General features: G+C 64.1%; 42 protein-coding genes (2 of these 42 cut by a window edge). 16 read left to right on the top strand and 26 right to left on the bottom strand.

Annotated features, from left to right (window positions below; genetic code table 11):
• Positions 1-907, top strand: partial view of a glycoside hydrolase family 2 protein gene (locus AC3EDY_RS02280; RefSeq protein WP_488570817.1) — the 3' end only. The gene continues 989 nt to the left of window position 1, outside the view; the window shows 907 of its 1,896 coding nt (coding positions 990-1,896); its start codon lies off the left edge, out of view; the stop codon is at positions 905-907.
• Complete coding sequence (locus AC3EDY_RS02275) at positions 904-1,860, top strand: alpha/beta hydrolase (RefSeq protein WP_488570816.1); 957 nt, start codon at positions 904-906, stop codon at positions 1,858-1,860. The genes AC3EDY_RS02280 and AC3EDY_RS02275 overlap by 4 nt, the downstream gene beginning before the upstream one ends.
• Before the next feature lie 8 nt (positions 1,861-1,868).
• Here AC3EDY_RS02275 and AC3EDY_RS02270 read toward each other — a convergent pair whose 3' ends face one another.
• From AC3EDY_RS02270 to manD, 3 genes are all read right to left on the bottom strand, one after another.
• Entirely contained in the window at positions 1,869-4,289 is a 2,421-nt protein-coding gene (locus AC3EDY_RS02270; RefSeq protein ID WP_488570815.1) for a glycoside hydrolase family 31 protein, read from the bottom strand.
• Positions 4,289-5,536, bottom strand: coding sequence for an MFS transporter (locus tag AC3EDY_RS02265; RefSeq protein WP_488570814.1), 1,248 nt, complete (start codon positions 5,534-5,536; stop codon positions 4,289-4,291). The genes AC3EDY_RS02270 and AC3EDY_RS02265 overlap by 1 nt, the downstream gene beginning before the upstream one ends.
• A 62-nt stretch (positions 5,537-5,598) precedes the next feature.
• Positions 5,599-6,846 carry a D-mannonate dehydratase ManD gene (gene manD / locus AC3EDY_RS02260; RefSeq protein WP_488570853.1) on the bottom strand — a complete coding sequence of 416 codons (1,248 nt, stop codon included), beginning with the start codon at positions 6,844-6,846 and terminating at the stop codon, positions 5,599-5,601.
• Positions 6,847-6,917: 71 nt separating this feature from the next.
• On the opposite strand from manD, the gene AC3EDY_RS02255 reads away from it, so the two are divergent.
• The 5 genes from AC3EDY_RS02255 (at position 6,918) to AC3EDY_RS02235 (ending at position 14,238) form a co-directional block, all read left to right on the top strand.
• Entirely contained in the window at positions 6,918-7,688 is a 771-nt protein-coding gene (locus tag AC3EDY_RS02255) for a FadR/GntR family transcriptional regulator (protein ID WP_488570813.1), read from the top strand.
• Positions 7,689-7,728: 40 nt separating this feature from the next.
• Positions 7,729-9,150: a glucuronate isomerase gene (gene uxaC, locus AC3EDY_RS02250; RefSeq protein WP_488570812.1), complete on the top strand. Its 1,422-nt coding sequence runs from the start codon at positions 7,729-7,731 to the stop codon at positions 9,148-9,150.
• Positions 9,147-10,532 carry a mannitol dehydrogenase family protein gene (locus AC3EDY_RS02245; protein ID WP_488570811.1) on the top strand — a complete coding sequence of 462 codons (1,386 nt, stop codon included), beginning with the start codon at positions 9,147-9,149 and terminating at the stop codon, positions 10,530-10,532. The genes uxaC and AC3EDY_RS02245 overlap by 4 nt, the downstream gene beginning before the upstream one ends.
• Entirely contained in the window at positions 10,529-11,539 is a 1,011-nt protein-coding gene (locus AC3EDY_RS02240) for a sugar kinase (RefSeq protein WP_488570810.1), read from the top strand. Before AC3EDY_RS02245 ends, AC3EDY_RS02240 begins: the two co-directional genes overlap by 4 nt.
• Before the next feature lie 77 nt (positions 11,540-11,616).
• Positions 11,617-14,238 (top strand): glycoside hydrolase family 2 TIM barrel-domain containing protein, encoded by a 2,622-nt coding sequence (locus AC3EDY_RS02235; protein ID WP_488570809.1) that lies wholly within the window; start codon positions 11,617-11,619, stop codon positions 14,236-14,238.
• An 18-nt stretch (positions 14,239-14,256) separates the two neighbouring features.
• On the opposite strand, the gene AC3EDY_RS02230 is transcribed toward AC3EDY_RS02235, so the two are convergent.
• Entirely contained in the window at positions 14,257-18,315 is a 4,059-nt protein-coding gene (locus AC3EDY_RS02230) for a PAS domain-containing protein (protein ID WP_488570808.1), read from the bottom strand.
• A 169-nt stretch (positions 18,316-18,484) separates the two neighbouring features.
• Positions 18,485-19,837, bottom strand: a complete 1,353-nt coding sequence (locus tag AC3EDY_RS02225) for a metal-dependent hydrolase family protein (RefSeq protein ID WP_488570807.1) — start codon at positions 19,835-19,837, stop codon at positions 18,485-18,487.
• A gap of 173 nt (positions 19,838-20,010) precedes the next feature.
• Between AC3EDY_RS02225 and AC3EDY_RS02220 the strand changes: the two genes are divergently transcribed.
• Positions 20,011-21,087: a patatin-like phospholipase family protein gene (locus AC3EDY_RS02220; RefSeq protein WP_488570806.1), complete on the top strand. Its 1,077-nt coding sequence runs from the start codon at positions 20,011-20,013 to the stop codon at positions 21,085-21,087.
• A 31-nt stretch (positions 21,088-21,118) separates the two neighbouring features.
• Here the strand turns inward: AC3EDY_RS02220 and AC3EDY_RS02215 are convergent, their stop codons facing one another.
• The 6 genes from AC3EDY_RS02215 to AC3EDY_RS02190 all read right to left on the bottom strand — a co-directional run bounded on the left by AC3EDY_RS02215 (position 21,119) and on the right by AC3EDY_RS02190 (position 29,050).
• Positions 21,119-22,528, bottom strand: a complete 1,410-nt coding sequence (locus AC3EDY_RS02215; protein WP_488570805.1) for a PepSY-associated TM helix domain-containing protein — start codon at positions 22,526-22,528, stop codon at positions 21,119-21,121.
• Positions 22,529-22,530: 2 nt separating this feature from the next.
• Complete coding sequence (locus tag AC3EDY_RS02210; RefSeq protein WP_488570804.1) at positions 22,531-24,825, bottom strand: TonB-dependent receptor; 2,295 nt, start codon at positions 24,823-24,825, stop codon at positions 22,531-22,533.
• Positions 24,826-24,921: 96 nt separating this feature from the next.
• Positions 24,922-25,332: a DUF2946 family protein gene (locus AC3EDY_RS02205; RefSeq protein WP_488570803.1), complete on the bottom strand. Its 411-nt coding sequence runs from the start codon at positions 25,330-25,332 to the stop codon at positions 24,922-24,924.
• 74 nt (positions 25,333-25,406) lie between these two features.
• Complete coding sequence (locus tag AC3EDY_RS02200; RefSeq protein ID WP_488570802.1) at positions 25,407-26,630, bottom strand: MFS transporter; 1,224 nt, start codon at positions 26,628-26,630, stop codon at positions 25,407-25,409.
• Complete coding sequence (locus AC3EDY_RS02195; RefSeq protein ID WP_488570801.1) at positions 26,627-27,397, bottom strand: GntR family transcriptional regulator; 771 nt, start codon at positions 27,395-27,397, stop codon at positions 26,627-26,629. The genes AC3EDY_RS02200 and AC3EDY_RS02195 overlap by 4 nt, the downstream gene beginning before the upstream one ends.
• Entirely contained in the window at positions 27,398-29,050 is a 1,653-nt protein-coding gene (locus AC3EDY_RS02190) for an FAD-dependent monooxygenase (RefSeq protein WP_488570800.1), read from the bottom strand.
• A 168-nt stretch (positions 29,051-29,218) separates the two neighbouring features.
• On the opposite strand from AC3EDY_RS02190, the gene AC3EDY_RS02185 reads away from it, so the two are divergent.
• Together AC3EDY_RS02185 and AC3EDY_RS02180 are read left to right on the top strand one after the other, a co-directional pair.
• Positions 29,219-31,555 carry a TonB-dependent receptor gene (locus tag AC3EDY_RS02185; RefSeq protein ID WP_488570799.1) on the top strand — a complete coding sequence of 779 codons (2,337 nt, stop codon included), beginning with the start codon at positions 29,219-29,221 and terminating at the stop codon, positions 31,553-31,555.
• Between the two features lie 20 nt (positions 31,556-31,575).
• Positions 31,576-32,238 carry a glutathione S-transferase family protein gene (locus AC3EDY_RS02180; protein WP_488570798.1) on the top strand — a complete coding sequence of 221 codons (663 nt, stop codon included), beginning with the start codon at positions 31,576-31,578 and terminating at the stop codon, positions 32,236-32,238.
• Between the two features lie 90 nt (positions 32,239-32,328).
• On the opposite strand, the gene AC3EDY_RS02175 is transcribed toward AC3EDY_RS02180, so the two are convergent.
• Positions 32,329-32,808, bottom strand: coding sequence for an Lrp/AsnC family transcriptional regulator (locus tag AC3EDY_RS02175; RefSeq protein WP_488570797.1), 480 nt, complete (start codon positions 32,806-32,808; stop codon positions 32,329-32,331).
• 86 nt (positions 32,809-32,894) lie between these two features.
• On the opposite strand from AC3EDY_RS02175, the gene AC3EDY_RS02170 reads away from it, so the two are divergent.
• The gene (locus tag AC3EDY_RS02170; protein WP_488570796.1) at positions 32,895-33,833 is read left to right on the top strand and encodes an EamA family transporter; all 939 of its coding nucleotides are present in this window, start codon (positions 32,895-32,897) and stop codon (positions 33,831-33,833) included.
• A 131-nt stretch (positions 33,834-33,964) separates the two neighbouring features.
• On the opposite strand, the gene AC3EDY_RS02165 is transcribed toward AC3EDY_RS02170, so the two are convergent.
• Entirely contained in the window at positions 33,965-34,339 is a 375-nt protein-coding gene (locus AC3EDY_RS02165; protein WP_488570795.1) for an SLC13 family permease, read from the bottom strand.
• A gap of 37 nt (positions 34,340-34,376) precedes the next feature.
• Here AC3EDY_RS02165 and ku point away from each other — a divergent pair, with 37 nt between their 5' ends.
• The 3 genes from ku to AC3EDY_RS02150 all read left to right on the top strand — a co-directional run bounded on the left by ku (position 34,377) and on the right by AC3EDY_RS02150 (position 38,500).
• A complete protein-coding gene (gene ku / locus AC3EDY_RS02160) occupies positions 34,377-35,255 on the top strand; it encodes a non-homologous end joining protein Ku (RefSeq protein WP_488570794.1) in 879 nt (292 codons plus the stop codon).
• A gap of 3 nt (positions 35,256-35,258) precedes the next feature.
• The gene (gene ligD / locus AC3EDY_RS02155) at positions 35,259-37,823 is read left to right on the top strand and encodes a DNA ligase D (RefSeq protein ID WP_488570793.1); all 2,565 of its coding nucleotides are present in this window, start codon (positions 35,259-35,261) and stop codon (positions 37,821-37,823) included.
• Positions 37,824-37,921: 98 nt separating this feature from the next.
• Positions 37,922-38,500 (top strand): GNAT family N-acetyltransferase, encoded by a 579-nt coding sequence (locus AC3EDY_RS02150; RefSeq protein WP_488570792.1) that lies wholly within the window; start codon positions 37,922-37,924, stop codon positions 38,498-38,500.
• Positions 38,501-38,549: 49 nt separating this feature from the next.
• On the opposite strand, the gene AC3EDY_RS02145 is transcribed toward AC3EDY_RS02150, so the two are convergent.
• The 4 genes from AC3EDY_RS02145 to AC3EDY_RS02130 all read right to left on the bottom strand — a co-directional run bounded on the left by AC3EDY_RS02145 (position 38,550) and on the right by AC3EDY_RS02130 (position 45,331).
• Positions 38,550-40,139: a flavin monoamine oxidase family protein gene (locus tag AC3EDY_RS02145; protein WP_488570791.1), complete on the bottom strand. Its 1,590-nt coding sequence runs from the start codon at positions 40,137-40,139 to the stop codon at positions 38,550-38,552.
• A 47-nt stretch (positions 40,140-40,186) separates the two neighbouring features.
• Complete coding sequence (locus AC3EDY_RS02140; RefSeq protein ID WP_488570790.1) at positions 40,187-40,642, bottom strand: c-type cytochrome; 456 nt, start codon at positions 40,640-40,642, stop codon at positions 40,187-40,189.
• Between the two features lie 31 nt (positions 40,643-40,673).
• Positions 40,674-42,647 (bottom strand): tetratricopeptide repeat-containing sulfotransferase family protein, encoded by a 1,974-nt coding sequence (locus tag AC3EDY_RS02135; RefSeq protein WP_488570789.1) that lies wholly within the window; start codon positions 42,645-42,647, stop codon positions 40,674-40,676.
• Between the two features lie 134 nt (positions 42,648-42,781).
• Complete coding sequence (locus tag AC3EDY_RS02130) at positions 42,782-45,331, bottom strand: TonB-dependent receptor plug domain-containing protein (protein ID WP_488570788.1); 2,550 nt, start codon at positions 45,329-45,331, stop codon at positions 42,782-42,784.
• Between the two features lie 273 nt (positions 45,332-45,604).
• Between AC3EDY_RS02130 and AC3EDY_RS02125 the strand changes: the two genes are divergently transcribed.
• Entirely contained in the window at positions 45,605-46,132 is a 528-nt protein-coding gene (locus tag AC3EDY_RS02125; RefSeq protein ID WP_488570787.1) for a Rid family hydrolase, read from the top strand.
• A gap of 34 nt (positions 46,133-46,166) precedes the next feature.
• Here AC3EDY_RS02125 and AC3EDY_RS02120 read toward each other — a convergent pair whose 3' ends face one another.
• The 6 genes from AC3EDY_RS02120 to AC3EDY_RS02095 all read right to left on the bottom strand — a co-directional run bounded on the left by AC3EDY_RS02120 (position 46,167) and on the right by AC3EDY_RS02095 (position 54,577).
• Positions 46,167-47,084 (bottom strand): response regulator transcription factor, encoded by a 918-nt coding sequence (locus AC3EDY_RS02120; protein ID WP_488570786.1) that lies wholly within the window; start codon positions 47,082-47,084, stop codon positions 46,167-46,169.
• 1 nt (position 47,085) lies between these two features.
• A complete protein-coding gene (locus AC3EDY_RS02115; RefSeq protein ID WP_488570785.1) occupies positions 47,086-48,567 on the bottom strand; it encodes an ATP-binding response regulator in 1,482 nt (493 codons plus the stop codon).
• Positions 48,568-48,927: 360 nt separating this feature from the next.
• Positions 48,928-51,222 (bottom strand): TonB-dependent receptor, encoded by a 2,295-nt coding sequence (locus AC3EDY_RS02110; RefSeq protein ID WP_488570784.1) that lies wholly within the window; start codon positions 51,220-51,222, stop codon positions 48,928-48,930.
• A gap of 64 nt (positions 51,223-51,286) precedes the next feature.
• The gene (locus AC3EDY_RS02105) at positions 51,287-52,531 is read right to left on the bottom strand and encodes an MFS transporter (RefSeq protein WP_488570783.1); all 1,245 of its coding nucleotides are present in this window, start codon (positions 52,529-52,531) and stop codon (positions 51,287-51,289) included.
• A gap of 79 nt (positions 52,532-52,610) precedes the next feature.
• Positions 52,611-53,672: an LLM class flavin-dependent oxidoreductase gene (locus tag AC3EDY_RS02100; protein WP_488570782.1), complete on the bottom strand. Its 1,062-nt coding sequence runs from the start codon at positions 53,670-53,672 to the stop codon at positions 52,611-52,613.
• Complete coding sequence (locus AC3EDY_RS02095) at positions 53,669-54,577, bottom strand: aldo/keto reductase (RefSeq protein WP_488570781.1); 909 nt, start codon at positions 54,575-54,577, stop codon at positions 53,669-53,671. Before AC3EDY_RS02095 ends, AC3EDY_RS02100 begins: the two co-directional genes overlap by 4 nt.
• Positions 54,578-54,607: 30 nt before the next feature.
• On the opposite strand from AC3EDY_RS02095, the gene AC3EDY_RS02090 reads away from it, so the two are divergent.
• Complete coding sequence (locus AC3EDY_RS02090; RefSeq protein WP_488570780.1) at positions 54,608-55,711, top strand: Gfo/Idh/MocA family protein; 1,104 nt, start codon at positions 54,608-54,610, stop codon at positions 55,709-55,711.
• Positions 55,712-55,768: 57 nt separating this feature from the next.
• Here the strand turns inward: AC3EDY_RS02090 and AC3EDY_RS02085 are convergent, their stop codons facing one another.
• From AC3EDY_RS02085 to AC3EDY_RS02075, 3 genes are all read right to left on the bottom strand, one after another.
• Positions 55,769-56,047, bottom strand: coding sequence for a hypothetical protein (locus AC3EDY_RS02085; protein ID WP_488570779.1), 279 nt, complete (start codon positions 56,045-56,047; stop codon positions 55,769-55,771).
• 82 nt (positions 56,048-56,129) lie between these two features.
• Positions 56,130-57,572: an efflux transporter outer membrane subunit gene (locus AC3EDY_RS02080; protein ID WP_488570778.1), complete on the bottom strand. Its 1,443-nt coding sequence runs from the start codon at positions 57,570-57,572 to the stop codon at positions 56,130-56,132.
• A protein-coding gene (locus AC3EDY_RS02075; protein ID WP_488570777.1) for an efflux RND transporter permease subunit crosses the window boundary here: on the bottom strand, positions 57,569-57,671 show its final stretch. It continues 3,065 nt past the right edge of the window; 103 of the gene's 3,168 nt are visible here — the last part of the coding sequence; its start codon lies beyond the right edge, outside the window; it ends in the stop codon at positions 57,569-57,571. Before AC3EDY_RS02075 ends, AC3EDY_RS02080 begins: the two co-directional genes overlap by 4 nt.

The raw sequence follows: 57,671 nt of genomic DNA, 5'->3' as shown, positions 1-57,671 counted from the left end.
GAACGGCAAACCCGTGTTCCTCCGGGGCATTTCCATGCATGAGGAAGAGATCGGACCAAACCCGGCGCGGATCATCACTCCGGCCGCGGCGCGTGCCCTGCTGGGTGAGATCAGAAACGGGCTTCACGGCAATTACGTCCGCTTGTCGCACTATCCCCATTCCGAAGTGATGACCCGCGCGGCCGACGAGATGGGCCTCCTGGTCTGGAGCGAGGTTCCCGTCTACTGGATGGTTGCCTGGAACAACCCGCAGACCCTGGCCGCTGCGCGTAACATGGTGGCCGAAAACATCCTGCGTGATCGCAACCGGCCATCGGTGATCATCTGGTCGGTGGCCAACGAAACGCCGGTCAGCGATGCGCGCAACAATTTCCTGCGTACGCTTGTTGCCGATGTGCGCCTACTCGATCCCACCCGGCTCGTCAGCGCGGCGCTGCTGGTGGAGCGGGACATGCAGGCACCGGTGCCGACGATGACGATGGCGGATCCTTTGGCAGGCGATCTCGATATCGTCGCGATCAACACTTACAATGGCTGGTACACGTCCGATCGGCTCGACACCCTTCCGGCAAGCGTGTGGCACCTGCCAGCCGACAAGCCGCTGATCCTTTCCGAGTTCGGCGCCGACGCGCGCGCCGGCTTCCACAGCGACGGGGTGCAGAAGTTTTCCGAAGAGTTCCAGGCGCAGTATTATCGCAAGACTCTGGAAATGGCCGATCGTCTGCCAACACTACGGGGCATGTCGCCCTGGATCCTCAAGGATTTCCGCTCGCCACGTCGGCAAAATCCCGATTTCCAGATGGGATGGAACCGCAAGGGGCTGATTTCGGAAACCGGACAGCGCAAGATGGCGTTCGGGGTACTTGCCGATTACTATCAGGCAAGGGCGACGAAAGGCGACAAGTGATCGGGCGTTTCAAGGGGTACATTCTGGCGCTCGGGCTCGTCGGGAGCGCTGGGCCGGCCCTTGCGGCGCCGGGTGACTGGGTCAGGGCAGTGACCGCCATTTCCACCCCTGCGCAGCATGGCGCGATCGATCTGCCGGCCAGCCCGTTGCCGGCCAGCCCGCCGACCGCCAAGGGGCCGCCAGCGACCACGATCACGGAAGGATGGGCACAGCAGAAGCCCGGCCAGCGGATCGTCTACAACGTGGGCACGCCGCAACTCGTCCCGTTCCCCGGCTCGCTGCCGGCGGGAAAGATCGCTCCCGCCGTGCTGCTGGTGCCTGGCGGGGGTTATCAGTTCCTGGCGATGGACAACGAGGGCTATGACGTTGCCCGGCGCCTGGACCGGCTGGGCGTCCGGGTATTCATCGTCAAATACCGCACGACGCCGGTGGCCGGCGGATTTTCCGGTTTTATCGAGGCGATCACCCGAACGTTCGTCAAAGGCGAGCCGCCCGGCATGGATAATCGTGCCCTGGCAGTGGCGGACACCCAGGCCGCGATCCGCATGGTTCGCGCGCATGCGGGGCCATGGCATGTCGACAGCTGCCATATCGGCGTGCTTGGTTTTTCGGCTGGCGCGATAACCGTGCTTGCCGCGCTGCGGGCCAATGCGCCCGATGCGCCGGTCAATTTCGCCGGTGCCGTCTATGGCCCGACGGCGGGCACCGCGGCCGGCGTGCCGTTCAGGGCGCCCCCCTTGTTTGCGGCCATTGCTGCCGACGATCGCTTTTTCAAAAGCCAAGATCTGAGCCTGATCCACGCCTGGAGACAGGCTGGCGGCTCAATCGAATTCCACCTTTACAGCGCCGGTGGCCACGGCTTTGCCTCGCAGCCCAATGGCACGACGAGCGATGCCTGGTTCGACCAGTTCGCCATGTGGCTCAAGGACACGGGCGTCCTTCCTCGCGGTTGAGCTGCAGGTCACCCCGGCAAAAATACAAGCCGATCGCAGCCCAGCACCCGCTCGATCGTCATCGCAGATTCGATGCCATTGATCGTCATGGCGCGGCGTTCATCGGCGGGCAGCACGAATGCTAGCACGGGCGCCGGGGCTGCGCCCGGGCCGGTCCATCGCGCGTCGAGCGCAATGGCGGTTGCGCTGGTCCGGCAGGTAACGGCCCATAGCGGTGCCCGCGCCGGATCGGGCCATGCCGCGCCGATTTCATCGAAAAAGGTCCACCGCGTTTCGGCCGGCTCCGGCGCCGGGAACAGCAGGATGGCGGGGCGGTGCGGGCGCGGTGCAAACCCCGGCGGCGCCATATCCACTAGATGGGCCGACCCCTCGCGCGCCAGGACCGGGGGAAGGCCGGCCAACGGCGCGGGAAAGCAATGAACGCTGCCGCCCTGATAGGCATGCCCGTCGCGCAGGTCGATCCAGCGGGTCCCGATGCCGGGAACATGCGCCGCAACGCTATCGACGCCTGGTTCCATCGCCGGGGCCACCAGCAGATCGGGGCCGAGCAGGTGAGCATCGCCGTCGATCCACGATCCAGGGTCGTTCGGATAACCGAGCCACAGCGGGCGTGTCACGGGCTGATAATCGGCATGGTGGCGCCAGAGCAGATCGTGCAGCAACGGCACAAGCCCCTGCCGCAAGCCCATCATGCCCACGATTGCCGGGGTGACTTCGGGGTACATCCACGGTTCGTTGACAGTCCCGTCGGTATTCCAAGAATGGATGGAAAAGCGCGGGAGCATGATGCCTGCCTGAACCCAGCGCAGCAGCAGTTCGGGCTCCGGCGCCGGGCCGGCAAACCCGCCGATGTCGTGGCCGTTGTTGGAAACCCCCGACAGCGCCATGCCGATCGCCATTTTCTGGTTGAAGCGGATGGTCTTCCATGCGGTGAAGTTGTCGCCGGTCCAGGTCTGCGCATAGCGTTGCATGCCGGCCATGCCGCTTCGCGTGACGACATAGGGGCGCTCTTCAGGCCGGAACGCGATCTGGGCCTGCCGTGAAGCGCGCATCATCAACAGGGTTTGCACCGGCCGATCGCCGGCGGCCGGGCGCGGGGCGCCGAACCCGGCAAAGCGGGCCGCAGGATCCCAGATTTCGTATTCGTTGTTGTCGTTCCAGGTTGCCCTGATGCCAAGCTCGAGGAGTTGCGCGGTAACCTGGTCCCGCCACCATGCGGCGGCGGCGGGATTGGTGAAATCGAGGTAGGAGCCGAGCTCGTCCCAGAACAGGCACTCGACGGGCCGTCCGGCATCGTCGCTGACGAACCAGCCCTGCGCGGCCAGATCGGCATAGCGTGGATGCGACAGCAGCAGCGCGGGCTTGATATTGGGCACCAGCTGCACGCCCGCTTCGGCATAGCTGCGCACGAAACCGGCCGGATCGGGAAACTTGTCCCGGTTCCAGTTGAAGACGTAGCGCTTGTCGTCGATCGAGGTGTAGCCGGACGAAAGATGGAACGAGGTGCAAGGCAGATCGTGCCGTTCCAGCCCGGCAATGAAATCCGCCATGCGCGCCTGAGCGTCGGGCGCATCGGTATAAGTCATGGTCGAGCCCGAATAGCCGACGGCCCAGCGCGGCATCAAGGCCGGGCGGCCGGTCAGCCAGGTGAAGCGGCGCACGACCGTGGCCGCGTCCGGCCCGGCAATCATGTAATAATCGAGATCGCCCGAAGCAGCGCGCATGTAGCGATAGGGCGCGTGATAGTTCGAATGCTCCAACCCGAAATCGAATACCGGATCGGCAAGCGTGTCGTAAAAGGTGCCATAGGCGGCGCCAGCGGCATCGACAGTGAGGATCCAGGGAATCGCTTTGTAAAGCGGATCGTCGCATTCGGCATCATAGCCCATGCAATCGATATTGGTCAGGCGCAGCCGGCGCTTGGCGCGGTCCAGCGGGCCGGAGCGTTCGCCGAGCCCGTAATAGCGCTCTCCCGGATGGCGGCGAAGATAATGGCAGGCGCCTTCGTCCCGCCAGCCGAAGTTGTAGGGCTGGGTCGGGCGGTCTTGTGCCATGGGTTGCCAACCGTCCGCCCCGGCTTGTTCCCAACGGCAGACAAGGCCGACGCGGGCAATGGTCAGGCGCAGGCGGCCGGTGGCCAATGCAATGGTATCCGCATCTTCTCCAAGCGTGAAAGGCGGAGCTTCGAAACCGGCACAGTCCAGGCGGTCGCGGCCGGGCTCGGCCAGATCGTCCGCTCCCGGGGCCACGGCCCAGCTGGGCGGCGAGGTTACCGTGCCGTTGGCTAGAAGGAGAACGCGAATGATGTCCTCTTCCAGCACGAACAGGTGGGCAACCGCCCCGGTGTCGCTCTTCAGCGTCACGCGGGGGCCGTGCCGCTCGCTTATGGCGAAGCGGGGCGGAGCGGAAAGAGTGGCGCGGCGTGTCATCAGGGTTGCGCCGTGATCAGGCGATGCCGGAAAGCAACCAGCCATGCCGCGCCGATCAGATCGAACAGCCCGAGGCAGGCGAACAGCGGTTCAAACCCGATCCGGTCGGCCAGTTGGCCAATGGCGAGCGAGAACAGCAGCCCGCCCGTCCACCCCGCCATGCCGACAAGGCCATTGGCCTTGGCAATGTCGCTTTTGGGAAAGACATCGGCCGACAGCGTGTTGATCAGCACCGAAATGACCTGGTGGGCAAAGCCGCCGATGCCGAGCAGGGCAATCGCGAGGTAGGGGCTGCCGGCCAGGCCCACGCAGCCCGGGGCGATCATCAGCACGGCGCCCAGGCATATCCCGACGATGCGTGAGCCTTCGAGCGTCACCCCCAGCCGCCGCTCGAGCCACGGGGCCAGGTATCCGCCAAGGATGCCGCCCGCGTCGGCCGCCAGAAACGGGACCCAGGCAAACATGGCAATCTGGCCAAGATCCCACCCGCGTTCCCTGGCGAAATAGAGCGGCACCCAGAAGCTGAACGTCTGCCAGGCCGGTTCGGCCAGGAAGCGCGGTACGGCAATTGCCCAGAAGCGCGACGTCGACACGATCTGCCTGATGGTCGTAGCCGAAAGCGTGACCGGGCGCTGGCCCGCCTTTATTTCCGCCAGTTCGGCCGCGCTGACATAGGCTGCCTGTTCGGGCGAACGGTAGAACTTGTACCAGGCGGCCGCGAAAACCAGGCCCAGCGCGCCGGTGAACACGAACGCCGCCTGCCAGCCATAGTGGCGGGCGAGAAGGGCAGTGAGCACCGGCGCGATCACCGCGCCCAGTGCCGTGCCGGCGTTGAACCAGCCTGTGGCGATCGAGCGTTCACGGTCGGGAAACCATTCCCCCACCGCTTTCATGCTGGCCGGAATGACCGATGCTTCGGCCATGCCGAGCAGGCCCCGGAACATCGCCAGCGTCAGCCAGCCACGGGCAAAGCCATGCGCCATGCTGGCAAGCCCCCAGGCCAGCGCGAACAGCGCGAAGCCGGCAGTCAGCCCGATGCGGTCGATCAGCATGCCCCCAATCGGCTGCATCACCGTATAGGCGAGCTGAAAAGCGCCGACGACATAGGAATACTGCTCGGTCGTGATATTCAGCTCGAGCTTGAGCTGGGGCGCCAGCACGCCAAGCGAGTTGCGGGCGATGTAGTTGACGATCGTACCGATCATCACCAGCCCGAGAATGCGAACGCGCACCGAACGCCATGTCATTCCTGGTTCCTCTCCGATGGCAGTCCGGTTGCTCGTCGCCGTTTCCTGGCCGCTTGCCGGCGTTACCAGCTCCACATGGTCCCGTCCTGAAGGCGGGCGACTGGCAGGTATGCCGGCTTGTAGGGGTATCTGGCGGCCAGTTTTTCATCGATGTCCACGCCGTGGCCCGGCGTTTCGCCGCAAAACAGCTCGCCTTTGTCAAAGCGATAATCGTGCGGGAACACGGCATCGGTCTCTTCGGTATGGCGCATGTACTCCTGGATGCCGAAATTGGGCACCCAGGTGTCGAAATGCAGCGCGCAACCCATTGTCACCGGCGAAAGGTCGGTCGCGCCGTGGCAGCCGGTGCGAACCTGATAAAGGCTTGCCAGATCCGCGATGCGCCGCAGGTGAGTGATGCCGCCGGCGCCGACCACGGTCGTGCGGATATAGTCGATAAGCTGGTTCTGGATCAGGTCCTTGGCGTCCCAGATCGTGTTGAAGATCTCGCCCACGGCCAGGGGCGTGACCGTATGCTGGCGCACCAGGCGGAACGCCTCCTGGTTTTCCGCCGGGGTGCAGTCTTCCAGCCAGAACAGCTGATAGGGTTCCAGCATCCTGCCCAGATTGGCCGCTTCCTGCGGGGTATAGCGATGATGCCCATCGTGCAGAAGATGATGATCGAACCCGTAGGTCTTGCGCAGTTCCTCGAACAGCCGGGGGACATGGTTGAGCGCCTTGCGCGTGTCCCATCCCGTCACCGAAGGCAGCGAGGCGTCGGCCGGTTCATAGAACAGCTTGCCGCGTCCCACGCCATAGGCATCCTTGATGCCCGGCACACCTGTCTGCGCGCGGATCGCTTTGTAGCCCATGGCGATATACTGGCCCACGGCGTCGACCGTTTCGGCAATGTCACTGCCGTTGGCATGGCCATAGACCATGACGCCATCCCGGCTGCGGCCGCCAAGCAACTGATAGAGCGGCATTCCGGCCATCTTGGCCTTGATATCCCACAGCGCCATGTCGACCGCGGCGATGGCTCGCATCGTCACGGGGCCGCGCCGCCAATAGGCCCCTTTGTAAAGATACTGCCAGATGTCCTCGATCCGGCGCGGGTCCATGCCGATCAGGCACGGGATGACATGATCCTCCAGATAGCTGACCACCGATTTTTCGCGGCCGTTCAGCGTGCCATCTCCGATTCCGTAGACGCCCTGATCGGTTTCGACCTTGAGCGTCACGAAATTGCGGCCCGGGCAGGTGACGATCACACGGGCGGAAACGATTTTCATGGGATGCAGCCCCCGGTTTGAACTGGTAAGAACAACGATACCGCTTGACCGCTATCATCTGGCCTGTCACTTTGCAAGCAAGTGGTAAGGCCATTTTTTGGAGTTTACGCATGAACGACAGTACGGCCGAACGCAACAGACCCAACCAGGATCGGCTGTATCAGGACCTTGCGCGCAAGCTGATGGCGGAGCTTTCCGGCGGCAGCTATGCTGTGGGCGATCGCCTGCCGGCCGAACGCGAGCTGTCGGTCCAGTACGGCGTGTCACGTCCCACGGTGCGCGAGGCGATCATCGCGCTCGAAGTCCAGGGCCTGGTCGACGTGCGCATCGGTTCGGGTGCTTACGTCAAGCGGTTGCCGGGCAAGAACGACATTCCGGGGTTCAACATCACGGCGATCGAATTGACCGAGGCGCGATTGCTGTTCGAAGCCGAGGCTGCGGCGCTTGCGGCAACCCAGATCAGCGCGGCGGAACTGGTCGAACTTGGCGCACTGGTCGAAGAGATCGACCGCGAAAACCAGTCGCCTCATGGCACGGAGCAGGCCGACCGCGCGTTTCACCTGGCCATTGCCAGGGCGACGCGCAATTCGGCTGTGTTCGAGGCGGTGGAGCGATTGTGGGATCTGCGTGCAACTTCGCCCGAAAGCGCGCTGCTGCACGAAAAAGCGCGTACGGCCAACATCAAGCCGGTGGTCGACGAGCATACCGCGGTTCTCGATGCTTTGCGGGCCAGGGACCCGGGCGCTGCCCGTGCGGCGATGCGCACCCATCTGGCAGCGGTTCTCGAAAGCCTGCTTTTCGCGACCGAGGAAAAAGCGATCGCCGCCGCCCGGCGCGCTGCCCAGGCCAAGCGGGATCGCCTGGCCAGGCTTTCCGCCTGACGGCCAACTTCTGTTTCCCCACCACCTGTTCGAGGTCGCAATGCCCAACGCTCTCGTGCTTCATCCGGACAGGCTGTTTCCGGCAGACCCGGCCGTGCGGGCCATCGCCCGTGAACTGCATGGCGCGATCGCCCACCTGCCCATCGTCAGCCCGCATGGGCATACCGATCCGGCATGGTTTGCCGGCAACGAACCTTTCGGCAACGCGGCCGAATTGCTGCTGCGGCCCGATCACTATGTGTTCCGGATGCTTTATTCGCAGGGCATCGCGCTGGAAACGCTGGGCATCGGCCGCTATCAGAAGAGCTATGATCCGCGCGCGGCCTGGCGAGTGCTGGCGGAGCATTGGTATCTGTTTCGCGGCACGCCGTCGCGCATGTGGCTGGACTGGGTCTTTGCCGAAGCGTTCGGCTTCACCACGATGCTGGGGCCGGAGACCGCCGATGCGTATTTCGACCGCATTACCGAGGCACTGGCGACAGACGGGTTCCGGCCACGCGCGCTGTTCGACCGCTATGGCATCGAAGTGATCACGACGACGGAAAGCCCGCTCGATACGCTGGAGCATCACGCGGCGATCCGGGCCGAGAATGCCAGAACCGGCGGCTGGCGAGGGAGAGTGATCACCGCCTACCGGCCGGACCCGGTGGTCGATCCCGAATTCGAGGGCTTCCACGCCAACCTTGCCCGCTTTTCGGAAATCACCGGCGAAGACTGCCTGACCTGGCGCGGCTATCTGGCGGCGCATCGCCAGCGCCGCGCGTGCTTCATCCGGCACGGCGCGAGCAGCACCGACCATGGCCATCCCACCGCCCGCACGGCCGATCTTTCGCCGCACGAGGCGGAAGCGCTATTCGACAAGGTGGCCAGCGGCGCTGTCACCGCCGCCGAGGCTGAACTGTTCCGGGCCCAGATGCTGACCGAAATGGCGACCATGAGCCTGGACGACGGGCTGGTCATGCAACTCCATCCCGGATCGTTCCGCAACCATAACGCCGCGCTGTTCGCCCGGCTGGGACGGGACAAGGGCGCCGATATCCCCGTACGCCTCGAATACGTCGAGGCATTGAAGCCACTGCTCGACCGGCACGGCAACGATGCCCGCCTGTCGCTGATCCTTTTCACGCTCGATGAAAGCACCTATGCCCGCGAACTGGCGCCGCTGGCCGGGCATTATCCGTGCCTCAAGCTGGGCCCGGCCTGGTGGTTTCACGACAGCCCGGAAGGCATGCGCCGCTTTCGCGAGGCCACGACGGAAACGGCCGGCTTCTACAACACGGTAGGCTTCAACGACGATACCCGCGCGTTCCTGTCGATACCGGCGCGGCACGATGTGGCGCGAAGGATCGACTGCGGCTTCCTGGCCCGGCTCGTTGCCGAACATCGCCTGCAGGATTGGGAAGCGGCAGAACTGGCGCGCGAACTGACCTACGATCTGGTCAAGAAAGCCTACAAGCTGTGAGGCGGCTTTCGCCCGATAATCTGCCGCATGGGATCGCCGGGCCGGGCTATGCGCGTGCCGGCCGGAAGGTGGGTATCGTCCACTTCGGCATCGGCGCGTTCACCCGCGCGCACCAAGCCTGGTACACCGACCTGGCAATGGCGGCGTCCGGGGGTGACTGGATGATCGCCGGCGTCTCGCTGCGCAGTCCCGATGTGGGCGAACAGCTCAATCCGCAAGGCGGGCTGTATTCCCTGGCGGAAAGATCGGGCGAGGGCACCCGTCTGCAAGTGATCGGCTCGGTGGCAGAAGTGATTGTCGCGCCGCAGGACCCGGCGCGCATCGTCGATCTGCTGGCCGCGCCGAGCACGCGGCTGGTCACTTTCACCGTAACCGAAAAAGGATATTGCCGCGCGGCGGACGGCAGCCTTGATCTTGGCCTGGCGGATACCGGGTTCTATCCGTTGCTGGCGGTCGCGCTGGACCGCCGCCGGTCGAACGCCGTGGGCGGGTTGACACTGCTGTCGTGTGACAATCTTGCCGACAACGGCCGCCAGTTGAAGCAGCTTGTGAACGCCTATCTTTCCGCGCGCGCGCCGCAGTTGGCTGACTGGGTAAGGGATGCCTGCACGTTCCCCTGCACGATGGTGGACCGCATCGTGCCGGCCACCACGCCGGCAGACCGCGACAGGATCGAAGCCGAACTTGGCCTGCGCGACGAAGGCTTGGTGGTGACCGAGCCGTTCAGCCAGTGGGTGATCGAAGACGCCTTTGCCGGCCCGCGTCCCGCCTGGGAACTGGCCGGGGTGGAGATCGTGCGCGACGTGGCGCCTTACGAAACGGCCAAGCTCAGAATGCTCAACGGCGCCCATTCCGCCCTGGCCTATTGCGGGTTGGCTGCCGGCCATGCCTATGTTCATGAAGCCGTGGCTGATCCGGCCTTGCGCAAGCTTGCCGAACGGCTGATGCGCGAGGAAGCGATGCCGACAATTGCTGCTGCGCCTGACCAGAACCTGGCGGCTTATGCCGATGCACTGATGGCCCGCTTTGCCAACCCGGCGCTCAATCACCGACTGATCCAGATTGCCATGGATGGCAGCCAGAAGATTCCGCAGCGCTGGCTGACGACGCTGGCCGCAAATCGGCAGATGGGGCGGCGCTGCCCTGCGATCTTGCAGGCCGTTGCCGCCTGGCTGGGCCATGTGCGCGGTGACAACCGCGCCATCTGGGGGGAGGTGGCCGATCCCCGCGCGGTTGAACTGGCGCAGGCCTGGGCAGCCCACGGTGCAGGCGGCATCGTACAGGCCGTGTTCGCAACGGGCGGCCTGCTTGAAAGCGCGTGGCAACCCGATAGCCTGGACGCCGTTGAAATCCTGGACCTTCTGGAATGCGTCTCGCCATGACCGGAGATATATTGTGCCTGGGTGAAGTGCTGCTGCGGCTTTCGACCACGGCTGGTCACACGCTCGCGAACGCGCCCGTGCTGGAACCTGTCGTCGGCGGTGCGGAAGCGAACGTGGCCATCGCGCTGGCCGCGCTCGGGCATAGCACGCGGATGATCACCGTCCTGCCCGACAATCCCCTTGGCGATCGGGCCGAGGATTTTCTCGCGGCAGCGCGCGTCGACGTCAGCGGTGTTCTCCGCCGCCCGGGGCGCATGGGCCTCTATTTCATGGAAGTGGGGGCCGGGCTGCGTGCCTCGACCATCACTTACGATCGCGGCGGTTCGGCTTTTGCGCTTTCCGCGCCGGGCGATATCGATTTTCCGGCGCTTGTCGGCGGCGCGCGTCTCCTGCACCTTTCGGGGATTACCGCAGCATTGAGCGCTAACGGGGTGGCTCTGTCGCGTGCGGCGATCGCCGCAGCCAAGGCGGCGGGAGTCCCCGTCAGTTTCGACCCGAACTATCGCCAGGCGTTGTGGAGCGCGTGGGACAGCCGCCCGCGCGACGCGCTGCTGGAACTTGTCGATGCCGCCGACATCCTGTTTGCCGGGCACCGCGACATGGCGCTTCTGTTCGATCGGCCGTTTGCCTGCGAGGGCGCCGCGCGGCGCGAAGAAGCAGCCCGCGCCGCGCTTGCCGCATTTCCGCGCCTGCAGGTCATCGCATCGACATCGCGCGAAATGGTCGCTTCTGCGCACCATCGGATCGCCGCGCGGGTGGATAAGCGGGACGAGGCGTTTCAGACCGCAGAGATCGATGTTACCGGGATCGTCGATCGTATCGGAACGGGCGACGCTTTCGTTGCTGGCGTGCTGCACGGCTGGTTGGGGGGTGCGGGCGCAAGGCAGATGGCAGAGCAGGGCCTTGCCATGAATGTGCTGAAACATGGCATCCATGGCGATTTCTGCCGGATCGGCGCCGAAGAACTGGCGGCTTTCACCGGCAATGCCAGAGACGTTCGACGTTGATTTAACCGGAAATATCGCGGCGGTTGACATATATGGCCAATCCCTCATACTGGTCAAACCAATGCAAGGAAGCAATCATGAAGCCAATCCGTTCCGCTGCCGTGCTGCTTCTGGCGAGCGCTTCCCCGGTCAGTGCGCGCGATGTGGTTCCCTTGAACGAAGGTTGGCGCTTCGCGTTCGGCGCGCAGGCCGCCAACAGCGCGGTCGCTGCCGATTTCGATGACAGCGGCTGGCAGCAGGTCATGCTGCCACACACCTGGAACCGGCTTGGCGAATATGCGCTCAAGCGTTCCGCCCAAACGGATAACCGTCAGGGGGCAGGGTGGTACAGACTGGCCTACCGGGCGCCCGCGGCTGACAAGGGCAAGCGGTTCGTTCTCGATTTCGGGGCAGTGGGTGCCATTGCCGATGTCTGGGTCAACGGCGTGCACGTCGGTTCGCACGCCGGCGCTTTTTCCCGCTTCCGGATCGATGTGACTGCCCCATGGAAGCCAGGGATGCTTAACGAAATCGTCGTCAAGGCCGACAATACGAAGCCGGCGGTGGGTGCGACAACCCAGGACGTCATCCCCCTTGCTGGCGATTTCTTCATTCATGGCGGGTTGTACCGGGGGGTAAGCCTTATCACCACCGACGAGGCAGGCATCGACCTGCTGGATTACGGCGGCCCCGGGGTCTATGCGCGCACCCTTGACGTGGACCAGTCGGGCGCCCGCGTGGCGGTGCAGACGCGCTTGCGGAACGCTGGCCGACGCAGCCACGTGTTGACGGGAACGGTCGCGATCCTCGATGCCCGCGGCACCGTCGTTGCCCGCACGCCGTTTCGGCAAGCGCTGAAGCCCGGAGCAACCGCTGCGGTTGAGAAGACCCTGAACCTTGCCAATCCCAGGCTATGGGATGGTCGCCGGGATCCTTATCTCTATGCGGTGCGGGTCGAAGTGGCGGAAGCCGGTCATATCGTCGATAGGGTCGTACAGCCGCTCGGCATCCGCACGTTCAGGATCGATCCCGACAGCGGGTTTGCCTTGAATGGCCGGCACGAGCAACTGGTGGGTGTGTCGCGGCACCAGGACAAGCTGGGGAAGGGTTGGGCTCTCGACGCTGCCGATCATGCGGAAGACATGCAGATCGTGGCTGAAATGGGCGCAAACACGGTGCGAATGGCGCATTACCAGCACGCCGATGAATGGGCCGACGCCGCCGATCGCCTGGGTATGGTGGCCTGGGCCGAAATTCCTTTCGTCAACGCAGCCTCGCTGAAGAATGGGGCGGAAGCTTCTGCCGCTCTGACGGCAAACGCCGATCAGCAGCTCAGGGAACTGATCCGCCAGAATTACAACCATCCTTCGATCATGATGTGGTCGGTCGGCAATGAAATCGATCTCGACGCGCGTTTCGACGCGAAAAAGCGTGCCGCGCGCTCTCGCAGCCTGCTCAGCCACCTGAATGACCTGGCCCATGCCGAAGACCCTACCCGGCCGACGACATTTGCCGATTGCTGCGAAGCCGATCCGGCCGCTGCCGGTGATCACGAGATGCTTGCGGGCACGACCGACCTGATCGGCTACAACCGCTATTTCGGATGGTATACCGGCCGGCCGGCCGATCTGGGCCCGGCGATGGACACCTATCACGCGCGGCATCCGGCAAACCCGCTGTCGATCAGCGAATACGGGGCGGGCGGGGCACTGTCCCAACACAGCGACAATCCGGAAGGTGGGCCGATCGACGCGTTCGGCCGCCCGCATCCAGAGGAATACCAAAGCTGGTATCATGAAGAGAACTGGAAGCAGATCAGGAACCGGCGCTATCTCTTCGCGGCCTGGATATGGAACATGTTCGATTTCGCATCCGACCTGCGCGAGGAAGGGGATGCGATCGATCTCAACGACAAGGGCCTGGTCACTTACGACCGCAAGATCCGCAAGGACGCGTTCTATTTCTATCAGGCCCAGCTTTCTGACAAGCCGATGCTGCATATCAACGGGCGGCGCTATGTCGATCGCGCCTATCCGGTAACGGACGTGCGGATATACAGCAACGCGCCCCGGGTGACGCTTTCGCTCAACGGCACGTCGCTGGGGACCAGAGACTGTCCCGACCGGGTATGTGTCTGGCCGGCCGTGGCGCTGCGGCCGGGCGATAACGAAGTGGTGGCCAGCGCGCCTGCGGCCGGCGGCACGCTGACCGATACCGTGCATTGGACTGCGCCCGATGCCGCTGCCGGGCTGCGGATCGATGCCGGGGATCTGGTCGGCCACACAGGCCCTGCCGGTCGTTATGGGTCCGACGTGTTCTTTTCCGGTGGATCGGCGCACCTGCTCAATGCCGCCGTATTCCGCGGCCAGACGCCGCCGCCCCGGCGCACGGTCACCGGCGCTGCCGATCCGCAACTGTACAACGCCTGGCGCGAAGGGGAAGCGGTGTGGCGGATCCCGCTGCCGAACGGGAAATGGCATATTGTCGTCCACAGTTTCGAGCCGGATCCCGAAATCGGCCATCGCAGCTTCGCGGTTCGCGCGAATGGCAAAGTCGTCGCCAGTGCCTTCATGCCGGTTGCCGCGGCTGGCGGTGCGCTCAAGCCGGCGGATCTTGCGTTCGATGTGCCCGTTGCCGATGGCATGTTGACGCTGGCTTTCGACCGTGTTGCCGGTGATCCGGTCATCGCCGCCATCGAAATCGTGCCAGCAGGCTCGTGATGGGCGGGATTGATTGTCTCAGGTCTTGGCGAGCAGATCGGCCAGGCTCGTCGCCAGGTCCTTTTCCCGGAACGGTTTGGTCAGCCTTGGCAGATCGGGCGTAACTCCTTCCGTTCCGGCATACCCGGAAACGACCAGAATTTTCAGCGATGGATGATCCGCCACAAGCCTGCGGGCAAGATCGGCGCCGTTCATGCCGGGCATGAAATGATCGGTGACCAGCACGTCGGGGCGCAGGCCCCGATTGACAAGGCCCATGGCCTCTTCGGCTGATGCGGCCTCGACAACGCGATAGCCCAGCTCTTCCAGCATCGTTGCCGTGCTCATCCGGACCAGATCCTCGTCGTCCACCAGCAACGCCGTTCCCGTCAGCGACGGCCCGCCCGCCGCCCCGGCCGGCTCGTCCGTTTCGCCCAGGGCGAGGTCGGTTGCAGGCAGCCACAAGGTCACCTTCGTTCCCGTGCCGCGACGGCTCTGGATGTCGAGCGATCCACCAAGCTGTTCGACCAGACCGTGCACCATCGACAGGCCAAGGCCGGTTCCCTTGCCCACGCCCTTGGTCGAAAAGAATGGCTCAACGGCGCGTTTCAGGGTGGCCTCGTCCATGCCGCTTCCGGTATCGGCCACACTCAGGCAAACGTAACGGCCCGCGTTAAGTCCCGGTCGCAGCCCTGGCCCGGCGTTCTTGAAACCGGCGGTGATCTTCAGCGTGCCGCCGTCGGGCATCGCATCGCGCGCGTTCACCGCCAGATTGAGCAGGGCCATCTCGATCTGGTTGGGGTCGGCCTTGGCCGCCGGCAGACCCGGTGGCACCTCGACCCCGACCTGTATTCTCGGGCCGGTGGTGCTTTTGATCAGTTCCGCCATTCCCGTGACCAGCGAGCCGATGTCGACCGCGGTCAACTGAAGCGGTTGGCGCCGCGCGAAAGCCAGCAGCCGCTGGACAAGCAGCTTGGCGCGTTCGGCGGATTGCAGGGCGCCGGCAACGAGGCGCTGGTCGCGCTCCCCGCCCAGGTTCTTGCGCTGGAGCATGTCGAGCGCGCCCATGATGGGTGTGAGCAGGTTGTTGAAATCGTGCGCGACGCCGCCGGTAAGCTGCCCCATCGCTTCCATTTTCTGCGCCTGGCGCAGCGCTTCCTGAGTCTCTTTCAAAGCGGTCACGTCGCGGCCTTCGGCAACCAGCCAGATTACCTCGCCGTTGCTGTCGATCACCGGTTTCAGCGAGAAGTCGATAATCGCCCGCACATCGCCCGACCCGCGCATTTCGTGCTCGGTCCTGACCGTTTCACCCGCTGCGGCACGCCTGACGGCGTCCGCGATCGCCGCCTGCAACGCCGCGTTGTCGCGCATCGGCGCCGAAAGCCAGAATGGCCTGCCCACGATATCGGCCACCTCGATCTCGCTCCACGAAAGCGCCGTGCGGTTCACTTCCAGCACGGTCCCATCGGGTGAGAGCAAAGCCATGAACTGGAAAGCGGAATCGAAAATGCCCTGGAAGCGGCTCTGGCTTGCCGACAGCGCTGCCGTTCGCTCGAGCACGCGTTGCTCCAGCGTTTCGTTCAAGTCCCGCAAACGCTCCTGCGCTTCCCGGGTGGCGGTCACGTCGCGGGATACCGCCATCAGCCGCTCAGGGCCGCCGTCCGCGCCATAAATCGGCGTAACCGCAACGTCCCACCAGCGCGGTGCGCCTTTGGCTGTCGGCGAAAAACCTTCGAAGCGTCCCATTCCGCTTCGCAGCGCGTCGCTCATCGCAGACACGACCTTGTCCCGCTCGCCTTCGGGCCACAACGCGGGCCATGGCTGGCCGATCACGGCATGGGCGTCGTCCAGTTCCAGCGCTTGCGCCCCGCCATCCGAAATGAATTCCAGGCGGCCATCAAGGCCGATAACCTTGATGCAATCGGGCGAACTGGCAAGAATGCGCCGGTTGAATTCCTCGCTGCGGCGAAGCGCGGCTTCTGCGCGCTTTGCTTCGGTGATCTCTTCGGCCGAAACCGTCACGCCCACCACTTCGCCCGATGAGTTGCGCAGCGGCAACCAGTTTTCGCGCCAGGTGCGCCGGATGCCGGGCTGTGCGGCGGTTTCCCCGACCAGTTCCATGCCAAGCACCGCCTGGCCGGCCAGGGCCCGATGCATCACTTTGATCGCCTGCTCGTTCAGGTCAGGGATCATGTCGTGCATGGTCCGGCCGATGTGGTCTGCCGCGGGCAGGCCGTTCATTTCGGCCATGCGCTCGTTGATGCGGATATAACGCATCTGCCGGTCGAACACGCACAGGCCGACAGGGGCCGCGTCGAATATGGCGGCGATCTCATCGGCTTGCGAGCGGGCTAGCGCTTCGCTTTTCCGCAAGGCTTCCTCGGCGGCGCGGCGTTCGCTCACATCCTCGATCGAAACGACAAGGCTGGCGGTCTCGCCGGGCAACGGCGCACTGGCGATCCGCACGGGAAAGACGCGGCCGCTGCGATGCCGGTATTCCTTTTCATAAGGGTCCCACCACCCGCGTGCTTGCGCCTGGGCTATTGCCACCTCGTCCTTTTCAAGATGCTCGGCCAGCGTGAAATCGCGCCAGTCCCAGCGTCCCTCGTCAAAGTCGGCACGCGTGTGGCCGGTCATGCGCAAGAAACGGTCGTTGATTGCGATCGTCGCGCCGGTCGTCACATTGAAAATGGAAAAACCCAAAAGATCGGAATTGAACACGCCTTCGAACCGCGCCGTTGCCTGGTGGCGCTCGGTCTCGTCTTCGGCGGTGCCGACAAAACGGGTGCCGCCCGTGCCCTCGACCGGGAAGGCGCGATCACGAACGAACCGGATGCTGCCGTCCGGACGCACGATGCGGTACTTCACTTCGAATGCCTCGCCTGCTTTCTGCCGTGACGCCAGGGCCGCGACGCGATCACGATCTTCAGCGTGCACCGTCTTGAAAAACAGACCGAAGTTAGCAAGTGCGTCCGCCCTCGGGCGGCCCCAGATACGCTCGAAAGCCGGGCTGACATAGAGAAGCTGGCCCGCTGCAACGTCGGTTATGTAAAAGACCTGGTCGACCGTTTCGGCAAGTTGACGGAATCGTTCCTCGCTTTCCCTGAGCGCGCGTTCCGCGGCGCGGCGGGCGATCGCGGCACGGGTTCGCATTGCCACGGCGCGGACGAATTCGATCTCGTCCGCCGTCCATACGCGCGGCACTGCCGAATGGACGAACAGCATGGCGGCCGCACGTCCGTCTTCGACGACGGGCACATCGAGAAACGCCCTGACGCCGATCGCGCGGAAGCTCTCGACACAATCCGCCGTCCGCGGATCCGCCTCGACATCCACGTTCGAAACGACAACGCCACGGCGCAGGTCATCGATGTAAACGCCGTAATCATGGAAGTCGTGCAGGCCGGCCACGCTCTCGACACCGGGCGAACCCCAGTTCCGTTCCACCATGATAGTTCCGGCAACCGGATCGACGACCCCATAGCCGACACGCTTGGCGCCGAGCGCTTCGCCAAGCACGCTCGATGCAACGAGCGAAAGTTCGGCCGTGTCGGCTACATCGCGCAGGCGTTCATCCAGCACCAGCAAGGCTTCGCGGCGACGCGTGGACTTCATCGCCGCTGTCGTTTCCGCCACCGCGCAGAACATGCCCGCGATCGCGCCCGTTTCGTCGCACACGGGCGAATAGGAGAAGGTGAACCACGCCTGCTCGTCGTGCCCCTTGCGGTTGACGATCAGCGGCAGGTTCTCGCGGTAGCTTGCTTCCCCGGCAAGCGCGCTCTCGATCAACGGCTCTATGTCCGGCCAGATTTCGGCCCAGATGTCGTGAAACCGGCTTCCCATTGCGGCAGGGTGTTTAGTGCCCAGGATTTCGGCATAGGCATCATTGTAGAGAAAGCCAAGTTCGGGACCCCAGGCCACGAACATGGGAAACTTGGAACCCAGCATCAGCCCCACGATGCTGCGCAACGACTGCGGCCAGGAGGCAGGTTCACCAAGCGGTGACCCGGACCAGTCGAGCGTGCGCATGAGCGGGCCGGCCTCGCCCGTTTCGGCAAAGAAGCTGGACTTTGTCGCAGCGCCAGAAACGTCGGGCACGGCTCTCCTTTCGACGGCGATTCCCGCTCGTTTGACAGTGTTGCCGAAGCATAAGCTATTGTGAACGCGTCGTCATGGAGAAAAGGCCGTTGAGCGTTCATCATACGTTCCGCTGCAACGCGCAACGGCCAGGTTGCCCCGATCGCGCGCGCCAGACCGGATGGAGGGATCAGCCTGTAATGCAGCGTCCGTTCGCGGCAAGGCCGCTTTTCACGATTTTCCCGCCTTGCATGACAAAGCATACCGACCGCAGCGACGCGATGCGTGCCAGCGGATCTTCGTCAAGGGCGATCACATCGGCATAGCGACCAGCCTCGATCACCCCCACGCCACTTGCCGGCCCGAGCAGATCGGCAGCGACGCCGGTTGCCGCCTGGATGGCCCGCATCGGGGGCAGGCCTGACCGAACCAGCAGTTCAAGCTCTTCGGCGTTCTCGCCATAACCATCGAACCCATAGATGTCCGTACCCGCGGCGATCTTCACGCCGGCGGCATAGGCCACGGGCACTTTCTGTGCCATCTGCGGCCCTACGGCGAGCATCTTTTCTGCCATGCCCGGCCCCAGGCTGCCGGGGTCGGTCCGCGCGCGTTCCATCAGCCGGGATGCGACCATCAGCGTCGGTACCAGATAGACGCCATGCTGCGCCAGCAGGCGATAACTTTCGGCATCGGCAAAGCTGCCGTGCTCGATCGAGTCGACGCCAAGCCTGACGGCGCGATCAATCGCGGCCTTGCCGTGGGCATGGGCAGCAACTTTCATTCCGAGCGCATGGGCCGTTTCGACAACCGCGCGTATCTCGTCATCCGTCATCAAGGTGGCTTGCGGGTCATCTCCCACGGACATGACGCCACCCGAGGGCGAGATCTTGATGAGATCGATGCCCAGCCGCTTGAACAATCTTACTCGCCTGCGGGCATCTTCGGCCCCGTCGATCAGGCCTTGGGACCAGGCGGGATTCGTAATCTGCGGGTCCAGACCCGTGAAAAGATCGCCGTGCCCGGCCGTCGGGCCAAGCATCGGGCCTGCGACCCACAGCCTGGGGCCGGGAATCGTGCCCTCGGCAATCGCGCGCTTGAGTGCGACTGCCGATGCCGCGTCCACGCTTCCCACGTCGCGGGCGCTGGTGAACCCTGCCATCAACATCGCGCGGGCCTGGCGCGTTGCGCCAAGGAGTTCGTCATATATGCCGTGCGTGACCAGCGATCGTACCGGATCACCGGGGTGATAGCTCATGAGCAGATGGACATGCACGTCGATCATGCCGGGCATGACGGTCTGTCTGGAAAGATCGATGACCTCCGCCCCGTCCGGACGCTGGAAGCCGGAAGTCACCGCCGTGATCCGATCATTCTTGATCATGATCGTAACGTTGGACCGCACGTCGTCAGACCGGCCGTCGATCAGGCGGCCCGCATGAATGACGATCTCCCTGGCATGCGCGCCGGGCGACAGCATCGCCCACGTGGCAAGCAACGCCCAGACCAGGCCCGAGATTGTCCGCCGAAAGATTCCTTGCAACATCGCCGGCCCCTTATTCGGCGTTTGACGGCTTCGCCGCGTGGTCGCAACTTACGCGTTCCCGACCGCGATACAAGGCTGCATTCCGGTCGAGCCGCGGCGGTTTTGGCGCCCCGGCCGTGGAACGGCCCCATCCGGCAGGCGTTGCCCTAGCGATAACGACCGGGATTGCGCCAATGATGCTCGATACGTCCAAGATCGCTCTTGCTCTTAGCGGGGGAAACGCGCTGGGTGCCTTTCAGGCCGGAGCTTTCGATGCTTTCCAGCAGGCCGGTCTCAAGGCCGACCAGGTCGCCGGGGCCTCGGCCGGGGCGATCAACGGCGCGGTAATCTGCGGCAATCGGGCCGACCACAGGGTCGCCCGGCTTCGGGAACTGTGGCGACCCGGACTTCCGGAAACCGGCTGGGACTGGCTGGAGCACACCCGGCGGACACGCGCGGTCCTGACCACGCTGTTGTTGGGGCGGGAGGGCATTTTTACGCCGCGCGCGCCCTGGGATCATTTCGTACGCGATGATCGGCCCGCCTTGTTCGAAACGTCCGCCCTTTGCGATACGCTGGCGCGCCTGGTCGATCTGGAAAAACTGAACGACGGAGAGACGCGCTTCGTCGCCACGGCAGCGGATGTCGAAACAGGGGAAGATGTCGCTTTCGATACGCTTCACCAGCAGGTTCACGCCATCCATCTGCGCGCGAGTGCGGCACTGTTTCCGGCTTTCCCGCCGGTGGAAATCGCCGGCCGCCTGTTTGGCGATGCAGGTATCTCGGCCAACCTGCCCCTCGACACCATACTTTCTGGTCACGACGATCAGCCTCTGGTTTGCATCGCCATCGATCTCTTGTCGTTGCGCGGCACCAGGCCCGTCGGCCTCGGCGATGCGGCGTCCCGCGCGCAGGATCTGATATTTGCGACGCAAAGCCGGCGGACCATCGCCGGCTGGCAGGCCATCTTCCGGGAAAGGGCACGGTCGGCACCATTCGCGCCCCTCACCGTCATCTACATATCCTATACCGACCAGAGCCAGGAAGTAAGCGGCAAGGCATTCGACTTTTCGGCCAGAACGATCGGCGCGCGATGGCAGGCGGGGTTCACCGCGATGGAGCGGGCCTTGCAGGATATCGGCAGCGGGCGCATCGCCATCGGCCAGCCGGGCTGCAACGTCTATGCGGCCAAGAACCTGATCGGGGAACCCGAGTACGGCCTGGTCGATTGGCGGCTCGAGCCTGTTCCTCTCGGCGTGATCGCGGGCTAGCCCTCGCTGCGGCGGCGGGTCGGGCGTGGCATCATGCGCGCATGGCTTCGTTCAGCCCAAGCCACCGGGCAAGCCTGTCATTGCGGGCGAACACCAGGCTTTCGGCCAGCCAGACAGCAACAAGCGAGGCGCCAAGCAGCGGCAGAAATGCCGATAGTGCCAATATCAGCACGACTGCGCCTTTGCGCCTTGCCGGGCTTGCCGCCCGTGGCGGTGCGCCCAGGCGGCCCGCCGGCTTGCGGCGCCGCCACATGATGAATCCCGATGCGGAAAGGGTAACGAGCATCAGCGCCGTCGCCACCCCGATCAACTGGTTCGCAAGGCCGAACAGCTGCCCTTCGTGCCAGGCAACGCCGTAGCCGATCACGCGATCGATGACGTGCTTGTCGGCAAAGCTTTCGCGCGAGGTCTGCCGGCCGGTTATCGGATCATACGTCAGCGTAACGCGCCGGGGCCGATTCTGCGTGTCGGAGCGGACCGACCAGTCTGACGAAGCCTTGCCCCCGAAGGGCCGTGGCGCTCCCGGCGGGGCCACGATCACGGGGAAGGGCAGGTGCTCGCTTCTGGCTTCGGCCACGATGCGGGTAAGCGAAACTGCGGTCATCGTCATCGGCATCGTCATGACGGTGCCGTCGGGCATGACATGCGGCATGGTGCCCAAGGGTGCAGCGCTTGCCCCCATGGCGGCGTGATCGTGTTCGGCGTGCTCGTCGTCACCGGCGGGCTGCCCGCCGATGGTCCAGTCTGCTGTGCCTTTGACCCAGCCCATCTCGCCACGCATCGCCTTGAACGCGCTGCCCCATACGTCTGCCCAGGGCAGGCCGGTCACCAGCAGGACCATGGCCAGGCCCGATACCCAGAAACCGGTCACGGCATGGAGATCGCGCCAGAACAGACGCCCGCCCGCAGCAAGACGCGGCCAGACGACGCCGGCCAGGCCACGCCCCGCCGGCCACCACAGACAGAGCCCGGTGGCAATCATGACGATGGCCCAGCTTGCCGCCAGTTCGACCAGCCAGCTACCGCGGCGGCCCAGCAGCAGCTGGCCATGGATATCGTGCACCACCTGCATGATCCGCCACGCCGGGTCGAGCGATCCGACGACCCTGCCCTGGGGCGAAACGAACACGTCGCGCATCGCGCCCGATGGCCCGGCAAGGGCAAGATGGACCAGCGCCGCATCGCCTTCCGTTTCGGGCACGCGATAACTGTGGAACCGGGCCCCGGGCCAGGCCGCCAGCGCGGCCTTGACCTGATCGTCGGGTATCACGGCGCCGGCGGTCGGCAAGTCGCGGAAGTGGCGCTCTTCCCAGCGGTCGATTTGCGGTTTGAACAGATAGGCCGCGCCGGTGAGGGCAAGCACCAGCACCATCGGCACGACGAACAGGCCGGCATAGAAATGCCAACGCCAGATCGCACGATAAAAAGAGGTCCGTTCCATCGTTACATCCTCCAGCCGGCTTCGATCAGAAAGGTACGCTGGGGATAGGGGTGGAATACCCAGGCGCGGTCGTTGGTCAGGTTGTCCACCCCGGCCGACAGGCGGGAGTATTCGCTCATGTTCCAGTTGAACCGGGCATCGAGCGCAAACAGTTCCGAGGTGAAGCCGAAGGTATCGCCCCGCTGCCGACCGAACAGATCGGTATTCGGGCGGCTTGCATAACGCATGCCGAGCGAGCCGTCGAAACGGCCGGTGAAGGCATAGCGCAGGTTGGCGTTGACCCGCCAGCGAGGGATGCGGGGAAACTGCACGCCTTCGGCCGCCGCGTTGGCGCTGTTCCGCAGCGTTCTGGAATCGATGTAGGCAAGGTTTGCGTCGATGTTCATCTGCGGCACGGGCCAGTCATGCGTCTCGGCAATCGCTTCGAAACCGAACTGGCGGGTAAGATCGATGTTCTTGAAGTTCGATGTGGTCACGCCGTTCTGGTTGAACCCCACGAACGAAAAGATCGTATTGTCGACCCGCTGATAGAATGCCGAGCCGGTCAGCTTGATCCAGCCGAAGTCGTGCGCCAGCAACAGGTTGGCATCCTTGCTGCGTTCGGGCCTGAGATTCGGATCGAAACTTTCCGCGTTGAAACTGCCATCGCCATTGAGGCTGCCCTGGAACAGTTCGCCCACGGTGGGAAAGCGGGTTGCCATGGCCAGGCTGAGCTGGACTTTGGTGCCCCCCGCCAGGCGATATTCGGCCGACAGGCTCGGGCTCACGGCATCGGCGCTACGGCTGGGATAGGCGCCGGGCCGCGGCAGCAATCCGCCACCATAGGCGCGCCAGTTATCATACCGCGTGCCCAGCGTGAGCGTGAAGGCAGCCAGCAGAACGCGTGCTTCGCCCCATGCCGATAGTTGCCGGGTCTTGCCGAATGTCCGGTTGGCAAAGACCTGGCCGGCTCTGCTGGTCCAGCCCGGCAGGTTGAAACGGGTCAGGTCGGTCGCATAGCGGTTGGCCGTCAGTCCGAACGAGAGTTCGCGTGCCGCCGTCTTGTTCTCGATGGTGAGATCGCCTGTCCACCAACCTGTCGGACCCTGGCTGGCCAAGGTGCCGCTGCCGCCGGTCCGGCCGTTCTCATACCCGTTCGACGTGAACGTGTCGGCGCGCGCAATCTGATAGGTCGAAACGGCCACGTGGGCCACCGTCCCATTACCGAGCGGGGCGGACAGCTTGAGGCCGGCCAGGAACTCGTCACGCAGCACCTTGGCATAGTTGGCGCCGGACGCGGTGTAGGTCTGCGTGCCGATCGTGACCCGGCCTTCGCACACCGGGCTGCCCGAAGCATCGCGAAGATAGCAGTCGGGGCGGGTCTGGCTGTCTTCATTATGCCAATAGGCGAACAGGAACTGGCCATTGATCGCGCCATCGTCGTAACCGAGCTTGAGTTTCGCCTGTTCCTGGGTGATCTCGGCAGGCGATTGGGCCGCGAAATAGGGATTGCTGGCACTGCCCGGCGCGCCGGGGATGCCGGTGCCGGCAGCGGTGGCGCGGACCTGTTCGGGGTCGACAACAGCGCCGGTTACCGTTTTGTTGCTGGTGCCGCTCACCGGGGTAAGGCCCAGAAACGTCATCGGCTGCCCGTCGTTGCGGAAATAGCGGCCGGTCAGCCGCAGCGACAACGGGCCGTCCGGCTGCTTCCAGCCAACACCGGCTTCGCCGGAAAAGCCATGATAATCATCGCGCGTGGCGAATTGCCGATAAGGTTGCACAAAGCCCTGGATCGTCGCGAACGCTTCGGTCTTGCGCGGCTCGCGGGTGGTGATGTTGACGATCCCGCCCATGGAGTTGCCAACATAACGCGCGCTATAGGGGCCATAGACGATATCGAACTGCTCCACTTCGCCAGGCCCGACCACCCCCCACTTGGGCGCGAAATTGAAAGAGTTGCCCAGGAAATTGGAAACCACGAAGCCATCGACCATGACCAGGGTGCGGGCGCTCTGGGTCGAATGCGTGCCGCGGAAGCCGGGCACGCCGTTGCTGTCGCCGGCATAGCGCTTGCGCACGAAGAAATCGGGCGCGTATTTGATCAGGTCTTCGGTATTGAATGCGTTGACACCGCTGAATTGCTCGGCGCCCAGGCTGACCGCCAGACCGCGCGGGGCGATCCTGATCGGGGCGTCTTTCTGGCCGACCACGAGGATGGAGTTTTCCGTAGTGTCGGTACGGGGCGCGGCAGCTTCCTGTGCAAGCGCAGGACGGGCAAGGCAAAGGCCCAGGCTGAGCGTGATCGCCGAAGTTTTCATGGCAATGGATGTCCGGTCAGACGCCCCCGGCACGCGATGCGCGCGGATGGGCAGACGAAATGCGCGACGCCTCAGGCGCCGCGACGGGTCGCTATGTCAGACGCTTGCCGGGGGGCCGCGCAGTGGCGGTTGCAGAAAAGCCGGGCGTTCCCGTGGTGGCAGGACCAGCGGCAGGAAACCAAGCAACAGGATGAACGCAAGAGCCGATAGCAAGACTGCCGGATCGGCGTTCCCGATCGTGCCCATCGCCAGGGTCGAAAACGGGCAGGTCGTTTCACCCTTGGCGTGTTCGGCCTTGTCCCTGGCTGCCTTGCCATCGGCCGGAATGACGACTTGTTTGGTGAAATGGAGGCCGGACGCGTCGGAACAGATCTCGATCGTCAGGATGCGCCCTTGCATGCCGGGCATGTAGCCGGCGGGCACCAGCACTTTCATCAACAAGACCAGACCGAAGAGAATGCCGGCAAGCGTGCGATGATCGCGGATAAAGGCGCGAAGCGGCGTCATGAGCATGCCCGCTTAGCCCGTGAGCAGCCGATTGTCATCTACTTCGAAAGCGGCCGGCGGCACCGTCCGGCAAATCAGCCCGGCGTTTTCAGATCGGGATACCGGCCCAGGAACGGCAACAGCAGGCTGGCGATCACCAGGCCGCAGCCAGCCGCCGTCAGGGCGACGTTGTAATTGCCGAACCGATCGTAGAGCGCACCCATGGTCAAGCCGCTGACGGCAATGGTCAGCGCGAAGAAGATCGTCACCGTGCCATAGATCGAGGAAAAGGCCCGCAGCCCGAAATACCGCGCGACAAGGAAGGCCATCAGATCGATCTCGGCACCCTGGACCAGGCCGATCAGGGCAATGCACGCCGCCACAGCGGAAAAGCCCAGGTGATCGGTGGTGAGTGCGAACAGTCCTGTCGACGATACCAGAAACACGGCCGCCGCAACGCCGGGCGCCCAGAACCGGTCGATCAGGATGCCGACGACAAGACGGCCTGTCAGCACGCAAGCGGCAAAGATGGTAAGCAGCAAGGCGGCATCCGCCCGGCTGAAGCCCTTGTCGACCAGCAGGGGCTGCAATTGCGAAACAAGGCCCACGGCGCCGATGGTGACGCAGACCACGACCGCTACCAGCAACCACAGCCGGGGCTGGCGCAAGGCCTGTGCCAGCGTCACGCCAGGAAGCGGGAGCCCGGCGCCGTCATGGCGTTCGCGTCCCTCGGGAAACTCCTTCATCCAGAACCACGTCGCCGGCAGGCCGATGAACAGCGGCAGCGCCGCCATCACCAGGTAGGCCGCGCGCCAGCCATGGCTTTCGATAACGACGGTCAGCAGCGGCGGCATGATCATCGCGCTGAGCGAAACGCCGGTCAGCACCACGCCCAGCGCCAGTCCGCGCGCCTTGTCGAACCAGTTGACGACGGGGCGCGTCACCGCAACCGCCGTGGTGCCGGCTCCCACCACAACCAGCGCGCCGTACATCGCGTAGAACGTCCAGATCTGAGGCCCGACCCGGGAAAGCCCGACATAGGCGCCGGCGATCAGTACCAACGACACCAGCATTGCCCGCTTGGCGCCATGACGGTCTATCAGCCGGCCGATGAAAGGCAGCAGCAACGCGCTCAGCACCAGCGCCGCCATCGACCGCGCGATCTCGCCCCGCGACCAGCCGAATTCGGCTTGCAGGGGCTGGATGAACAGACTTTGGACGTAGCTGTAAAGCTGCAACCCCGTTGCCATGACGATCAGGCCCGAAGCCGTAATCCGCCACCCACGCTTCAATTCCTGGGTCGTCGTCATTTCGGTCATTGTGGTGATTGCTCCTCGGGCGGGGCGTGGGCAAAGCATTCGTCGGGAAGCGTGGCCACCAGTTCCGAAAGCATACCGATATAGCGCTGCATTTCCCGTTCTGCGGTTGCGGCCTCTCCTGCCAGCACGGCCTGCATGATGCGCTCGTAATGCGCGTTAAGCGTGCCGAGATTGGTCATGTTGAGGAACCCGCGCAATTGCAGGGGCAGCAAGATCGATCGTTGCTGCTGCACCACGTGGGCAAGCTGGGCGTTGCCGCATATGTCCAGCAGCAGCGCCTGGAATGCGCTTTTCAGTTCCAGATAGCGTTGCGGCAATTGGCTGATGTGTGGTTCGTTCAGCGCGGTCACCAGCGCCTCAAGCCGGGCGCGATTGTCGCTGCGGCCGATGTTTTCCGCTGCAAGGCGCACGGTCAGCCCGTCGAGAAGTTCGAGCAGCCGATAGCTGTCGAGCATTTCGCGGCGGGTCAGCCGCCTGACCACCGCCCCGCGATGGGGCAGGATACGCAACAGCCCTTCGCCTGCCAGCAGATACAGCGCTTCCCGCACCGGGCCCTTGCTGCACCCGAACTGGGCCGCAAGATCGCCTTCCAGAAGGCGCTGACCCGGCACGTAATAACCTTCGCGCAGGCTGCGGCGGATGGCCTCGGCCACCGACATCGTGGCCGAGGCGGTGGCAAGGGTGGCCTTGGCATCGCGCGCCGGCTTGCCTTTGCCGTTCGCCCCGCGTGGTCCGGTGGTGATCTGGTTGTGCGGGGTGGTGGCCATTCAGGTAATGTCCGTTCTGAGCAGGCGGCGCAGCACGGCGGCAAGGGTCGCTGAAGCAGCGTCGCTTTCACCGCGGGAACGCCAGGCAATAATGCCATCCGGCCTTATCAGGACGGCGCCCGTTGCGTCCACACCATAGAGGTTGCGCCAATCGCCGGCGACAAGCTCGCCACCCGCCTGGTGCACCGCGAGCCAGCCTGATCGAGCCATGGCGCTCGCTTGCCCCGCGCTGCGCCAGGCGTGCGCCTCTTCTCCGCAGACCAGCAGATAACGCCGCCCGGTCAGATCGAGCAGGGACAGCCCGAGCCGCCGATCGATCCAGGCGTGGGGCGCGCGCGTTCCGGGCCTGCCATCGGGACGGTATTCCTTGCCCGGCCCCGGCCAAGCCGCGTCGGGTTCGGCCAGAAAGGAACCCACGCGATAGCGGAAGCCCAGCACCGTGCCATGGTGCGGCCCGTTCCAGATGCCCGTCGGGCCGCGCCCCCCGGCGCTGGAGGCCAGGTTGCCCACCGCCACGTCGACGATTTCGCCAGAGGCCGCTTTGCGTTCCAGCTCATAATCGTCGAGCAGGGCCTGGCCGCCGATCCCGTGCAGGATGTGGGCAATGCGCCAGGCCAGGTTGTGAATGTCCATCACCCCGGTATTAAGCCCCAGGCCGCCCGCCGGCGGCATCAGGTGGGCCGCATCCCCCGCCAGGAATACCCGGCCCTCACGCCAGCGGCCGGCCACCAGGGCAGAGGTCTGCCAGGGCGAAATGCCGGTGATCCGCACCGGCAGCGCGTCGTTTCCGATCGCGCGGGAAACCCGTTTGCGGCAGGCTTCCTCGTTACGCGCCGCCGCGTCGGCCTCGCTTGCCGGAATCTGGAAGTTATAGGTCCATTCGTTCGCATTGCGCCACGTGGGAACGCCCGAAAGCGCGGCGGGCAGCGTCCCGCCATCGTTATCCTGGGTGATGACGAACACAGTCGAAAGGGCTGCCATCCGTTCGGCCAGGTCTGCCTCGAACATGACGTTGAGATTGTGTGCGATGGCTGCGCTGCCTTCGAAACTGATGCCCAGCCGCTCGCGCGTCGGGCTGCGGGCCCCGTCCGCGGCGATGACATAGCTGGCAGTGATGCGCTGCTCCTGCCCGGAGGCGTCGGTGATCGTCACCGTGACCGCCTCGCCCGTCTGTTCGATGGCCGTTGCCTCGCATCCATGCCAAATGGCGGTGCGCGCCTGCTGGCGCGCGGCATGCAGCAGCGCGATTTCGAGCCCATCCTGGCTGCCGACGGTGCCGGTACAGGGAGAATGCGCGGTGGGTTCGAGATCGCCGATCTGGAACGGGTGGAGTTTCAGCGCCGGATCTGCGAGCGAACGCCCGATGGCAAAATTCCGCACGCGATCGGGGGGGGGCTGCGATGCCCGGACCAACGGCTCGATACCGCATTCCCGGAAGATTTCCATCGTGCGGACGTTGAACCCGCGCGCCTTGGGGTGATTCGCCACACCGGCCCGGCGATCGATGACCAGGCTCGGGATATGCATCTTCGACAGCAGGATCGACCCGAGCATGCCGATCGGCCCGGCTCCGATAATAAGCACGGGAACGTGCAGATTTCCGGCCCCGTCTTGCTTGATCCAGTCCAACTCGATCCCTCCCATGAACTGCATGCCGCGGATACCTTTCCCGACATCTATTGACAAGATAACCAGAGCAAATAATCTACGAGATAACAAGAGTAAATCATCTTGTGATTTTGTAGGACAATCGGAGAGGAATGGGGGATGGCCAATTTGGCAAAATTGCATGCGTGCGGCGGATCGAAGGTTCTGCGCACCATGTTGCTGTCTGGCGCTGCGGGTGCACTGGTTCTGCCACACGCGGCCTTGAGCCAGACAGCGAATGCGAATCAAGGCGCCACAGGTCAAAGCGATGCGGCCGGAGCTGCCGTCGATCAGGGCGGCGTTGCCGATATCGTGGTGACCGCGCGCAAGACGTCGGAAAGCGTGCAACAGACGCCGATCGCGATAACCGCGCTTTCCGGCAACGACCTTACAGCCCGCTCGATGACCGATCTCAGCGGCGTTGCCGCCTCGGTGCCGAACCTCACGTTCAATTCCGCATCGGAACCGGGCGGCGGGTCATCGGCCCAGGTCTTCATCCGCGGCGTGGGCCAGCAGGATTACCTGGTCACGTCCGATCCGGGCGTCGGCATCTATGCCGATGGCGTCTATCTCGGCCGCACGACCGCCGGGGTCCTGGCGCTGAACGATCTTGAACGGGTGGAAGTGCTGCGCGGCCCGCAGGGCGACTTGTTCGGGCGCAACACTATCGGCGGCGCGATCAACGTGATCAGCCGGAAGCCTTCGACCGATGGCGTTTCGGGCTTTGCCCAGGCGACGCTGGGCAGTGCCTATTGGCGGGAATATTCCGGCGCGGTCAATCTGCCGCTGGGCGAGAAGGCGGCCTTCCGTTTCTCAACGCGCGGCATCTGGCGCGACGGCTATGGCCGCTCGACCCAGACCAACATCGATTACGGCAACGAAAACAACCACGCGTTCCGCGCGCAACTGTTGTTCAAGCCTTCTGACACGCTCGAACTGCTGGCGGCCGGGGATCTGTACGTGCAGAACCAGAACAGCGCACCAGCCGCCTTCACCGGCGCGCGGGCTGGGTTCGATTCGTCGCAAGGGCTCTACAACAATATCGTCAGGCCCTATCTCGATCCATCGCTCCCGCAGCTGTCGACCAATCAGATCGCCAAGGATACTTATGTCAATTCGGTCACCGGACCGAGCGTCAACGACAACACCACCTGGGGCACGTCGTTCACCGCGACATGGTCGGGCTGGGACGTGGCCGATATCAAATCGATCGCGGCCTACCGGGAACTGCGCTATCACATCATCAGCGACAACGACGGCGTGATCAACGACGTGTCGCGGCTTGATGACAGCACGAAGCAGCACCAGTTCAGCCAGGAAGTGCAGATCATCCACGATGGCACGCGCTTTGACTGGGTGCTGGGCGGCTTTTATTTCCATGAAACGGCCACGGCCGACACGTTCAACCGGGTCTTCACCGGGCGGTACGACGCGCTGGAGGCAAGCAGTGTAAGAGCCAACGGCGTGCCCTGCTCGGTCAACATCTCGGTGCCGGGTTGTGCGGGCAACCCGCTTAATCGCAATCTCGACGTCGAGCTCTATACCCGCCAGCGCATCAACGTCGATAATGCCGGCGTGTTCGGCCAGTTCAACTATTCCATCACCGATGCATTGCGGGCGACCCTGGGCGTGCGCTATTCCTACGAACGGAAGAAATATTTCACTTTCACCGATCGCCTGGCCAGCCAATCCGTCGCTGTATCGCCTACCACGCTCACCGACAGCTGGTCATCGTTCACGCCACGTTTCGGTCTGGATTTCAAAGCGTCAAGAGACCTGTTCTTCTATGCTTCGGCTTCGCGCGGCTTCAAGAGCGGCACGTTCAACGGGCGCGCCAGCGGCCAGGCAACGGTTTCCACGGTCGATCCTGAATATCTGTGGAACTATGAAGCCGGCGTGAAATCGGAATGGTTCGATCGCAAGCTGCGCTTCAACCTCACCGGGTTCATCAGCAACTACACCGATATCCAGCTGCTGTTCGTGAACACCCAGAACCAGCAGGAAGCGGTCAACGCCGGCAAGGCGACGATCAAGGGGGTCGAGCTGGAGCTTCTTGCCAAGCCGGTCAATCCGCTGACACTGGGTTTCAATCTCGGTTACACCGACGCCCGCCTGAAAGACGTGCCTGCCGAGATCCTGGCCCGCCCCGACAGCTTCCGCAACGGGATGCGGCTGGCAAAGACTCCGGAATGGACATGGGCCGCCAATGCCCAGCTCGATCTGCCACTGAACAACGATCTGTCAGCCAGCCTGCGCGTCGATTACAGCTATCGTTCGAGTTTCTACCAGCGCCCAATCAATGAAGCGATAGCGCTCGAAAAAGCCTATGGCCTGCTCAACGCGCGGGCGACCCTGACCAAGGAAAGCTCGCGGGTTTCGGTTTCGGTCTTCGGCGTCAACCTGACGGATACGCGCTATAACCAGGCGATCACCGTCGGTGGCAACGGCGCCGCGACTTCATACCCGGCGCGCGGACGGCAGTGGGGCATTTCGGCCCGGACGGATTTCTGATGCAAAGGAAAGGGAACGCCATGCTGACCATTTATGGATCGCCGATGTCGCGCGCCGGCCGGGTGATCTGGTGCGCGCGCGAAATCGGCCTCGATTACACAGTGGTCGATATCGATTTCATGCAGGGCGAACACAAGCGGGAGCCGTTCCTGTCGATCAACCCGATGGGACAGCTTCCGGCGATCGACGACGATGGTTTCGTCATGGCCGAATCGCTGGCGATCAATCACTATCTTGCCGCCAAGTACGGCGGCGCATTCGGGCCGCAGTCCGCCGAAGAACACGGCAAGGTGGCACAGTGGGCCTTGTGCGCCGCTTCCGCGGTCGAGCCGCACACGATCCATGTCGTGGCCAACCGCATGGCGCTGCCGCCCGAGCATCGTCGCAGCGAACTGACAGACGCAGCGCTCAAGCAGATCGCGCCGGTCTTTGGCGCGATCGAGCGCAGCATTGCCAAGACCGGGTGGCTTGTAGGTGACCGCTTTACCGTCGCCGACCTGAACATGGCGACGGTGCTGGGATCGCTCGTTGCCGCCGGAACCGATTTTTCGGCAACGCCGGGGATGAGCCAATGGCTTGCCGCCTGCCTGGCACGCCCGAAAGCGGCCGACCAGGCCCAGCCGATGCAGTTCCCGCCGCCGATCGTGGCCCGCTATCTTTCGGAAACGGCCGGGCTCAGGTAAACGTCATAACACTGATAACCGTACTACCACGATTTCAATTTTCGGATCGATTTGCCAGGCCGGTGTGAAACCGGCCTGGCAAATCAACGATCAGACTGGTTCTCCGGCCCGCAGCGGATCGAACCGCACGATCTCCCGCAGGCTGATCAGCGTTTCGAACGTGCGGACATTTTCATCAGCAGCGAGAACCTCGTCCGAAAAGCGTTGATAGGCTTCGACAGAGGGTACGACCACCGTCAGCATGAAGTCGATGCGTCCTGTCACGTTCCACGCACCGATCACTTCGGGCCGCGCAGCCAGTTTTTCCGCAAATGCGCGTTCCAGACGCAAGCCGGACCGGTTCAACACGACCAGAACGTGAATCGTGATCGCCTGCGACAGGCGCAAGGGATCGATAAGCGAGACATCCGCCACGATGACGCCGGTTTCCCGCAAGCGGCGCAGCCGTCGCAGAACCGCACTTTCCGACAGGCCGATCTTTCGAGCGATGACGCGCGCCGGCTCAAGATTGTTGCGCCGCACGACGGCAATGATTCGCTGGTCAAATTCGTCCAGATCGACGTTTTTCATCGTTTCGCCTGTTCATATGACGGTTTCCGGCACGAAATAGAGAATTTCGCCAGCCTTCGTCCAGGCTTTGCGTCTAAAGAGCGGGCATGGAAAGCCTATCATCTCCAACGCCGGTGCCGGCCTCTCTGCTCCAAAGCGCAACCCCCTATCTGGCCCTTGGCGGATCGATCATGTCGTTCTGTATCGGCACTTCTTTCGGCAAGCACCTGTTTCCGCTGGTCGGTGCGCAGGGCACCGTGGCCTATCGGGTCGGCTTTTCCGCACTGATCCTGCTGCTGGTGTTCCGGCCCTGGCGCCGCCCGCTGTCCGGGTCTGACCTTTTCCGCACAATGTCTTACGGCGCGGCGATGGGCCTTATGAACCTGTGCTTTTACATGGCCTTGCGAACGATACCCCTGGGCCTGGCGATCGCGATCGAATTTCTCGGTCCTCTCACGGTTTCGCTGCTCTATTCGCGCCGCCCTTTGCACTTCGCGATGGTGGGCCTCGCTGCGCTTGGCCTCGCGCTCCTGCTGCCGCTGCGTCATACCGATCACGCGCTTGATCCGGTCGGCCTCGCCTTTGCGCTGGGGGCAGGAGCGTTCTGGGGGCTTTACATCGTTCTGGGCAAGCGTACCGGGCACATTCCGGGTGGGCAGGCCGTGGCGATCGGCATGGCGACCGCCGCCGCGATCGTCGTGCCGATCGGCATCGGGCAGGCCGGCGCCCTGCTGTTGACGCCGGCATTCGTGCTGATGGGCCTGGTCACGGCCGTCCTGTCGAGCGCCGTGCCTTATTCGCTGGAAATCGTGGCCTTGAAGCATATTCCCGCAAACCGCCTCGGCGTGCTCCTCAGTGTCGAACCGGCGGTGGGTGCGATAGCCGGTGCCGTGCTGCTCGGCGAGCACCTGACCATCGTGCAATGGCTTGCGGTCGGGCTGGTGATGGCCGCTTCGGCCGGCTCCGTGCTGTCATCCGATCGCCCCAAGCCGAAACCGCCGCAGGACGAACAGTTGCCCGACAGCCTTACCGGAACGCCTTGCTGACAGGGTGGACTTGGGCGGACTTCACCGGCGCTCGTGAACCCATCGTCAGCCGGCCAGAACCCGGCAAAGCAGCGACAAGGCCAAGGCTGGCGGCATGGCGACAAGGCCGAGCCTGAGAAATGCGGAAAAGCTCACGTCGCTGTGGCCGGGTTTTGCGCTGCCTGGCCGAGCCATCGCCCTACGGCGCTAACGCCGCCCGTCCGGTCGAGCGCTTCGACCAGGACGAAAAGCCCGGCCACCAGCGGCAGCACGCCCCAAGACACGCGGGTGAAAAGACCCAGTGGCGAACGCCGCGTAGCCGCCGACACGCCCCCAGCCGCCACAATCCCCGCCAGGGCTGCGGGCAAGCCCAACGGCCAGCCCAGTGCCGAGCTCACGATCAGACCCGCTGCCGTCAGCACGATCGCCAGCCCCCGCTTGCCGCTGCCGCTCTGGCGCACCGCCCCTACCACGTTCATCCCGCCGGCATGGGCACGCCTTTGCCGCGCGCGGAACCCAGGCGGCATGCCAGGAGTCTAACCCCCATGAAAAGGAGACCCGGCAATGGCGGCACGCGCATATTGGCAGGGCCAGATCCGGCTGGCACTGGTTTCCATCCCTGTCGAAATCTACCCTGCGACCAAGTCGGGCGCTTCGATCAGCTTCCGCCAGATTCACGAGCCGTCGGGCAAGCCGATCTCGTACGAAAAGACGGTGCAGGGCATTGGCCCTGTCGATCATGAAGACATCGTCAAGGGCTACGAGATCGCCAAGGGCGATTACGTCCTGCTTGAGGATGACGAGATCGAGGCGGTCAAGATCGAAAGCCGCAAGACGTTTGAACTGGTGCAATTCGTGGAGCAACACGAAATCGACGTGTTCTATTTCGAGAAGCCCTATTACGTCGTGCCGGCGGACGATCTGGCGGACCAGGCCTTTATCGTATTGCGTGAAGCGTTGCGGCGCACGCGCAAGGTCGGGCTGGGCCAGCTTTCCGTGCGGGGCCGGGAAATGCTTGCCAGCCTCAAGCCCTGCGGCCGCGGCCTGATCCTGGAAACGATGCGCTATGCCGACGAGGTGCGTGGGGCGCAGTCGTATTTCAAGGATATCCCTGATACCCGGCCCGATGCCGAACTGCTCGATCTCGCCACGGAACTGATCGACAAGAAGACGGCGCCGTTCGATGCCGACGCGTTCGAAGACCGCTATGTCGAAGCACTCAAGGCGCTGGTTGCGCGGAAGGCCAAAAGCCGGGGGCGCAAGATTCTCGAAGACGTGGAAGAACCGGACCTCAAAGGCACCAACGTCATCGATCTCATGGCGGCGCTCAAGAAGTCGGTCGGCGGCGAAAGCAGCCGGGGCGGCAAGGCCGCGCCCGAGGGGCGGGCCAAGCGCAGGCCGGCCAAACGTGCCGCGCCCGCCCGCTCGCGCAAGTCGGCCTGAACGATGGCGCGGCGCGATCTTCTTGGCGAATACAACCGCAGGCGCGACTTTGCCAGGACGGCGGAGCCTTCGGGCAAAGTCGGCAAAATGAAGGGCGGAAACACATTTATCGTGCAAAAGCATGACGCCACGCGCCTGCATTTCGATGTTCGCCTGGAAGCCGATGGCGTTCTCGAATCCTGGGCCGTCACCAAGGGGCCAAGCCTTGATCCCGAGGACAAGCGGCTGGCGGTGCGCACCGAAGACCATCCGCTGGCCTATGCCCAGTTCGAAGGGACGATCCCGGCCGGTGAATATGGCGGCGGTACGGTGATGCTGTGGGATCGCGGCACATGGGCGCCCGTTCCGGGCAAATCCGCCGATGATCTGGAGAAAGGCCACCTGCATTTCACGCTGCAGGGAGAGCGCATGAAGGGGGAGTGGCTGCTCGTGCGCATGAAGCCCCGCCCTGGCGAAAAGCGCGAGAACTGGCTGTTGCGCAAAGTTGGCGATGCATTTGCCCAGAACGGGGACGTCCTGGTGGAGCAGGCGTTGACCAGCATCCTCACCGGCCGCACCATGGCCGAGATCGCGGCGGATCGCGAAGGCACCTTCGCATTGGCCGGGCGCGACGACGAGGCGTTTGACAGCCAGATGGCCAAGGCCGCCGCGCACAATGCCAAGATGGATAGCGCCCAGGCGCCCAAGGCGCGCCGCGGCCGCGCAAAGCGCGCGCCTGCCCAGCAGCAGCCGCCGGATTTCCAGCCTCCGCAGCTCGCGACTTTGGTTGACGCCGTTCCGGCGGGCAACGGCTGGATCCACGAGCTCAAGTTCGACGGCTATCGCGCGCTCGTCGCGGCTGCCGGCAAGGCCGTGAAAGTATACACCCGCAACGGTCACGACTGGACCGAAAAATTCACGCCGCTGGTGGCGGCACTGGCGGATTTGAACTTGCCTCCGTGCCTGATCGACGGCGAAATCGTCGCTTACGGCGCGGATGGCAATCCCGGCTTTTCCGCTTTGCAGGCCGTGTTGCGGCGTGGGCACGGTTCGCAAGGCCCGGACGATCTGCTTGAATTGCATGCATTCGATCTGCTCACCTTGGACGGTGAGGATCTGACAGAGCTGTCGAACCTCGAGCGGAAGGAACGGCTGGCTTCCTTGCTGCACGGCGCACAGCCCCCGGTGCGCTTTGCCGATCACGTGATTGGGGCCGGCGAAAAACTGTTCAAGGCGATGTGCGCCTCGGGGCAGGAAGGGATTATCAGCAAGCGCGCCGATGCGCCTTATCGTGGCTTGCGTAACAAGGCCTGGGTCAAGGTCAAATGCACCAACCGGCAGGAATTCGTGATTGCCGGGTGGACTCGTTCGGCCGCGCGCTCGCGGCCGTTCGCATCGCTTCTGCTGGCCCAACGGGAAGGGGATGCACTTGTTTATAAAGGCAAAGTAGGCACGGGCTTCGATGCAGAGACGTTTGACGACCTTGCCGATCGCATGAAGCCCCTGGTGCGCAAGACCGCGCCCGTCGCGGTGCCGCGGGCGGAAGCGCGCGGCGCCACGTGGATCGAACCTGCGCTGGTGGCCGAAGTGGCATTTGCCGAATTCACGGCCGATGGCCGCGTGCGCCACGGCAGCTTCCTGGGCCTGCGCGCCGACAAGGCGGCCGCGGACGTCGTGCCCGAGACACGCGAAAGCCTGCCCACGCGAACGGCCCGAAACCAGGCGGCGCCGGCGATCGAGATCACCAACCGCGACCGGGTGATCTTTCCCGGGACGGGCGAAACCAAAGGCGATCTTGCCGATTACTATGCGGCCATGGCCGATATGATGCTGCCCTGGGCCGGCAAGCGCCCGATCAGCGTGGTCCGTTGTCCGCAAGGGCGGGCCAAGCATTGCTTTTTCCAGAAGCACGATGCGGGTGGCTTTGGCCCCGATGTGCATCACGTGCCGATCCGCGAAAAGGATGGCGGCAGCGAAGACTACCTGTTCGTTGCCGATGCAGCCGGCCTGCTGCAATGCGTGCAGATGGGGGCGATCGAATTCCACACTTGGGGGGCGCGTGCCGATGCGGTGGAGCGACCCGATCGCATGATCTTCGATCTCGACCCGGATGAAGGACTCGATTTCGAAACAGTCAAGCGCGCCGCCAGCGACATTCGCGACCGGCTGGCAGACCTGGGCCTTGTCAGCTTTCCGCTGCTTTCGGGGGGCAAGGGCATTCATGTGATCGTGCCCCTGGCAACGGGCCACGACTGGGACGAGCACAAGGACTTTGCGCGCCGCTTTGCCGAAGCCCTGGCCATTGCCCAACCCGACCGCTTTGTCGCCACGATGAGCAAGGCCAAGCGCAAGGGCCTGATTTTCATCGACTGGCTGCGCAACCAGCGCGGGTCGACGGCGATCGCACCTTACAGTGTCCGGGCGCGTGATGGCGCGCCCGTGGCCGTACCGATCGCCTGGGACGAGATCGACCGCTTCGACAACGCACATCCCTATGCCATCGGCGATGCGCAAAGCCTGATCGCCCGCGCAGGCGAGCGCTGGCTGGCGGGGTGGGGCGTGTCGCAGCAGACGCTGCCATCCGTCTGATACCAGGCTGAACTGAGGCATCCGCCTTTTTGCGCATGGCCCGTTGAAACCTGGGCCAGTATCGGCAACGATCCAAAGCGTTGCAGCGATGAGGGCCAATGACCGAGCAAACCGATCCGGCAGACCACGGCGTGCTTGCCATGCGTTGGGCCACCGCGGCCGACATTCCGGCGCTGAAACCCTTGATCGCCCACGCCATCGACACGCTTCTGGCCGATGTGCTTTCGGCCGCGCAAGTGGCCGCCAGCCACACGGTGATGGGGCTGGACACCCAGCTCATCGCCGACGGGACTTATCTGCTGGTGGAACGGGACGGACAGATCGCCGGCTGCGGCGGGTGGAGCCGCCGTGCCACGCTCTATGGTGGGGATCACAGCGCGCCGTTGCGCAATCCGCGCCTGCTCGATCCGGCGAGCGAGCCCGCGCGCATCCGGGCGATGTATACCCGCCCTGCTTTCGTGCGACAGGGTATCGGCCGTCTGATTCTGCAGGAATGCGAGCAGGCGGCCATGCGCGAGGGCTTTGTCAGGGCCGAGCTCATGGCCACCATGGGCGGGCTCCCGCTCTATCGGGCGGCGGGATACGATCCGATCGAGGAGGTAGAGGCCGTGGCCCAGGGTATCGCCGTGCCACTGGTGCGGATGGGCAAGCAGCTGGCACCCGCGCAACCGGCCTGACGGCCCGGCGCGGGATCATGCCCCGTCCGCACGGGGCATGATCCCGCAATCAGGCGGCCGAGGCGCGCTGGTGCAGCCGGGTGATGGCGTCGATCGAAGACAGCAACGCGCCTTCCTGCCAGCATCCGTAATACGAGCAGTGCTCGCCCGCCAGAACGATGCGGCCTTCCATCGCCACCAGATCCTGATAATGCGCCGCACGGCTTTCTTCCGTCCAGGTGGCACAGCAGCCCAGGATCCACGGCATGCGGTTCCAGGCCACCGATGCGCCCGAACGGAATTCGGCCTTGTATTCGGCCGGATGGAATACCGATCCCTGGTCCAGCGCCGCCTGAATGCGCTTTTCCGGCGTCATGCCTGCCAGCATGTAGGCACCGGCGCCGAACGGATAGGCCCCGAGCAGGACCGCCGGGCCATCGGTAAAGCATCCCGCACTCGGATAGGAGATCAACGAGATCGCCTGGTCGGTGAACGAGATGCCGCCATAGATGGCGTGGTCGGTTTCCCAGAACCGGCGCTTCATTTCCAGGCCGATCTTGACCGAATTGCCATAGGGAAGGGCGCGGATCGCCGCTTTCTTGGTGGGCGAAACCTGGAAATCGATCTGGTTGAGCACCGGTGCGGGAATAGTGCAGACCATCCAGTCGGCGCGGGTTTCCCCGGTTGCGCCGGTTTTTGTGTCGGTCCAGGCCGCGCTCACCCCTTTGTCGTCCTGCGCGATGCGGGTGACGCGGGTGTTGAACCGGATCATCTTGCCCACGCGTGCCTGAAACGCCTTGCCGATGTGGTCCATCCCGCCCTTGGGCTGGAACATCGTGGTCTGCATCACATGTTCGGCGAAGAAGCCCAGGGATTGCCAAACCCGGCTGTCCAGCGTTTCGCTGAGGCTGAACGGATCGTTGGGAATCGGTGCGCCGTTGACACCGCCGCCGGGCGGGCGCTGCCAACCGCGCTGATCGCCGACCTTGGCGCTCTTGGTGTACTGCATGTTCTTGTCGAGCACGCCCCAATCGCGCATCGCTTCGAGCAGGCGGGCCTTGTCTTCGGCCGTAACGGTCGTATCGAGCGCGCCGGCTTTGAGTGACTTCGCCAGCAGTTCGGAAACGTGGCCTTTCCAATCGACCATGACATCGCGATAGGGCTGGGGCTTGCCGCCGAATGCCTTGCTGTTGTGGATCAGGGCATTGTGGTTGATCTGCAGGAACGGCTCGAGCGCCACGCCCAGTTCCTTGCAGTAATGCAGAACGGTGCGGTGGTGATAGGGAATGCGCCACGGGCCGGGATTGAGGTAGTTGCCCGGCGCGAACGTGACCTGCTGTTTGGAGCCGATTTCGGCAATCGTATCGCCGCCCCGCACCGTGTAGTTGCGCCCGCCGGCACGGCCCTGGAATTCCAGGATCTGAACCTTGTAACCCGCCTTGGTCAATTCATAAGCCGCCAGCATGCCGGCGAGCCCAGCGCCCAGCACCAGCACCGTCGATCCCGGACGCGCGCCTGACAGCCGTGGCGGGCCGGTGAACTGGCTGTCGGCCGCATGCGCAAGCACAGTCATCGCCTGGTAAAGCGCCGCGGCACCGCCAGCCTTGCCGATCATGGTAAGCAGGGCACGGCGCGTGGGAGGCGTGAAGAACTCTTGCATGACAAACCCTTCGTGGTCGGATCGGGAATCGGGTGGAACGGCGCGGTTCAATGGCCGCAGGTGTTGCATTCGGGAACGGGCGGATCGGCGGCGGCGATGCGATCGATATCGGCCACGGTCACGGGATCGGGGTAGGCGTTGAAATGGCCGCGCACGTAAGTGATCACCGCGGCGATCTGCTCCTTGGTCAGCACGCCGTTGAACCAGGGCATGCCACCGCGGCCCTTCATCACCACGATGATCGGATAGTCCTTGCTCGCCAGGTTCGCATTGCCGGCAAGGGCGGGGATCATCGCGCCCGGTTCGCCGCCACCCTTGGCGTCAGCCATGTGGCAGGCCTGGCAGATCTGTTCATAGACCTGCTGTCCTTCGTTCGATACTTCGACAGTGCCGCCGCCTGGCCCGGGCCGGTCCTGGGCAAATCCCGGCGTTGCCAGCGTGGCGCAGGTGGCAAAGGCGGTGGCACCCAGCGCAAGCGCGACGAATTGCGATTTTCTTGTCATGACATTCTCTTTGCGGTCAATATCGGCATGATTACAGGCGCCAGTTGTCGAGCGTATCGCCCAGGCCCTGGGCGAGTGGCATAAGGTAAGGTTCGAACTTGCGCCACTGGTCGAGGCCCGAGCGATAGATCGGCTGACGAACCTGTTCGGAACTGACGGTGCGCACCGCGCGATCGTTCTCGAAGAAGCGCAGGCATGCCGGATCGAACGGCAGACCCAGCGCGTGCAGCATGGCGCGTACCTGCCCCTCGGTATCGTCCACCAGATCCTCGTAAACAAGTGTGTGCACAGTGCCGGGCGAAACCGTGTGAAAATGGCGCACGATTGCCAGGTAATGCCGATAATAGGCCGCAAGGTCTGCCAGATCGTATGAGAATTCTTGCCCTTCCGCGAACAATTGCTTGAAGCCGGAAAAGCACGCCGCCATCGGATGGCGCCGCACGTCGATGATCCGCGCATTGGGCAGGATCAGGCGGATCAGCCCGATATGCCGGAAATTGTTGGGCATCTTGTCGATGAAATGCGCCCGGCCCAGGCGACGGTGGACTTGCGCCATCGCCAGATATTCCTCGCCCCAGTCGCGCAACTGGGCCGCGCTGGCCGATGTCAGGCGGGCGGCGCCCCCTTCGCGCGCGATCCGGCCGACAAGGCTGCCGATATAGGGCAGCTCCATCGTCCCTTCGATGGCGGGATGGCTGGCAAGGATCTGTTCCACCAGCGTGGAACCCGAGCGGGGGAGGCCGACGATGAAGATCGGCGCCCCGTCTGGTGCGCCAAGGCCTGCCCGCTCGTTCTGAAACCGCGCGGAATGCAGCATGCAGACTTCGCGCGCCTGCGCCCCGTAATCCTGGCCGGCTCCGCCGAACTTCACCCGGGCCAGCGCCGCGCCCATTGCATACCAGGCAAAAGCTTCGCCCGCGTCGCCCTGGTCTTCCAGCCGGCGCCCCAGGGCATAGAACAGGTGCATGCGATCGTCATCGGACAGCGGGCCGTCGATGAGTGCGCGCATCTGCGCCTCGTCGGCATCGCTGAGCGCCCCGATCTTGAGATTGGCAAGGCCCCACCAGGCCTCGCCAAGATGCGGTGCTAGTATCGTGGCATGGCGATAGGCGCGGATCGCGGTATCGCGCTGGCCGGCGGTGCGGGCGGCGTGGCCATGGTTTATCGCAACGCCCGGGTTGGCCGGAAAGGCCTGTGCCAGGCGCGCATTGATCGCCGCGGCGGCGCGATCGTCGCCCAGCAGGCCGAGGCACGCGGCCTGAAGGTTGAGGTAGGCCGGATTGTCAGGCTCTGCGGCCAGCAGAGGGGACAGCTCGACCAGCGCCTGTTCGGCAAGGCGCGCGGCAAACAGGGCATGGGCCAGGTCGAAACGGACGCGCGGAGACTGCGGGTCGAGCGCAAGCGCATGGCGCAACAGCGTTTCGGCGGCATGGACCGTGCGATGGGCAATGTGGCAGGCAGCGAGCAACCGCGCGCCTTCGGCATGGTGGGGATAGGCAAGGCAGAAGCGCCGCAGGATCGGGTCAGCTTCACCGTGACGGCCCAGCGCCACCAGTTCCGCCGCGCGGCCCAGATCGGGGTGATCGGCATCGATCCGCGCCAGCGCAGCCAGCGCCGCGCGTTCCCGCGTCACGGCGCCGCAGGCAAAGGCCCGGTCGGCAATGGCACGCCATGCTTCGGCATGATGCGGATCGAGCGCCACTGCCGCGTCGAGCTGCTGATCGCCTTCCTGCCCCCGCCCGAGACCGCACAGTGCCATACCCAGCTCATAGCGCGTGCGGGCAGCTTGCGGCCAGCGCCTTGCCAGATCGAGCAATAGCGGCAGCGCCTGGGCAAAACGGCCCAGGCGCCGCAGCGCCGAAGCCAGGATCAACCGCGGTCTGGGATCGTCGGGATTGCGGCTGACCAGCCCGCGTGCCAGCCGCTCTGCCTTGGCAGGCCGCGTTGCCAGGGCCGCGGCCGCCTCGGCAAGGGGATCGCTTGCCACATTAGAACCTGATGCCATGACCGTGGGCCGCCCTGCTTGCAATGAACGACATGCTTGCCCGGATATGTACGGGCGCTTGCGCGCACCCCCGTTCCGGCGCGGCCATCGCATCCCCGGCACATCGATGCCGGGGATGGATTGCAGTCATGCCGTCAGAACGTGGCCGTGACGCGCGCGTAGTAATAGCCGCCATTGATGCCCCACGGCGTGAACGAAATCGGCGCGTTGTAGACGTTGGCACCATTGGCCGGGCGACCTCCGACCGTGGGCACGGTGGGTGCCTGGATGTCGAACAGGTTGTTGGCGCCTACGTCGAAGCGGATCTTTGGCGTGAGCTTGTAGCCTACGTTGAGATCGGTGATCCCCGTCGTTCCCGTGCGCAGGACTGTGTAACCGTCGTTAGGATTGTTTGGATCGTCGATGCCGGTGCCGGCATAATTGGTGCGCTGATGGGCAGAGCCATAGATCGTTTCGCGTAGATTGATCGAGAACGAGCCGAACGTGAACAATACGTTGCCGATCACTTTTACGCGCGGCGTTGCCGTCGTCAGCCCGTCGGTCGAATTGGGATCGAGCAGGGATGTCTGGCCTATGGATTCGTTTCTTACTTGCGAAGGCAAAGGATTGACTTTCAGAAGCGTGGTCTGGTTGAAATTGAAGCCCAGTGTCCAAGCTGCTTTGACGTCACCGAAATCGCTGGTGTAATCAGCCGTGGCTTCCACGCCGCGGGTCCGCGTGTCGGCACCGTTGGTGAAAATGTTGATCCCGGCATAGGATGTTGCATCGGTAAGGCTGACACCACGCGACGTCAGAGCGTCAAGGACCGCCTGCGATACCGTCTGACCTTGCTGCGACCCGACAATCGACGCAGATGGTACAATGCGGTCCCTCAGCTTGATCTGATACGCATCGATTGTGATCTGAAGGCCCCCGCCCGGATGGGTGACAATGCCGGCCGAGAACGAGGTCGATTTTTCTGGTTTGAGATCGCCAAAACCAAGCACTTTTGCAGCCGTGGAATTGGGTGGGAGCTGGCCAAATATCGAAGTTGGTCCGACGTTGACCGAGGAATAGTATTGCTCGGCGAGGGTTGGCGCGCGGAACCCATTGGAAACCGTGCCGCGCAGAGCAAAGGCCGGGCTGAAGTCATAGCGCGCCGTGGCCTTGCCGTTCCAGACATTGCCGAAATCGGAATAGTGCTCATAGCGCCCGGCCAGGTCGACATGCAGGCCCTTGACCGGATCGACTGCCACGTCGACATAGCCGGCGATGGAGCGACGGGTGTAGAAGCCGGCGTCGGCCGGCGCAAAGCCAGGATAGGACTGCGGGCCGCCGGAGTAATAGGACGCAAATTCACCCGACTGGATGCCATAACCGTTGCGGCGCCACTGTCCGCCGAACGCGAGCGTCAGCGGCTTGGACAGACCCAGTTCGAAATCCTTGGTCACGCCCAGATCGACACTCCATTCGCTGTTGACCAGCGTGCCGGCATAGAAATCGCGCTGAAGGCCGATTTCGTTGGCGTTCTGCGACTGCTGCTCGGCATAGAGCGCGGGATTGGCGGATTGGAGCGTGTACAGCGCGACGGAATCGCGGCCATAGGTTCCGGCCAGATCCCATGCCCAGCCCGAGACGATCCCTTTCAGGCCGAACGTGCCCGAGAAATCCTCTTCCCGCAGGCCTTCCTTGGGATTGAAGCCGGAACGCAGCGGATAGACGGTTGCCCCCGTGCTGGTTGTACCCGATATGCGAGATGCAGGCCGATAGTTTTGGAACGAGCTGGCATTGCGGTTGCCATAGCTGCCGAAGGCATAGGCCTGAATGTCGGCCGTCAGATCATAACCGGCGTTGAACATGAAGTTGTAGACGGTGAACCGTGCGTCCCCGTTGATGTTGTTCACGCGCGGAAAATATTGGTTGGACCTCACCCCAGCCTCGTTCAAAGCGCTGAAAGTGGGGCCGACGGGGCGTACCTCGCAGTTTTCCGTGAAATAGCGGCGATCGCAGCCGCCGCGCTGGGTATGATCGTGATACTTGTATTCGGCGGTAAGGTTGAGGAAGCCGTTGTCGCCCAGCTTGGTGCCGATGTTGAACGCGGCCGATACGGTTTCCCCGTCGCCCTTGTAGAATTGCCCGGCCGTGGCGGTGAACAGGCCGCCCGAAGACTGATCCTTGAGGATGATGTTGATCACGCCGGCGATGGCATCGGAGCCATATTGCGCGGCGGCGCCGTCCTGCAGGATTTCGATGCGGCTGATGGCGTTGGTGGGAATGAACGTGAAATCGGCGGCGGCCGATCCCGAATAGGGCGAACCGCCCAGCACGGCGAGGTTGGCCGTGGTGTGGCGGCGCTTGCCGTTGACCAGCACCAGCGTGTCGTTCGGCGAAAGCCCGCGCAGCGCGGCGGTCAGCGTCAGGTTCGCGGTATCGCCGCCGAAGGCCTGGAAATTGAGCGACGGCAGGCTCTGCGCCAGAACCTGCGTCAGTTCCTGTTGACCCACCGACTGAAAGGCCTGCGTGCCGATGACCTGCACCGGGGCGGCGCTGTCGGATGCGCGCATGCCGATAACGCGGGTGCCGGTAACGATGATGTCTTCCCCCGGCGGCAGTTCGGCAGCGGGGGCGTCTTGCGCCATGGCGATGGTCGGTACGGCGGCCGACGCGAGAAGCGATGCAATTGCAATACGGGAATAGGCTGACATGACTTTGCCCCCATTGAGACGAACCCTCCTCCCGCATCCACTCCCCTTTACGGCGGCGCGGGTCGTCCCTCGGCGCGATGCCGGGGCCGATCCTGCCCTCGCATCCCGGTGCCGCCTGTTGCGGCTCCCGGGCTTCATCACGGCACTGGACGGCAATTTCCCGGTAAAGCCCATACGCTGATTGTCGTATCACGCGTTGCGGTGCAGACATTAGGATGCATGGCGCGTCGGGAACGCGCTCTGCCAGATGCTGCCACTTATCAAGGAACCGCCATGTCTCTTTCCATCGGCCCACAGCGCCGCATGTTTGCCGCTCTCGGCCTTGCTTTCGCCGCCGCGTTGGCGCCTGCTGTTCCTGCCCAGGCCCAGGTCACCAAGCTTCAAGCCAATCCCGGCGCGCTGATCCTCGACGGCGCCGAAGTTGCCGCGGGCACCGACCTGTTCTTCCTGTCGGGCCAGCTTGCCTCGCCGATCGATCCCAAAAAGACCTTTGCCGACGTGAAATCGGTGGACGATCTGGGCGATACCAAGACTCAGACGGTCAGCGTGCTGAACAAGATCAAGGCGTTGCTGGCAAGCCGCGGTTATCAGATGGCCGATCTTGTCAAATTGACGCTGTTCGTGGCCGCCGATCCCAAGACCGGGCACATGGATTTTGCCGGTGCCAACGAAGGGTTCAAGCAGTTCTTCAAGACGGCGGACAATCCCACCACCGTGGCGCGCTCGACGTTTCAGGTGGCCGCACTTGCCGGGCCCTATTTCCTGATCGAGATCGAAGCGATAGCGGCGCGCAAAAAGTAAGGTTGCGCCGCAGGCCGCCGCGCGGCGATCGCGATCAGCGTGCGATGACTTTGATCGCGATGGCCGCTGCGGCCGCCCGGGTTTCCACCCCGAGTTTTTCGTAAATGCGTTCGAGATGCTTTTGCACCGTGCGCGGGCTTATCGACAGCACTTCGCTGATATCGCCGTTCGATTTGCCATAGCTGATCCACAGCAGCACTTCGGCCTCGCGCTCGGTCAGCGAGAGATGGCTTTGCAGCCGCCGGGCATCGACCTGCGGGTTCAGCTCGTTGAGCCTGATGAGCACTTCGTTTTCGCGATAGCGCGCGATCAGCACCAGTTCCAGCGTCCCCTCGGCCTGTTCGATACGCAGGCTGCTACCGGCTTCGCTTTTGGTCAGCAGCCGGTTCACGCTGTGGCGCAGTTCGTCGGGCAGGGCGGGTTGATCGCGACGCCAGCTCGGCGCGATGCGATTGATGGCCTGTTCGGCCAGCGGCGTGCACCACAGCAGAAAGCCGCTGGTATCGGTTGCCATCATCAGACGCCCGGTGGCATCGAGGCTCGCCGTGCTGGCCTGCACGGCCCGGGCATGACCGAGATGGACGCGCACGCGGGCCAGCAATTCCTGCAGGTTTATCGGCTTGCGCACGTAATCGACGCCGCCCACCTCAAACCCCTCGATCACATGTTCGCTTTCGGTAAGCCCAGTCATGAAAATCACCGGAATATGGGCGATCTGCGGGTTGGCCTTGATCCGCGCCGTCGTTTCGAAACCGTCGATGCCCGGCATGATGGCGTCCATCAGCACAAGATCGGGCACGATGTGCTGCAACAGGTCGAGCGCCGTCTGGCCCGATGTCGCGACCAGTACCTGAAGCCCGCCCGCCTCGAGCGTATCGGTCAGCAGATGGAGAGCGCCCGGCTCGTCATCGACGATCAAAACGGTATCGCGGCGTGCCTGGGGCGCAGCCATGTCAAAGCTCTTCCAGAATGCGGGCAAGGCCTGCCATGTCGAACCGGTCGAGCTTGGTATAGAGCCGGGCCACCAGATCACCGGCGTCGGGCACGGCTTTCTCCAGCGCGGCGATTTCGCTGGCGATGCCCCGGGCATGCCCGATGCGCAGGTGTTCGCGGAGCCGCTCGAGATGAGGCCGCGCCGCGGGGGGAAGGGGATCGGGGCCTCCGGCCGGGCGCGCCGTCACCACGGGCTGCGCGTCCGCGCATTGCCATTCCAGCCCCAGTTGCTGGCCGATCGCATCGACTAGGCGGCCGATTTCGATCGGCTTGATCAGAAACAGGTCGTGCGCGGCTTCGGCATTGCCGGCCACTTCGCCCATCGGGCCATGGCGTTCATGGGCATTGGCCGACAGCATCACGATCCGCAGCGTCTTGCCGAAATCGGCGCGCAGCCGCGCGGCCATGTCCCACCCGCAGCATCCGGGCATCTGGACATCGAGCAGCACGAGATCGAACCGCTGCCCCTGGCACAGCGCCATCGCGGTTTGCCCGCAGGGGGCCACGGCCACTTCGAAGCCCACGTCGCGCAGCGCGTGACGCACGAAGGAAAGCTGCTGCGCGTCGTCGTCCACCACCAGGATGGACCTGCGCGCGCCGGTATAGCCGACGATGCGCCCGGGGCGGGGCACGGGTTCGCCCGGCACCCATACCTTGGGCAGCATCATCCGCACGCAAAAGGTGCTGCCCGCGCCGTGCGTGCTGCGTACCTCGATATCGCCGCCCAGCATGTGAATGATCGCGCGGGCGATCGGCAGGCCCAGGCCAAAGCCTCTGGTCGTTTCCGCCTGGGCCGCACCCCGTTCGAACGGGGTGAAAATATGGTCGCGATCTTCCGGGGCGATCCCGGGACCGGTATCTTCCACCTCGAACCGGGCCACTTCGCCGGCATGGCTTACCCGCAAGGTGACGCTGCCATTGTCGGTGAACTTTATCGCGTTGCTGATCAGGTTGATCAGGACCTGGCGCAGCCGTTTCTGATCGGTGCGCACGAATTCCGGTAGGCCGGGCGGCGCGGCATAGTGGAAGACCAGGCCCTTGGCTCGCGCTTCGGGTTCGAACATGCGCACCAGCTGGTCAAGAAACGCCGGCAGGCGCACCACGTCGCGCGCGACCCGGGTAATGCCGTTCTCCACCAGCGAAATGTCAAGCAACCCTTCGACCAGATCGATCAGATGTTCGGCGCTGCGCAGGATCACCCTGGCCGCATCGCGCGGATCGATATCGGATTGGCGTTCGATAAGCTGGGCATAGCCATAAATGACGTTCAGCGGAGAGCGGATCTCGTGGCTGACGCCGACAAGATACAGGCTTTTTGCGGCATTGGCGGCCTGCGCCGCTTCGCAGGCCCGCTCCAGCTCGGCCAGTCTGTCTGCCTCGTCGCGCATGGCGGGCGCATCCGGCGCCCGATCGTTGTTCGCGCGCGGCGCTGCCTGAACCATCAAACGGCATCCGCCCGGCAACTGACGTTCGACACCCGCAAGGCCGCGCGCCTGCATCGGACTGCAACATGGCCGGACGCCGGCATTTCCGGTTCCGCCCCAAACGTCATGGACATTGCGTTATCGACCCCGGGCGCGGTTCTCTTGTTTGCGCCGCAGCAGGATTTGTGCACGCGAACGTGACGAGTTTCAAGTACGATCGTGTCCCGGATCGAACCGTTTTCGGTGCAATGCAACACATACCTGCCGCGATCGAGCACGAAAGAAACAGCCCCAGTTGGACCAGCCGCGGCAAAGGCAACCTTACCGCACCTGCCCCGATGCGTTCCGCCGCATCGGGGCAGGCGCGGGATCGGCCGATCAGAACTTCTTGCGCAGATTGAGCCCGCCATAACGCACATCGTCGCGCGGCACGAAGCGCACGGTCCCCGCCACCCCGCCATTGGCCAGGAAGTTGGCATAGTGGGTGTTGGCGATGTTCTTCACATAGGCGCGCAACTGCCACCCGTCGTTGCTGCCGAGCAGCGCGACGCTGCCGTTCCAGATGGCATAGGCCGGCTGGATCGTGCTGGGCGTCTGCGTCAGCTGGTACTGGGTCTCGCTTTTGAACGAGATGTCGCTCTGCAGTTCCAGATCGAGCGCCGAAGTCAGTGCGAAGCGATAGGCGGCATTGCCGAAGAGCTTGACCTTGGGGGCAAAGGGCAGCGGCTGGCCGTTGATGTCGCAACTGGCCGGCAGTCCCACGGGGCAGTTGAAAGCAACCACCTTGGCATTGTTGTAAGCCGCGGAGATATCGACGCTGAAGCCCTTGGCGGGCGTCAGCGTCACATCCGCTTCCACGCCCTGAGAACGCACCTTGCCGGCGTTGATCAGGCGGGTAACCGCCGTGCCGTTGACCAGATCGGCCACGTTCGCCTGATAGTTGTAGAACGTGGTGGAGTAGGCCGCCAGCGCATAGCGGAACGATCCATCGGCCGTGCTGCCCTTGATGCCCACTTCGAACGAGTCCGACGTTTCGGGCGAAAGCGCGATTTGGTCGTTCAAGCGCATGTTGAAGAAGGTGTTGTACGCCGGCCCCTTGTAACCGCGAGACCAGGTACCGTAGACTTGGGTGAGGCGGCTGGCGTCCCACTGCAGGCCCAGTCGCCAGGAATCGCCGCGCGTCGAGGTGCTGCCATTGCTGTTGTGATAGGCGCGAATGCCCGGTGCATCGAGCGCACTGCTGCCGGTGTTGTTGGGATCGGCGGTCGACGTGCGCAGGTGATAGTACGCAAGCTTGTCCCAGGTGGAGCGATAGCCGGCAATGGCCCGGAACGCACTGGTGAAATTCACGTTGGCTTCGCCGAACAGGGCATAGTTGTTGGCGCGAATGCCGTAATTGGCAATGCCGGTGGTCAGGCCCGACGTGCGCGTAAGGTCACGCTGATAGCGTTCGTCGGTTTCCGCGCGCAGGATATAGGCCCCCAGGACATAATCGACCAGCTTGCCCTTGGGAGACGTGAGGCGTAGTTCCTGCGAATACTGGTTCGTATCCACCGTGCCGCGATCTTCGGTCTGGGCCTGGACCGAAACCGGCGCCTGCGTGGCGTCGAGATCCTGGCGCTGGTTGTTCTTCCAGCCGCGCCATGCGCTGATCGACGTCAGCTTGTAATCGCCCAGCGAGAGATCGGCGGTCAGCGACGCGCCGAAGTTGTCATCGCGCACGTTGGTATCGAACGTGGTTGCCGCGGTGCGGTTGGAAGGGCTGGCGGTGATGCCGTATCCGGTCAGGATGCTGCCCAGCGTTGCCGACGTCGTGACCGCGTTGGTGGGATAGGCGATCTGGCTGGTGCTGGAATAGACGCCGTTGGACGTCGTGTCGTAGCTGTGCAGCCAGTCGCCCGCCAGGGTCAGAGTCAGGGCATCGCTCGGCCGTGCTTCCACCTTCCCGCGCAGGCCATAGCGTTCAAAGCCGTTGACGTGGTTTCCGGTGACGGCATTCCACACGTTGCCTTTATAATTGGTGTAAAGCCCGTCGATCCGGGCAGCCACGCTGTCGGTCAGGCCGCCGGTGATGCCCGCCTTGATGCGGTATTCCTCGTCGGTGGTCGCCGTGCCATCGACATAGGCGTGGAAGTCCTGGGTAGGCTGGGCGGTGACGATGTTGATCACGCCGGCCGAGGCATTCTTGCCGAACAGCGTGCCCTGCGGGCCGCGCAACACTTCGATGCGCTCCACTTCGCCGACGTCCAGCGTCGCCTGCCCGGGGCGATTGAGCACCACGCCGTCGAGCACGGTGGAAACCGACGACTCGACGCCGGGCGAAGTGGTAATCGTGCCCACGCCGCGCACGAAGACGGTGCGGTCCTTGTTCGACGCGCCATTGCGGAAATCGACCGTCGGCACGCTGGCCGACAGGTCCTGAAGATTGTGAATGGCGCGGTCGTTCAGGGACTTGCCGCTGATCGCGCTGATCGCGATCGGCACCTGTTGCAGGCTTTCGTTGCGGAACCGCGCGGTGACCAGGATTTCGCCGGGCACGGCGGCATCCGGCGCGCTGGCCTCGGCCGACGCTTGCGGCGCCGGGGCGGCATCCTGGGCAAAAGCGGCGGTAGGCACGATCCATGCGCCGGCCAGCAGCAAGGCACGGCGATACGATACGCAAAACTGAAGCATTGATGTCTCCCTTGAACGCCGTTGCGTTATATTCAACCTTTTTGGTAGAGAAGAAAGTTTTTCTTTAGTGGCTCATCACAATGCCCGCCTCGCTTCTTTCCACAGGCACGATGCGTGGCATGGTGAGCACAATCCATCCCAGCGCCAAGAGGTAAGATGCTGCTGCAAAAGCAAAAAGTGGGCCGTAGCCGAGCCCAGCGGCCAGTGTCAGTCCGGCGATCTTGGTGATCGCCGTTCCGCCGAGATTGCCGCAAAAGGCCGCAAATCCGGTCACGCGGCCCACCCGCTGGCGCGGTGTCACATCGGCGATCAGCCCGAACAGGCTGGTGGAAAAGCCCTGGTGACCGGCAAGAGCCAGGGCCAGAACCGCCGCGGCGGCCCAGGGACCAGGCATCGACAGGGCAAGTGGCACGGGCACCACCACGACGGCCGAGGCCAGCATCATGCGCTTGCGCACTCGATCGACCGTCTGGCCCGCGGCGATCCACCGGCTCGATACCGTGCCGGCCAGAACCGAGCCCACCGCCGCCCCGGCATAGGCAAGCGCCAACGGAGGCCCCAGTTCCGTTCCCGTCAAACCGAACGCGCGGTGAAAATAGTCCGGCATCCAGAACAGCATGAGGAACCATGTGGCGTCAGACAGTACTTTGGCCCCGGCAATCGTCCAGGTGCGGCGTTCGCGCCAGATCGGCCGAGGGTTGGCTTCTGCATCGGCGATCACCGGGGCTTCATCGAAATCCACCCTGCGTGTGACCAGCCACCAGGCCACGGCCCAGGCAAGGCCCAGGGCGCCTGCCGCAATGAACGCCCCGCGCCAGCCCCACAGCGCCGCCCAAACGGGTATGGCCAGCGGTGCCACGATCGCGCCGATGGAATTGACCGCATTGGACAGGCCGAAGCCGGTCGATCGCTGCGCCGGGGGAAAGATTGCCGCCATGGTCTTGATGCCGGCAGGCGTGCCCATGGCCTCGGTCGCGCCAAGGCTGATCCGGCAGGCCATGAACCCGGCAAAGCTGCGTGCCCAACCATGCGCCATCGCCGCCAGCGACCAGGCCGCCACGCCGAACGCGTTGGCGCGGCGCACGCCGAGCCTGTCGGCCAGCCAGCCCGCGCCAAGAAAGCCAAAGGCCGCTCCGATCTGGAACAGCGCGGCCAGCGTGCCATAATCGTCGTCGGTCCAGTTCAGGTCCGCCGCGATCGTCGGTTTGAGCACAGCGATGATCTGCCGGTCCACCAGATTGAGAATCTGTGCCGTCAGGGCCAGCAGGAACAGGACCCGGCGATGCCGCGGGCTGAGCAGGGTGGTCATGGCTCGAAGCACTCCTTTGCAACAGGTGTTAAGGCCGGAACCAGGGGAGTGCCAGAAATTTCAACTTTACTGGTAGAGATTAAAGCGGCGCATGGTCGATATGCGGCAGGACATGGCGGGCAAACAGGTCCGCCTCGCCCGCATGGGGATAGCCGGACAGGATGAACGCCTCTATGCCCGCCGCGCGATAAGCATTGATTTTGGCGATGACCTGATCGGGATCGCCGACGATGGCGGCGCCGCAGCCGGAGCGGGCGCGGCCGATGCCCGTCCACAGGTTGTCTTCGACATACCCATCCTGGGCGGCCGCTTCGCGCAGGGCGGCTTGGGCCTGCACGCCCACCGACTGTGAATCCAGCGACCTGGCGCGGATCGCCGCCCCTTCGGCTGCATCGAGCTTGTACAGCAAGCGGTCTGCGGCCGCGCGCGCTTCGCTTTCCGTTTCGCGCACGACCACGTGCACGCGATAGCCGAAGCGGATCGCGCGCCCGTGGCGGGCGGCACGCGCGGTCATGTCGGCGATGATATCCTTCACCGCCTCCATCCGGTCCGGCCACATCAGATAGACGTCGCAACCCCTGGCGGCGGTTTCGCGCGCAGGCTCTGACAAGCCGCCGAAATAGAATGCCGGCACGCGGGGTGCCTGTCGCATGATGCGCGGCGCCTCCAGACTGAGGTTCCAGAAGCGGCCCCGATGGTCGAGCGGCTGGCCGGCCAGCAAGGCCCGCAGGATCACAATCGCCTCGTCGGTGCGTTCATAGCGGGCCGCACCGTCCAGTGCTTCGCCCGGCATGTCGCTGGAAATGATGTTGATCGTCAGCCGCCTGCCCAGGATCTGGTCGATCGTGGCGATCTGCCGGGCCAGTTGCGGTGGCCACATTTCGCCGACGCGGATTGCCATCAGCAGCTTGATGCGCCGCACCTGCGTGGCGATTGCGGCGGCAAAGGCCGTGGTATCGATACCCAGCGCATAGCCCGAAGGCAGCAGAACATTGTCAAAACCGCCTTCCTCGGCCCGCAGCACGATATTGCGGCAATGTTCCCAACTGGATTGCAGCGCCGGATCGGGTTGCCCCAGGTATTCATAATCGTCATCACAAAGTGCTGAAAACCAGCTGATTTCGCACGGTTTCCGGGTCATGGCATGCGTTCTCCGCGCGCGGCTTCGAGCACGCCATACCATTCCTCCCGCGTCCATTGGATTTTGAACGCATCGCGCAGGGCGGCAATGCGCTGCGGCTGCTGCGATCCCACGATGGGTACGATCCGCGCCGGATGGGCCATGATCCAGCTGAGCGCTGCCGCGCTGGCATCGGCACCGAACGCAGCGCCATGCCGCGCCAGCACATGCCCCACGGGATGGGCCGGATCGGAAAGACGCCCGCCGCCCAGGGGCGACCAGGCCAGCACGGCCAGATCGCGCTCCATCGCCTGGTCCAGCGTACCGTCATAAAGCGGGGCGATGCGCGCCGCGGAATATTCGGGCTGGGTGGAAACCAGCGGAACAGGCAGGAAAGCCTGAAGCGCGGAAAGTTCGGCCGGGCTGTAGTTCGAGACGCCCACGTGGCGCACCTTCCCTGCCTCGACCATTTCCACCAGTGCGTCTGCAACCTCGCGCGGGTGGGCCAGGAAATCGCGGCGGTGGATCTGGTAAAGATCGACATAGGGCAGGCCCAGCCGCCGCAACGATGCATCGATCGCGCTGCGCAGGTAATCGGATGTCGAGTCATAGGGCTTGCCGGGCCAGATGCCGCCTTTGGTGGCAATCACCATGCGTTCACGCCACTGCGGGTTGGCAGCCAGCGCCCGGCCCAGCAGTGTCTCTGCCCCGCCAAAGCCCGCTGGCGTGTCGCAACCATAGATATCGGCCGTGTCGAACAGCGTCACCCCGGCATCGAGCGCGGCTTCGATCCTGGCAGCCACGGCGCCCGGATCGTCTTTGCCATCCGCACTGGCAAGGCGCCACATGCCCCATGCGATCGGGAAAACGCCAAGTCCGCTCTTGCCGAGCGCGACGGGTTCGGTCTTTAGGCTGAGGTTCGTCATGGAACGCGCCATGGCACAAGGAGCAAGGTGATGGTAGGAAAACTGCGTTACGGCCTCGTCGGCACCGGCATGATGGGCGTGGAGCATATCCACAATATCAAGCTGCTGCCCGATGCCGAGATCGTGGCCATCGCTGATCCGGAGCCGACGTCGCGCGACTGGGCGTGCAATGCGCTGGGTGATCGGGCGGGCGGCGTTGCCGTCCATGCCGATGCAGCCAGCCTGATCGCGGCCGGCGGTGTGGATGCCGTGGTGGTGGCGTCTCCCAACTTCACCCATCGCGCGGTGCTGGAACCGCTATTGGCCAGCGACGCGGCGATCCTCTGCGAAAAGCCGCTGTGCACCACCATGGCCGATGCCCGCTGGGTCGTGGAGCAGGCGGCCGCGCGCAAGGCCCTGTTCTGGACGGGCATGGAGTATCGCTTCATGCCCCCCGCCGCCGCTTTCATCGACGCGGTCCATGGCGGCCAGGTGGGCACCCTGCGCATGCTCTCGATCCGCGAACATCGGTTTCCGTTTCTGCCCAAAGTGGGGAACTGGAACCGCTTTTCCGCAAAGACCGGCGGCACGATGGTGGAAAAATGCTGCCATTTCTTCGATCTCATGCGCCTGATCACGCAAAGCGAACCGGTTCGCGTGTATTGCTCCGGCGCGATGGACGTCAATCATCTCGACGAACGTTACAATGGCGCGCGGCCCGATATCATCGACAACAGTTTTACGACGGTTGATTTCGCCAATGGCACCCGCGCCATGCTGGACCTGTGCATGTTCGCCGAAGGCGCCGAGCATCAGGAGGAAATGAGCGCGACGGGCGACAAGGGCCGGCTCGACGTGCTGATCCCGCCTGGCGATCTGGTCTGGTCGCCGCGAGCGCCCTGGCCCGGGGCCAAGGCGGTGGAGCGGCATCACGTGGCGGTCGACGAGGCGGCCCTTGCCGCCGGATCGCATCACGGTGCTACCTATTACCAGCACAAGGCCTTTGCCTGTGCGGTGCGCGGGGAGGGAGACGTGCTGGTGAGCGCGCATGACGGCCTCATGGCCGTGGCGATCGGCACTGCCGCCGAAATCAGCGCGCGCGAACATCGCGTCGTGGCGATCGAGGATGTCCTGGATATGCAGGTTCCGGCCTGAACCGTCCGGCGCCCGGCGCCGGGCATTCGTATGGGTCGGAATCCGTGCAGCCCGGTATCAGTTGATCGGCCGCCGCATGTGCTTTCCGCCGTAGCGCTGGCCCAGATAGGCCGACAGCCGGCGCAGATAGCCGATCGCTTCGTTCGCGCTGCTGTCCTTGCAGGGCAGGGGGGTATAGCCGGCGTCCGCCGTACGACGTTCAACCTTCTGGCACAGCAGTTCTATATCGCCGCGCGTGAGCAGGTTTTTCTCCCGCATCAGGCAGAGCAGCGATTCCAGAATGATGAGGCTTTCTTCCCCCGCGTCGGTCATGCCTTCCTGAATACGATCGGTCATCGCCCACCTCACGCCGTCTTGTTAAGGAGGATATCCTATGCAAGCGGGGGCCTTTGGCAAGGGGCGTTCGCGCTTCGGGTGTTCAGTCGAGACCGCCCCCCAAAGTACGGTAGAGCGTGACGAGGTTGTTGGCGCGGTTGAGCCGCGTGGTCACCAGTTGCTGCTGCGCGGAATAAACGGTGCGCTGCGTGTCAAGCGCGATCAGGAACGATTCCACGCCCGCGCGAAAACGCGCGTCGGACAGCATCGCCGCCTGTTTTGCCGCATCGGCGCGGGCGGTTTGCGCGGCAACCTGCTCGTCGAGCGTGCCCCGCGCCGCCAGGGCATCGGCCACTTCACGAAACGCCGTCTGAATCGTTTTCTGATAGGTTGCCACTGCGGCATCGCGCGATGCCTTGGCATAATCGAGATTGCCCTTGTTCTGTCCGAAATCGAACAGCGGCACGTTGACCGACGGCACCACGTTGTAAGTGCCGGTGCCTTCCCCGAACAGGGTCCGTAAAGTCCCGCTGATCGTGCCGATCGTGGCAGTCAGGGAAATGCGCGGAAAGAACGCAGCCCGTGCCGCGCCGATATTGGCATTGCGGGCAATCAATTGATGTTCGGCCTGCAAGACATCGGGGCGGCGCAGCAGAACGTCCGATGGCAGATTGCCCGGCAGCACATCGAGCGTGACGATGTCCGGGCCCAGACTTTGCGGCTGCAGTTCCTCGGGCACCGTGGCTCCCGTCAGCAGTTGCAATGCGTTCAGATCCTGCGCCACCTGGGTCTGCAGCACGGCAATGTCGTTCCGCGCCGATTGATAGCCGGTTTCGGCCTGTTTCATTTCCAGCGCCGACTGTACGCCGCTATTGAATTGCGCTTTCGTCAACTCCAGCGTCTTGGCATAGGCATCGAGCGTCTGTTGCGCGGTGGCCAGCTGATCGCGGTCCGCGGCCAGCGTGAGCCAGGCTGCGGCGATTTCGCCGATCAGCGTGACGCGGGTGGAGCGACGCCCTTCTTCGCTGGCAAGATACTGTTCCACCGCGGCTTTCGTCTCGTTCCGCACTCGGCCGAACAGGTCGATCTCGTAGGAAGAAAGCCCGACGTTGCCGCTGAAATACTGGATGTTCGACGTTCCCACGGGCACCGCGCCGCCGCTGGTGGCGGCAAAAGACGCGGTATTGGTATAAGTGCCCGATCCACTGGCGCTGATGGCGGGAAAAAGTGCGGCTCGCTGGACCCGGTATTGCGCGCGCGCCTGCAGCACGTTGGCAGCCGCCAGGCGCAGGTCCTGGTTGTTGGCAAGGCCCAGCTCGATCACCTGACGCAGGCGGTCGTCGCGAAAGAACGCGCGCCAGCCAATGCGGCTCAGGTCTTGCGTCTGCTGCGGATCGGCGGCGGGATAGACGCCGCTGCCCTGCGGCAATGCAGGCGGCACGGCCGGGGCCGGACGGGCATAGCGCGGAGCCATGTTGCAACCGGAAAGCAGCAGCGCAGGCAGCACGGCGGCGGCGGCGAAACGGATTCCTGTCACTGTTTTCATGCTCCCTGCGGCGCCGGGGCGCCAGCATCGTCCTGGGGATGGCGGGGCTCTGCCTGCTGGCGCCTTGCGAAGAGGTTGTGAACCACCACGAAGAACATC

The organism is Novosphingobium sp. DS6-6 (genome assembly GCF_057784975.1).
This window is presented reverse-complemented; position numbering and strand designations above follow the sequence as displayed.

Bases quoted from the DNA above. Each gene is read 5' to 3' on its own strand.
- AC3EDY_RS02270 (WP_488570815.1), bottom strand. From the start codon at position 4,289: ATGACACGCCGCGCCACTCTTTCCGCTCCGCCCCGCTTCGCCATAAGC.
- AC3EDY_RS02265 (WP_488570814.1), bottom strand. From the start codon at position 5,536: ATGACATGGCGTTCGGTGCGCGTTCGCATTCTCGGGCTGGTGATGATC.
- AC3EDY_RS02255 (WP_488570813.1), top strand. From the start codon at position 6,918: ATGAACGACAGTACGGCCGAACGCAACAGACCCAACCAGGATCGGCTG.
- uxaC (WP_488570812.1), top strand. From the start codon at position 7,729: ATGCCCAACGCTCTCGTGCTTCATCCGGACAGGCTGTTTCCGGCAGAC.
- AC3EDY_RS02240 (WP_488570810.1), top strand. From the start codon at position 10,529: ATGACCGGAGATATATTGTGCCTGGGTGAAGTGCTGCTGCGGCTTTCG.
- AC3EDY_RS02235 (WP_488570809.1), top strand. From the start codon at position 11,617: ATGAAGCCAATCCGTTCCGCTGCCGTGCTGCTTCTGGCGAGCGCTTCC.
- AC3EDY_RS02225 (WP_488570807.1), bottom strand. From the start codon at position 19,837: ATGTTGCAAGGAATCTTTCGGCGGACAATCTCGGGCCTGGTCTGGGCG.
- AC3EDY_RS02220 (WP_488570806.1), top strand. From the start codon at position 20,011: ATGATGCTCGATACGTCCAAGATCGCTCTTGCTCTTAGCGGGGGAAAC.
- AC3EDY_RS02215 (WP_488570805.1), bottom strand. From the start codon at position 22,528: ATGGAACGGACCTCTTTTTATCGTGCGATCTGGCGTTGGCATTTCTAT.
- AC3EDY_RS02210 (WP_488570804.1), bottom strand. From the start codon at position 24,825: ATGAAAACTTCGGCGATCACGCTCAGCCTGGGCCTTTGCCTTGCCCGT.
- AC3EDY_RS02205 (WP_488570803.1), bottom strand. From the start codon at position 25,332: ATGACGCCGCTTCGCGCCTTTATCCGCGATCATCGCACGCTTGCCGGC.
- AC3EDY_RS02200 (WP_488570802.1), bottom strand. From the start codon at position 26,630: ATGACCGAAATGACGACGACCCAGGAATTGAAGCGTGGGTGGCGGATT.
- AC3EDY_RS02195 (WP_488570801.1), bottom strand. From the start codon at position 27,397: ATGGCCACCACCCCGCACAACCAGATCACCACCGGACCACGCGGGGCG.
- AC3EDY_RS02190 (WP_488570800.1), bottom strand. From the start codon at position 29,050: ATGCAGTTCATGGGAGGGATCGAGTTGGACTGGATCAAGCAAGACGGG.
- AC3EDY_RS02185 (WP_488570799.1), top strand. From the start codon at position 29,219: ATGTTGCTGTCTGGCGCTGCGGGTGCACTGGTTCTGCCACACGCGGCC.
- AC3EDY_RS02180 (WP_488570798.1), top strand. From the start codon at position 31,576: ATGCTGACCATTTATGGATCGCCGATGTCGCGCGCCGGCCGGGTGATC.
- AC3EDY_RS02175 (WP_488570797.1), bottom strand. From the start codon at position 32,808: ATGAAAAACGTCGATCTGGACGAATTTGACCAGCGAATCATTGCCGTC.
- AC3EDY_RS02170 (WP_488570796.1), top strand. From the start codon at position 32,895: ATGGAAAGCCTATCATCTCCAACGCCGGTGCCGGCCTCTCTGCTCCAA.
- AC3EDY_RS02165 (WP_488570795.1), bottom strand. From the start codon at position 34,339: ATGCCGCCTGGGTTCCGCGCGCGGCAAAGGCGTGCCCATGCCGGCGGG.
- ku (WP_488570794.1), top strand. From the start codon at position 34,377: ATGGCGGCACGCGCATATTGGCAGGGCCAGATCCGGCTGGCACTGGTT.
- ligD (WP_488570793.1), top strand. From the start codon at position 35,259: ATGGCGCGGCGCGATCTTCTTGGCGAATACAACCGCAGGCGCGACTTT.
- AC3EDY_RS02150 (WP_488570792.1), top strand. From the start codon at position 37,922: ATGACCGAGCAAACCGATCCGGCAGACCACGGCGTGCTTGCCATGCGT.
- AC3EDY_RS02145 (WP_488570791.1), bottom strand. From the start codon at position 40,139: ATGCAAGAGTTCTTCACGCCTCCCACGCGCCGTGCCCTGCTTACCATG.
- AC3EDY_RS02140 (WP_488570790.1), bottom strand. From the start codon at position 40,642: ATGACAAGAAAATCGCAATTCGTCGCGCTTGCGCTGGGTGCCACCGCC.
- AC3EDY_RS02135 (WP_488570789.1), bottom strand. From the start codon at position 42,647: ATGGCATCAGGTTCTAATGTGGCAAGCGATCCCCTTGCCGAGGCGGCC.
- AC3EDY_RS02130 (WP_488570788.1), bottom strand. From the start codon at position 45,331: ATGTCAGCCTATTCCCGTATTGCAATTGCATCGCTTCTCGCGTCGGCC.
- AC3EDY_RS02125 (WP_488570787.1), top strand. From the start codon at position 45,605: ATGTCTCTTTCCATCGGCCCACAGCGCCGCATGTTTGCCGCTCTCGGC.
- AC3EDY_RS02120 (WP_488570786.1), bottom strand. From the start codon at position 47,084: ATGGCTGCGCCCCAGGCACGCCGCGATACCGTTTTGATCGTCGATGAC.
- AC3EDY_RS02115 (WP_488570785.1), bottom strand. From the start codon at position 48,567: ATGGTTCAGGCAGCGCCGCGCGCGAACAACGATCGGGCGCCGGATGCG.
- AC3EDY_RS02110 (WP_488570784.1), bottom strand. From the start codon at position 51,222: ATGCTTCAGTTTTGCGTATCGTATCGCCGTGCCTTGCTGCTGGCCGGC.
- AC3EDY_RS02105 (WP_488570783.1), bottom strand. From the start codon at position 52,531: ATGACCACCCTGCTCAGCCCGCGGCATCGCCGGGTCCTGTTCCTGCTG.
- AC3EDY_RS02100 (WP_488570782.1), bottom strand. From the start codon at position 53,672: ATGACCCGGAAACCGTGCGAAATCAGCTGGTTTTCAGCACTTTGTGAT.
- AC3EDY_RS02095 (WP_488570781.1), bottom strand. From the start codon at position 54,577: ATGACGAACCTCAGCCTAAAGACCGAACCCGTCGCGCTCGGCAAGAGC.
- AC3EDY_RS02090 (WP_488570780.1), top strand. From the start codon at position 54,608: ATGGTAGGAAAACTGCGTTACGGCCTCGTCGGCACCGGCATGATGGGC.
- AC3EDY_RS02085 (WP_488570779.1), bottom strand. From the start codon at position 56,047: ATGACCGATCGTATTCAGGAAGGCATGACCGACGCGGGGGAAGAAAGC.
- AC3EDY_RS02080 (WP_488570778.1), bottom strand. From the start codon at position 57,572: ATGAAAACAGTGACAGGAATCCGTTTCGCCGCCGCCGCCGTGCTGCCT.